Origin of the sequence: Asaia astilbis JCM 15831 (genome assembly GCF_000613845.1) — a bacterium.
GTDB lineage: Bacteria > Pseudomonadota > Alphaproteobacteria > Acetobacterales > Acetobacteraceae > Asaia > Asaia astilbis.
The window spans coordinates 1-56780 of the sequence record NZ_BAJT01000012.1 but is presented as its reverse complement, the minus strand read 5'-3'; the positions used below and the strand labels follow the sequence as shown (position 1 = coordinate 56780).

Genomic DNA, 56780 nt, shown 5'->3' with positions numbered 1-56780 from the left:
TTTGCAATCGGCGCAACGCCCTCGTGGAAATAGACCCAGAGCGCGTGTATATCGGCATCACTCATGCGCGCGTAGGACGGAAAAGGCATTGCCGGGTAAAGCGGCTTACCGTTTTTGCCGATGCCGCGTCTTAAGGCATTCGCGAAATCTGCTTCTGTATAGGATCCGATGCCATACTTGGTGTCGGGCGTGATGTTCGGCGCGTAGAGCGTGCCGATTGGCAGAACAAAGGGATTGCCGCCAGCGTAGGTCGCTGAGGGGTCATGTGTATGACAGGCGGCGCAATCGGCAGCAGCGGCGAGATATCGTCCCTTGTCGATCAGGCTTTGCTGGGAATTAGCCTGAGCAGGCGCCGCAAATCCCTGGCTTACAAAACCCAGAAGGCCAAGCAGCGTGAGAACCTGTTTTTTGAACGGCATCATAGGGACACCAATGGGCCCGGTTTGGCCAGATAAGTCGTGCGGATGTGGTGCGCGGCCCAGTAGGCGAGCGCTGCGACCGTGCCTGTCGGATTATATCCCATGCCCTGGGGGAAGGCGTTCGAGCCAATGACGAAGACGTTGGAGACGTCCCAGCTTTGCAGATAGCGGTTGAGCGCACTGTCGTGTGGGCTGGTGCCCATTACGGCGCCGCCGCCAAGATGGGTTGTCTGGTAGCGACGGGTGTCGAAGGTTTCCCCGTGCTCAAGTCGTCCCAGCTCATACCGTCTGGCACCGAGTGCTTTCATGATCGGCTCGATCTTGCCAACGACATACTGATTCATGCGGATGTCGTTTTCCTTCCAGGTGAAGGTCATGCGCAGCAGAGGCTGACCGTAGCTGTCACGCCAGGTTGGATCGAGATCGAGATAGACGTCGCGATAGGCCATGTTGCTGCCATGGGCATCCATGGCGAGAGAGTGTCGATAGGTGTCGACCAGACCTGCCTTGTAGCCGGCTCCCCAGCGAGGCGCCGATTTTCCGCCCCCGTTCATGGCGGCGGCGATCGGTTTGACGCCCGCCTGATTGACCCAGACCGGTGAGCCGCCGATGAAGCCGAGCGGGCCATGATCGAAATTATCGCTGTTGAAATCGTCCATCGCGACACCAGCCCCACCAGCCCCGACGAACTGGTTGGTAAACTGGTTCTCGGACATCCAGGCACGGGAGGTCGTGATTGTCTGGTAGACGAAATTACGGCCGACAACACCTGTGTTGCTCACTGGGTCATAAGGCTTGCCGATGCCGGAAAGCAGCATGAGATGCACGTTGTGAAACTGGAAGGCCGCCAGAATGACAAGATCGGCCTCCACGGTCTTTTCCCGGTTTTCGCGCTGGTCCAGATAGGTGACACCGGTTGCCTTGCGCTTGTCGCTGTCCAGATTGACCTTCAGCACATGGGCGTCGGTGATGAGTGTGAAATCGCTATCGTTTCTCAAAGCCGGCAGAATATTGATATTCGGCGATGCTTTTGAGTACATGTAGCAGTCATAACCACTGCAATATCCACAGAAATTACATGGGCCCATCTGGAGGCCGTAAGTATTGGTATATTGCATGGAGGCATTGGCTGCGGGCAATGCATAGGGGTGGTATCCCGCTTCTGTCGCAGCCTTGCGGAACAGGCTCGCAGTATAGACGTCCTGCATCGGTGGCAGCGGGAATTTGTCGCTACGCGAGGGAGCAAAAACATTGCCCTTGCCGACTACCTGACCGTTGACCGTATAGGCCTCTCCCGAGGTACCGAAAACTTTTTCGGCCTTGTCGAAAAAGGGCTCCAGTTCGTCATAGGTTACGCCGTAATCCTGCAGATTCATGTCTGCGGGAATGAATTTGGCTCCATATCGTTCGGTGACGTGGCTGCGCAGACGCAGATCGTCTGGTGCAGCGCGAAAATGCACACCCGACCAATGTAGCCCCGCACCGCCAACCCCTTCGCCCGGAAGGAAGGCGGCAAGCTGACGGTAGGGAAGGGCCGTCTGATTGATCGTATTTCTGATGGTGACGGTTGTCTTGGCCGGATTCTGGAACAATCTGTGCCGGATTGCTCCACGTAACTCGTCGATCGAGCCGGGATAGGTGCCTTCCTTAGCCGTCGCCCGGTCTGGTCCCCGCTCCAGCATGACGACGCTCCGCCCGGCCTCGCGCATTTCTTTAGCAAGGATCGCGCCGGCCCAGCCCGCTCCGATGATGACTACGTCAGTCCGTTTTAATGTCATGCGTCTCGACTTTAGGAATGGTCGCTCAGGCCTTTTGGCCACTCAGAGATACGGGACCGAAGGGATACGCTGCGCCCTCCTGATTGACCCAGTCCATGAAATCGGCCCGGGCACCAGGGAAGGAGAGCAGAAGCCAGCCTTGCATATGGCGATTGCCGCCATGAACAGGATCGGAGAACACGCCTTCAAGCGTGTTTCGGCGAAGCTGCTCGAAGAAGAGCCGTGCGTTCATATCGGGGAAATGGATGGCACCGCCCTCGAAGGCGGTCAGGATCTCGATCTGGTCTTTCTGACTCAGATCGGCAAAACCCTTGCCGCGCTGCGCGCGGGCGTAATGGTTAGCTCCGGCAATCCCCTTGCGATAGAGATCACGTGGGGCAAATGGCAGCTGATATCCCAGATTGGCGGGACCGTCCTGAAACGGTCCCGCCATATACCAGAGTTCGCCCCGACCGTAGGGTGTGTCCATCTGACGGTCGATAAAAACGGGGGCACCCAAGGCTGTTGCGCCTGGTCCGTAAGAATCGCTGGGATAGATGCATTCGCATGCGGCCTGGAGAAAGCGAAATTCTTCCGGAGAAAAGAAAGCCGGCTTTTCATCAAGCTTGAGGGCGGCGAATGCCTTCCGGGGAGATGTTGTCCGGCAAGCAGAAGGAAGGCTGTAGAACCGACAGCGCCTTTGACAAAGCGGCGGCGTGAAGACAAAGGCGCGCTCAACCTGTTCTCCCGACGGAACAATGATGCATTCTGCCCACCTTGTGGGCATTGCCTCCTTCTTCGCGATTGTGACGGGAAATGCAAGCAGCTTTATAGGCAGCCTCTTTCTAGAGACTGCGCTGGCACCGCATGGTTCCTGTCTGCTTCAGGAGTGACCGGCGGGAAGGGTCAGCACCCCGGCCTTGGGCGATTTGACCTTGGGGGGTGTCGAACCTGTGCCATCGCCGAGAGGGAAGATGGCGTCCGGCTCCTGCGGTTTTGTTTCTGTTGCGGCGGCGGCAACCGGGGTGCTCGGGAGGCTGGGACTGGTTGCAGCGGGGGCGATCGGAGCGTTTTCCGCCGTCACGGAAGGAGCGGCAAGCGGTGCATTAGGACCGATATCCTGCTGTTGAACAGCGCCTTGCAGGGGGGCGCCGCTCGCATCGACCAGCCAGTCATGGAGGGATTTCTTGATCTGGAACTCGAGCTCGACATTCATGTCCTGCATCATTTGTGATGTCAGGTCATAAAGAACGGCAGGGGATTCCGGATCTTTGTTGCCAGGGTTGAGGCTTCGGGTGATGTGGGCAAGTGCGTAGCCTGCCCGCCCGCCTGACGGGGCCGAGAGATCGACATGCGCTTCGAGCTCACCGAGCAGGGTGCCACCCGGAGCGTGCAGAATGCTCGCCTTCGTGATGGTGAACATGCCGTTGCCCTCTGACCCGCTGGCGACCAGACGGTTGCGGGCCATCTGCTCCAGAGCCTGCTGCGGTGAGGTGGGCGCTTTTCCTGAGATGTCTCCCGGTGTGTTGCCGGGTGGCGCTGTGTCGATCACTTCAAGGTGAGCGACATTCAGATGCATCTTGCTGAGATAGCTGTAATCCAGCGGAGCAAAGCTTGCGGTTCACTATCGCCGCATGCGGTCAGTAGGGGGGCGGTAGCTCCGAGGGTAAGACAAAGGGACCCGAAACGGAGAAACTTCTGAACTCTGGAAAGGCGTTGCATTGCGAGCTCCTGAGGCGCGTCTGGGTTTCAGCTCTTATTTACTAAAGAACGTAGTCGATCGAATAGGCGTCCCGATTTCTTTTCCTGCTGTTCCTCGCGTTTTGTCGGCTCTGCAGCCGGGGTCGAGGGATTGCGGTGCAGAAAAGCCCAGGATTCCGAAATCATCTCGGCAGAAGCTGCCGCAGGAGCGGGCGGGAGGCCCTTTTCAGGCTGTTTATCGATTTGAAGAGAAGACGCGTTCCCGAGACCGTAATCGCGTGCTTCGAAAGCGAGCGCTTCTGCGATGACCGTCACGTGCTCCGGGTGGCTGAGATACCATCCAAGAATGACGGAGGGCAGCATGCCCGCCATCCCCTCGTCGCTGACGATGAGGTTGGCGAGGGGGCAATAGAAGGTTGGAGCCTTGTCGAGCTGGCGCTCCCACCAGGAGAGATAGAAGGTGCAGCCCGCTTCGGCATCGTAGAAACGGTGAATCAGCTGATTTTCAGCCAGAAAAGAGACCTGCGATTTCAGGGGCTTGTCTGTCAGCGGTGACAGAACGATCAGGGATTCCGGTCCGATCCGCGTGCCGAGGATGCGACGGATTTGCCTTGCAGAAAGGACCCGCCCGCCAACACTGGCAAATTCCTGATCCTGTCCAGCCAGTGAGGTTTGAATCTGGCGTAAATCACCCAGGGTGCGCACCGACCAGGCAGCGGCCAGCTGCGCCGCCAGGAAGAAGGGCATCTCAGGCGCCCCTTCGACTGGATGGGGCGTTGAGCTGAGAGAGTGACGCACAAGGTCGTCAAACCAGGGCGCGACTGTCGACAGGATCTGCTGGGGATGCAGACGCTGAACGACCTCGATGTGAGAGCCGCAATAGTTACGCTCACCATCAAGATACCAGACCGCCTGCCGACCGCTCAGAGTGTCAGTGAGTGTCAGGCATTGAATGTCATCGGCAAGCGCGATGACTTCTTGTGGAATCCATTGATCGTAAAGCCCATCCAGTTTTTCGCCGTCGACGCGCACGCTCCGCAAGAAGTCGTCGGCTGCGCTCATCGTGCAATCTCGGCTCGATCAAAGCGGAAACCGACATTGCAGAATTCACAGTTCATCGTGATCTGCCCTTCATCGGCCATGTGATCGAGATCGTCTTCCGGGAAGGTCGACAATACGCTCGCCAGTCGGGCGCGATTGCAGCGGCATCCCAAACTCACGGCGCGGGGACGGTCAATCAGCACGTCCTGAGTGCCGAACAGGCGCTCGATCAGAGTGGTCGGGCTCAAGGCAGGGTCGAAAAGCTCGGCAGAGGTCAGGGTGTTGCCCAGAATACAGGCCGTTTCCCATGTATCCTCATCGCGCTCCTGAGAGGTGGCGATCCCTCCCTCTTCCGCAATTTTTTCGAGGAGCAGGGCACCTGCCTGCCAGCCCTCGTCCGTCTTCTCGCAGTAAAGGCGGATCCAGCACTGATGCTGTTCACTAGTGGTGAAATAATGCATCGCCATGTCGGACAAAGTCTCGCCTTCCAGCGCAACGATACCCTGATGGCGTTCGGTATGCGCGCCCTGATCGATGGTGAAGGCAAAGTAGCCGTCGCCCAGAAGCGTTTTGGCGGAAGCGCTATCCGGCGTGTCGTTCGAGCGAAGGTAGAAGCGCAGCTCGCCGGCGTCCGTACAATCGGCGACGAGCATCGAGACCGGGCCGTCCCCTTTGACCTGAAGCGAAAACGAGCCCTTGAACTTCAGACCGGCACTAAGCCCAGCCACCAACGACAGGGTCTGGCCGGCCAATTCACGTCCGCAATCGGGGATATCGTGACGCATCAGCATGATATCGGCCAGTTTGCCCAGGCGCACGAGGCGTCCGCGAACAGGTCGGTTCGCCATATGGAACGGCGTGATGCCATGCGCGATCACGAGATCAGGCACGGCTTCGGGGCGTTGTGTGTCCATAAAGGCAGGTGTTTCGATCATTGGTACTCTGTCTGATACTTTCTAGGGCTGTCCAAGAGAGGCGTCGTCGAGCGCGCTCAGCCGGGCGTGCCGAAAGAGCGCCATTCCTCGCTGCCGAGCACCCAGAGCAGGAGTCCCTTCTGGGCGTGGAGACGGTTTTCCGCTTCGTCGAAAACGACCGAAGCCGCACTCTCAAAAACGTCTTCCGTCACTTCCTCACCGATATGGGCAGGAAGACAGTGCATGAACAGGGCTTCAGCAGATGCTTTTTGCATGAGAGCCGCATTGACCTGAAAAGGACGCAGCGTGTTGAGGCGCGCTGCTGATTCCTTGTCAGACATGCTGGTCCATGTATCGGTCACGATGCAGCCTGCGTCACGGACAGCCTCGACAGGGTCATGCACGAGGCGGATTTTCCCGCCTTCGGCTTGAGCCCAGTCGAGCACATCCTGTCGTGGCTTCATGCTCTCGGGCGTGGCAAGGGTCAGGGAAAAACCAAAGCGTACAGCCCCCTCGATGAGGGAGGTGGCAACATTATTGCCGTCACCGATCCATGCCCAGTGTGAGCCCGCGACCGGTCCACGATGCTCTTCATAGGTCATGATATCGGCGAGGATCTGCACCGGGTGAGAGTCGGGCGTCAGACCGTTCACCACCGGGATGCTGCTCCAGCGCACAAGCTCCGGCAGCATGTCCGTCTCGCCGGTCCTCACAACCAGCACATCCAGAAAACGCGAGAGAACACGCGCGGTATCGGCAAGGCTCTCGCCCCGACCGATTTGCATATCTGCCGGGGAAAGCACCGAGACATCGCCGCCGAGCTGACGCATGCCCACCTCAAAGGAGAGGCGCGTGCGGGTCGACGGTTTGGAAAGCATCAATCCCAGGGTGCGACCGGCGAGGGGATGGGCCGGGTGCATCGGTACCCGGCGACCATCCTGCATGGCCTTGACCGCACGGCCGACATCGATGATCGCGCGCAGGGTTGCTGAGTCCAGATCGCGAAGGTCCAGAAAATGTCGGATCTTGGTCTTGGGAGAGATCTGGGTCTGCGTGCTCATGCCTTGCTTCCTCCGTTTTCGAGAGCCGCAGCGGCACGCGAGAGAAGCGTGCAGGCCTCAAGACATTCTTTTTCGGAGACGATCAGCGGCGGCAGCAGACGCAGCACGTTTTCCCCTGCGGTGACGCTCAACAGGCCTTCTTCCATGACCTGAGCCTGAACCTGGGCAACCGGCAGGCGGCATTTCAGCCCCCACATCAGGCCGCGACCGCGGGCAAGCTCGAACACAGTCGGATGCTTGCTGACCAGGGCGTGGAGAGCGCTTTCGAGAACTTTGCCTTTCTGTTCAACCCCGGACAGGAAACCTTCGTCAAGAATGACATCCAGAACGGCATTTCCAGCGGCACAGGCGAGCGGATTGCCGCCGAAGGTCGTGCCGTGCGATCCGGCCCCCATAGAAGCGGCAACCTCTTCATTGGCCAGGATCGCTCCCATCGGAAAGCCACCGGCAATGCCCTTGGCGGCCGAGATGACGTCCGGGATGACGTCGTAGCCTTCATGGGCGAAGAGCTTGCCGGTACGACCCATGCCTGTCTGCACCTCGTCAAAGGCAAGGATCAGTCCATACTCGTCGCAGACCTGACGCAGCCCGGTCATGAATTGAGGGTCGGCCTGTTTGATTCCGGTCTCACCCTGAATGGGTTCGAGCATGATTCCCGCTGTCTGCGGTGTGATGGCAGCGCGCAGGGCATTCATGTTGTTGAACGGCACATGATCGAAGCCCTCGACCGGCGCACCGAAACCCTCGAGATAGGCAGGATTTCCTGTGGCGGCGATCATGGCTAGGGTGCGACCGTGAAAGGCGCCCGTACAGCAGATGATGCGTGTGCGCTCTGCATGACCGCGCGCGAACTGGGTCTTGCGGATCATCTTGACCATGCCCTCATTCGCTTCTGCGCCGGAATTGCAGAAAAAGACGCTGTCGGCGAAGGACGCGGCCACAAGGCGGTCAGCCAGCTGCTCGGCCTGCGGGATGCGATACAGGTTCGAGACATGCATCACGCGGGCGGCTTGATCTGCGATGGCCTTGACGAGGCCCGCATGGCCGTGACCGAGCGATGAGACGGCAATGCCCGCCCCAAAATCCAAGAATCGTCGCCCTTCAGCCGTGTACAAGCAAGCGCCCTGACCGTGCTCGAAAGCAAGGTCGACTCGTTTGAACGTTGGCATCAGAGCGGAGATCATGGTGATGGGAGAGCCCGATAAAAAAGGGAAGGGAAACGCAACGGCTAAGACCCCGCACCTGAAAAACAGGGCAGGGCAAAAGCTACTGCTTTCTCATGATGGGGCTATTGTCACCTATTCGTCAAATTCATGCGGTCAGGCGCTTGTAAAACAGGTCGCGGGCCAGCCAGCAGCCAACCCGCGCGCCTGTCAGCCTGCCGCTTTCGTCGCGCTGGAAAGAGAGGGTCCAGTAGCCAGGTGGGGAGTGGTCCAGCGCTCTGAGGCAGGGGATCAACCAGACATCGTCGCCCAGTGGCTGGAGGCGCTCCATGCGCCCTAGGCCGAGCATCCCTGAAAAACCGCCGTAAAGAGCTCCCTCCGAGCCCTCGACTGTCAGAACGCTGTCGAGCTCATCGCAATGATAGCGCCCTGCCAGATCATTGCGCGAGACAGTTCTGGGGATAGCGCTCAGGCTGACGCTGCGGTTCTCCTGAGGTCGCGCCATCAGAAGCCCATCCCCGGACAGGCTTAGCCGGGTTGCGTCTTGCCCGGCTCCGTCTTGCGTCCAGGGCTCGAGTATTTCCGGCGGATAGGCATAGCGTAAAGACAGGCGCGTGCCTGATGCCGTCGGAGAAACCGAGGCGGAGAGGCCCGTCTCCCGGTCCAGATAATGCCCGAGTAGAGCTGTGTTGCCAGGCTGTGTCTGTCCCTGCACTGCCGGAATGCCCAGTGCAGCCCCAGCGAGAAGAGCTGCTGCGGAATGGGCTTCGGAGATATGGTTGAACATCACCACAACGGACAGACGTTCCTCAGCCAGATGCAGCCTGTGACTGCGCCAGCCTCGCAAAGCGCCCCCATGTCCCGTCATGGCGCGACCGAAAAGCGTACCGCGTTGCAATCCATGACCGTAGCGAGCGGGCGCGCTATCACGGAACGTCACAGGCGCGCTCAGGCGATTATAAAATCCCTCAGGATCGTCGCGTTGAGCGTCGATGGCGCGTTCCCAGGCGATCATGTCATTCAGGCTGGCGCCAAGCCCGGCATCACCGGTCCAGAAGATATGATTGACGGCCTGACGATAGCCGGTTGCTTCGCTCCCTTCATACCCTTGCGTGCCATCGGGCATCGATTGGGTATCCGCTGCGAGGAAGCCGGTGTTCATCCCGTAGCGGTCGAAGATCTGCGTTCGTAGGAGTTCTGAAAAGCTCCGTCCCGAGCTCGCCTCGAGAGCTTCCGAGATCAGGGAGAAATTCTGGTTAACGTAAGAATAGGCCGTTCCCGGTCGAAATTGCAGGCTTCTCGTGCCTGCAATGACGCGATGTGCCTCAGCCGCGCCGAAAACTGACTCGGTCGGTGCCCCATGCAGCATGGCGACCGCCCAGTAATCGCGAAGTCCTGACTGGTTATGCGCCAGATGCATGATGTCGGGATGGGCTTCCTGCAGGTTCGGCAGGCGCGCCGCAAGATACGAATTGAGCGCCGCTTTGTCTGGCCAGGTGTCGAGCAGGGCGCAGGTGAACTGCTTGGTGATCGAACAAAAACGAAAGAGGGTCTGAGGGGTAAAGCGCAGACGTCTCTCCGCATTGGCAAAGCCCCAGCTATGGCGCGCGATGACCTCGCCCTCTCGGATGACTGCCGCTGCGCCGCCCGGCCCCGGATAAAGAGAAGGAAGATCGGTAAGGGCTCGATCGAGCTGCGAAACTGTCATGGGAGGACTCCGGTAATTTTCACCATGTTGCTGCCATGAAGTTATGGCACAATGTAACGATGTCAGCGATTCCGGAACTGCCTCCTCCGCCGACAGCGGCAAGCCTGCGCGAGACGGCGTTGCGTCATCTCGCGCGCTTTGCTGCGACCGAACAGGGCTTGGCTCAGGTTCTGGATCGTGCCGTCATGCGCTGGTCCCGCAAAGCCGCTGCGCTGGGAGGGGAGGGCGATACGGTCGAAGCCCAAGCTCAGGCAAGTCGTCGGGCAATCCCGCAGATCGTGACCGATATGCGGTCTCTCGGAGCTCTGGACGATGCCGCTTTTGCCCGGTCGCGCTCACTGAGCCTGACGCGTTCAGGGCGTTCGCGTCGTGCTGTCGCCGCCAGCCTGACGCAGAAAGGCATCGGCGCGGAGGTGCTTGGCGATGCGCTCGAGGAGGCCTTGGGCCATCGTCACGATGAAAGTGCTCATGAGCGCGAATTGGGAGCGGCCCTCGTTTTGGCGCGAAAACGCCGCCTCGGCCCGTTTCGGCGCGGCGTCAGCCAGGACGATGACGATCTGGCGCCGGAGAGCCATCAACGGGCTTTGGCTGTTTTCGCCCGCGCCGGGTTCGGGCGCGACGTCGCTGAGAGGGCCCTCTCACTTGATCTCACTGAAGCGGAGGAGCGCGTCATGGCGCTGAAATCGTCATGAAAAAGCTGGTTTTAGGGTTCGGGTTCTGTCTGACCCTTGCCGCCTGTGGCGGCGGCCCGCGCGAATATAGTCGTGCCAGCTTCAACGGGCCGGTACAATGTGCCCCTTACGCCCGCGCTAAAACGGGTGTGGATCTGTACGGCGCAGCGGCATCCTGGTGGCGGGGGGCGTCGGGCAAATACCGTCGTACCCAGACCCCGGCCAAAGGAGAAATACTGGTTTTTCGCTCAACCGGGCGGTTGCCGTCGGGTCATGTCTCGGTCGTGCGGAGTACGGTCTCTTCACGCAAGATTCTTGTCGAACATGCAAACTGGGAGCCAGGCCGCGTCGATCGTTCGGTGCCGGTTATCGATGTGTCGCGCAAGAATGACTGGTCTCTCGTCAGGGTTTACTGGGCGCCGATCCGCAATCTCGGCACTCGCTCCTATCCGACCTATGCTTCATCGTTCCGCGCGACCTCGATGACATTGCCCGCTTGCAAGAGACGCCCGATCACGCCATGTGAGAAGCGAGACAAAAGACGGCGGTTTGGTGCCGTCATTCGAGGAGAGAGATTATGGGTAGCATGAGTCCCCTGCACTGGCTGATAGTGCTTGCCGTCGTACTCATCCTGTTTGGCGGTGGCAGCAAGATCAGTGGCCTGATGGGCGACTTCGCGAAGGGGATCAAATCCTTCAAGAAGAACATGGCCGAAGATGAATCCATGGAGACGAAGCACGATCAGCCCAATGGCCAGATCTCTCCGCCGCCGCCACACGGCAACATCCAGCAGCCGCAATACACGCCCCCCAGCTCGGGCGGTAATGTGAACAACGTCAATCGCTGAGTTCTTCATGACCCAAGTTTCGGATCGGCCCTGGTCGGATGCAGTGCAGGATGTGCTGCATGCAGGCCGCAGAATGGATCAGCGAGGCTGGGTGCCAGCGACAGCGGGCAATCTCAGCCGCCGCCTTGCAGATGGGCGCATCGCGATCACCCGATCCGGGGGGCATAAGGGCTTTCTAACCGAGCAGGATGTCATCGAGATCGATCCTGCCGGGCGGCCACTCGATCCTTCCCAGAAGGCGAGCGCCGAAACGCTGCTGCACACCCAGCTTTATGGCTCTGACCCATCGGTCGGGGCAGTTTTGCATGGCCACTCTGTTGCAGCGACGATCCTGTCGATGGAGATCGATACGCCTGTGCTGACCCTGGCAGGCTATGAGCTGCTCAAGGTGTTCGAAGGGCAATCGACCCACGACACGGCGCTGGATGTTCCTTTTTTCAACAACGACCAGGATATTGCGCGCCTGGCTACGGTTGTCGCCCCTTCATTGGGTAGAATGCCGGCTGGTTACGTAATCCGCGGTCATGGTGTTTATGTCTGGGGACGGGATATGGCCATGGCGCTGGCCCGTCTTGAAGGGCTGGAATTTCTCCTGGCCTGCGAACTCGAAAGGCGGAAACTATGAGCCGACTGACGATCTATCGCGACGATACAGCGGATAATCTCATTCTCGATACCGAGGATGGAAGGCTTATCGCGGAGACCCTGCGCCCACTCAACGTGCGTTTCGAGCGGTGGCAGGCGCCTGTCACTCCCGCCAAGGACGCCTCCCCCGAAGAGATTCTGGAGGCGTATCGTCCCTATCTCGACGGTCTGATGGGCGAAACCGGAGCAGGCAGCGCCGATGTGGTGCGCTTTGACCGCAATACGCCGCAGATCGCTGCGATGCGGGAAAAATATCTCTCCGAGCATACCCATAGCGAAGATGAGGTGCGTTTCTTCGTCCATGGTCAGGGTGCTTTCATCCTGCACCTGCAGGGTAAGGTCTATTCCATCCTGTGTGTTCAGGGCGATCTGATCTCGGTACCTGAGGGAACGCCGCACTGGTTCGACGCTGGCCATAACCCCGATGTGGTGGCGCTGCGTGTCTTCACCGATACGACGGGTTGGGTTGCCGATTACACAGGCGATGAGATTGCGCGCCGTTTTCCGGTCGTGATCCCGGATCTGGCGGCATGAGCACGATTCGTCTGATTCTCCTCGATATCGAAGGCACGACCTTGCCGATCTCTTTCGTCAAGGAAGTGCTCTTTCCTTATTCCGACAGGGTAATGCCGGATCTGCTGCGTGAGCAGGGAGACAACCCGCAGGTCAAGGCTGCGCTGGCGGATATCGAGGCGGCACATCCGGGATGCGACCCGCTGGCACAGCTCCATGACTGGACTGTGCGCGATGAGAAGGTGGCGCCGCTCAAATCCCTTCAGGGTCTTGCCTGGAAGACGGGCTTTGAGACGGGTGCGCTCAAGGCGCATCTTTACCCGGACGTTCCTCAGTCGCTGCAAAAATGGCATGAAGCCGGTCTGCGTCTTGCTGTTTACTCTTCTGGCTCTGCCAGTGCACAGCGTCTGCTCTACGGCTATTCCGATGCGGGCGATCTTACCCCGCTCTTCGAAGCCTTTTACGATCTTGGTATCGGGGGCAAGAAGGAGGCTGCAAGCTACCGCGGGATCGCTTCTCGTGCGGGTGTTGCTCCAGAAGAGATCCTTTTCCTCTCCGATATCGGTGCCGAGCTCGATGCCGCGGCAGAGGCTGGGCTCAAGACATGCCAGCTTGTCCGGCCCGAAGATGGCACGGCCCCCCATGAAGGCGCGCCTCAGGCAGCAGATTTTCGTAGCGTCAGCCAGCAATTCGAGCTGCCCGTGCCATGACCTTGCACGAGGACTGGGTGGCAATCCCGCAAGAGGCGCGTGGCGCCGCCGTAGCCCTCGGCAATTTCGATGGCGTGCATCCTGGGCACGTCCATCTTCTTAAATCGTTGCATGCGGCACGTCCGGACCTCTCTTTGGGGACGGTGACCTTCGATCCGCATCCTCGCGAGTTCTTTCGGCCGCAGGATCCGCCGATCCGTCTGATGCTGCCGCCCGTCCGCGCGCGTCTTTTGCATGAGCAGGGCGTGAAGCAGATTTTCCAGCTGCCCTTCGATGCCAGGTTCAGCCATTTATCTCCCGAGCGTTTTGTCGAAGACGTGCTCCATCGCGCGCTCGGCGTGCATCATGTCGCGTGTGGTCCGGATTTTGCATTCGGACATCGACGCGGCGGGAATATCGAATTTCTCGGAAACAGGCTTGAGAAGCTTGGTATTGGCCTCACCGTTGTGCCGCCTTTGACGGATATCAGCGGTCCGTACTCCTCCTCGCGTATTCGGCGCCTTCTTCAGGAGGGATATCCCGAACGCGCCGCTGAGGAGCTCGGCCGACCCTGGTTTATCAGCGGTGAAGTGGCGCACGGTGACAAACGAGGACGCCTTCTTGGCTTTCCAACTGCGAATGTCCCGTTGGGTCGGCACATTGAGCCCGCCCGCGGCGTCTATGCCGTGACGGTCCGCCATTCCGACGGACGTGTCTCGCAGGGTGTGGCTAATATCGGTCGTCGCCCCACGATCGATGATGGGCAGGAGAGCAGGCTCGAGGTGAACCTCTTCGACTTCAACGGGGATCTCTACGGCCAGACACTGGAAATCAGCTTGCACAGACTGTTGCGGGAAGAGCGCCGTTTCGATGGGCTCGATGCGTTGAAGGCGCAAATCGCCGAGGATGCGTCTCAGGCCAGAGCTGTACTCAACCCTGTCCGTTAAGCCCGACCCTTGCTTGCTGCAGGGGGTCAATCACGTGACGCTCTGCGTGCATGACCTCGAACGGGCGATCGATTTTTATGGAGGACTCCTCGGGTGCTCCATGCGAGCACGTTGGGATCGGGGGGCCTATCTTGAAGCTGGCGCGCTGTGGCTCTGTCTTGAATGTGCCCCATCTGCGTTATGTCAGCCTCGTCAGGACGACACCCATCTCGCGTTCACGGTCACCCCGGCCGGGTTCATCACACTCTCCCAGAAATTGGCCGGTCGTGTGACCCTGTGGAAAGAAAACACGAGCGAGGGTGAGTCGCTCTATTTTCTGGACCCTGACGGCCACAAACTCGAAATCCACGTGGGCTCATTGGCGACACGTCTGTCGCATTGGCGCAGTCGAGCGAGAGATGTGCCTTCTGGCCTCAAGATATTTGATGCCACCGGGTAAGCAGTTCCTACCCGGGATGTGGAAAATATGTTTCAAGTCACAAGAAAAATGTCATACATTACCCGCAGTTAATTGGAGGGGGCTCCATGTTTGGCGCGATGCAAATGTACCAGATGCAGGCGATGGAGCAGCATCTTGCACAGAAGGAGGCACGGCGTAGACTGAGTGCGTCACACCTCGTGCGAATGACGAACTTCTTCCGTCGGGATCTGGCTGTTCTCGGAGAGCAGATCGATGAAACGTTCGAGAATATTCAGGCTTCACCGGGTTCTACTCGGTCTTGCAGATCAATGCCGTAGAGCGTGGGCCTGAAGCGATGCGACATCAGTTGTAGAAGGCGTTTGTGAAAGACGAAATTTCTGTCAATTGACGATCGTGCAGGTTACTGGAATCAGGAACACGCGATAAAATTCTGTGCGCTGTCGATAGAAAATAAGCTTCAACGAAACATCTGTATCTGAGAGAAGCTTCAGAGTGCCGTAGCAGTAGCGCTCGAGGGTGGCATCGTAGAGTACTCGCCTGAACTTGTCTGCTGAGAAGTTATTGATAGCCTCCTCTGCGTAAGGCGTTAACTCTATCTCCTCTACAAGTGTTCGGTCTTCTCTTGAAGCCCGGATGATAGTCGCTAATTTATTTTCGATAAGGGGCACCTTGCGGTTCATATTATTGACGATTTCATCGATCGTCTTGGTGCCTACTGCCGATTCAAAGCGAAAGTCGCGCGAAAGAGCGGGTTGGGTCATCGCTACCGCTACCAGAGATATCGCTGCAACTTTATTGAAAATCATGATCGAGCCTGTCGCAGGTATTTATGGTATATTTCACTGAAATAAAGATTAGGTTGTTCTGATATATAGATTAATCATTGCATCCTGAATGATTTTATCGTGATAAAGTTGCGACAAAGGAATGAGCGGAGCGCCAGATCAAAAATTTGAGGCTTCGAAACGGTTCGCCGCGTGAAATCACTCCGATTGCCTTGTGCGAGTGGCCATCGTCATATCGGTCACGCACGGGGCAAGATCGACAAGACTGCTTGCCTGTCCTGCAATTCCGTGCAGAGTGGCGCGACGAGGTACGCCGTTGCCTCGATATTCCAGGCCGAAGCGTCCAAGCGCCTCGGTGCCCCGAGATGAGTGGCTGAACCGCCATGTGGTCATAGATTTCAGCTCTGAATCCGTGATCGTTGATGGCTTTTTAGTTGATTTACTAGAGCAGGACAAATTTTTCGAAGTCCAATTCTACGGAAGTGTTCATGAATACTTTGTTTTCATAGAGCGGCGTGGCCATTCCGTCTCTGGTTTTTAAGAAAACATAGTTCCGATTGTAGTTATACACAAAGAACATAACAAAATTTGATGCGCTTTCTTTTTTGTTTTCAATACAGACATCATCCCCGCATTGAACCAAAGGAAAAAGATTCCCGTATATCATAATCGAAGGTCGCATTTTTCCATCGATTGTATTGCAAATAACGCTAAAATATCCCTTCGTTAGAGAAGTCAAGTTCCCAGTGGTAAGCTTTTTCTCTGTAAAATCGTAAAATAAGTGATTTCCATGGATGTCGAGAACAACGGGAAGGTCGTTCCGTCTATTGATTTCCCCAAGGCCGTTTTTCGATTTTATGGCGAAGGTGTTGCTTACTAATCTGCTATAAAGTCTAAGGGCTATCTCTCGTTTATCAAGAAAAATAAGCTTATATATTAGGTCGCAGATTTTTACTTCATGCTCAAATATAAAATCAACATTTCTCAAATGCATAATTTTGGGAGAGATCAGCATAATCCCGGCAAGAATCGGATGTTTCTCATAGCTTCTAAGAAATCTATTTCTTATATTTGCAGAATTATGTCTCCTTATTGTAGAGGCGGACCTTCTCAAATCAGATTCATTGCCATTCACGGCGTTGATAATAAGAGTGTACATGGCTTCGGAGCCAGACAAGCTCTCATACACAACATGATCGCTATAAAATGTTTGTATATGTTTTGCCGAGGGAGAGAGGTTTAGTATAAGTTGCGTATGATAAAAGTCAGTTTTCTCATGGGGATCGCTTAGTATATAAGTATTTTCTGAGATATCTCCAGATTTTAACGACATATTTTCCATGTCGTCAGTGAGGTATTTCCGATAGTTTTCAGCGATTATGCATTCTTCAGGATTTATCGAGTATTTTGGCGACATCGATAAGACACATGACGCACGTAGTTTTTTGGAATGTTTGATTGCGGCGTACCCGCCCATAGATAAGCCGAAAACGATAACTTTTTTCTGCTTATCTATGAGCGAATTAAGTGTTTCAATCGCGTCGTCCGTCTCTTTGCCCAGAAACCAGTTGGGTTTTTTGGTCGCAAAGCCGAAGACGGTTAAGTTTTTTTTTCTTGCTGTGTGTTTTAAAGAGAAGTATTCTTTGGCTACTTCTTCGCAGTTTAGTCCGGTAAAAGTGATCAATACAAATTCGGAATCGCCTTTTTCGTGATGTAGTACTATGCTTTCTCCTTCATAAATAATCATCACAGCGTTCCTTGTTTATTTGGGGCCTGCTTTCATACGCTTTTGGCTGATTTTAGACAAGTTCCAACACCCTGTGTTCCTGCGGCAGGAAACGATGCCTCGTTATGGTTCAAGGTAATATCTATCAAATTGAGCCGTGGAATTTCTTTTTTAATGTTGGCGCAGAATCTGCCATGGAGAGTACGGATAAAAGACTGCGTTCGTATTATCTGAAATTGCCACATCAATGATGGTCTTACGAGTTCACTCTGAAAAGGTGACCCCGAGAGATTGAGCCGGACCTCGGGACTAAGTCCGTTGAGACGACGGTGTAAGGTTTAGCGCAACACGGTCATCTTAAGTACCTTGTGAAGAGCTTACCGGCTTGGCCTCTTGACCCCGAAGCCTCCCTCTTCGCATAACTCGCGGTTCCTTGACTCCGTCGATTGATCGAAGATGCCTGATTCAAAAAGCCCCGATCCTCAGGACCGTTATCGCGACACGGTCTTTCTTCCTCGCACCAGCTTTCCCATGCGCGGCAATTTGCCGACGCGTGAGCCCGAAATTCTGGCACGTTGGGAGTCCATGGGGCTCGATCAGAGCATTATCGAGGCAGGCAAGGGCAAGCCGGTTTTCACGCTTCATGATGGCCCGCCTTATGCAAACGGCCATCTTCATATCGGTCACGCCCTGAACAAGATCAACAAAGACGTTATCAATCGCGCCCAGCGTATGAATGGCTCGCGCGTGCGCTACGTGCCGGGCTGGGACTGTCATGGTCTGCCGATCGAATGGCGTGTGGAAGAGGAATACCGCAAGGCAGGCAAGAACAAGGACGATGTGCCTGTTCTTCAATTCCGTGCAGAGTGTCGCGACTATGCGCGTCGCTGGCTCGATATTCAGGCTGAGGAATTCAAGCGTCTCGGTGTTCAGGGCGAGTGGCAGAACCGTTACGCGACCATGGATTTCAGCTCCGAGTCTGCGATCGTCGGCGAAATCGGCAAGTTCCTGCTCAATGGCGGGCTATACCGTGGTCTCCGTCCCGTCATGTGGAGCCCGGTCGAGAAAACGGCCCTTGCCGAAGCCGAAATCGAATATCACGACATTACGTCAACAACGATCCATGTCGCTTTTCCGATCGAAACTGACCCCACCCCCGGTCAGGCCCTTCAGGGTGCTTCGGCGGTCATCTGGACGACTACGCCCTGGACCATCCCGGCCAATCGCGCCATCGCTTACGGCCCCGAGATCGCTTACGCCGTGATCCGCGCCGATCTGATGGAAGAAAATGCCCTGGTCGCGCCCGGCTCGCGCTTTCTGATTGCCGAAGAACGTCTGGCCGATTTCTGCAAGCAGGCGGGTATCCAGGAATATCACACGCTCTACACCTGCCGGGTGACGCCCTCGAGGGCACGCTCTGTGCCCATCCGCTGCGGGGCTGTGGCTATGAGTTCGATGTGCCCATGCTGCCGGGCGATTTTGTGACGACCGATGCCGGTACGGGCCTGGTGCACATGGCCCCCGCCCACGGTCAGGATGACTTTCTGCTGACCCGTCAATATGGCATCGAAGTTCCGGAGCTGGTGCAGGATGATGGCACTTACGCTCCGTGGGTGCCGCATTTCGCGGGTCTTCACGTCTTTAAAGCGGCGGATCCGGTCTGCGCGGCTCTGAGTGAGGCGACGCAGCGCTGGGCGAGTAATGGTGATGCGGCGGCGGGTCTTGTGGCGCGCTCGAGCATTGTGCACTCCTACCCGCATTCCTGGCGTTCACGTAAGCCGATCATTTTCCGCGCGACGCCACAATGGTTCATCCGGATGGATGGCGATCAGGCACTGCGCCGCAAGGCGCTCGACGCTTTGGCCGATGTGACCTTCGTGCCTGAGGCCGCACGCAACCGCTTGACCTCCATGATCGAGCAGCGCCCCGACTGGTGCATTAGCCGCCAACGCGCCTGGGGCGTGCCGATTGCTGTTTTCGTCGAAAAGAGCACAGGCGAAGTCCTGCGCGATCCGGCGGTGATGCAGCGCGTCGTCGACGCATGGCCGAGCATGGGGCGGATATCTGGTATAGTGCCGATCCCGCGCTTTTCCTTGGCGAGGGGCGTGACCCAGCTCACTATGAGCAGGTTTTCGACATCGTCGATGTCTGGTTCGAAAGCGGATCAACCATAGCTTCGTTCTGGGTGAGGACGGGCTGAATGTCCCGGCCGATCTCTATCTCGAGGGGTCGGATCAGCATCGTGGCTGGTTCCAGTCCTCCTTGCTCGAGAGCGTTGGCACGCGTGGCGTCGCGCCGATGAAAGCGATCGTAACGAATGGCTTCGTGCTCGACGAGCAGGGCCGCAAGATGTCGAAGTCTCTGGGCAATGTGATTGCGCCCAAGCAGGTGACCGACAAGCTGGGCGCCGATATCCTGCGTCTCTGGGTGGTCAATTCCGACAGCAACGAAGATCTGCGTATTGGCAATGAGATCCTGAAGCAGCAGGGCGAGCTTTATCGCCGTCTGCGCAACACGCTTCGCTGGCTTCTCGGAGCGCTCGATGCTACACGCCCGAAGAGGCCGTGCCTTATGAGCAGCTGCCGGAGCTGGAGCGGTATATCCTGCATCGTCTGAGTGATCTGGGTGGGTTGCTGAAGCAGGCCGTGCAGACCCATCAATGGGTCGGCGTCTATCCGATGCTGCATGGCTTCTGCACGACCGATCTGTCAGCTTTCTATTTCGACGTGCGCAAGGACGCGCTCTATTGCGATGCCCCTTCGTCGCTGCGTCGTCGTGCCGCTCGTACTGTGCTGGATATCCTGCATCGTGCGCTCGCCACCTGGCTGGCTCCGGTTCTGGTCTTTACGGCTGAAGAAGCCTGGTCGGCCCGTTTCGGGGAAGAAAGCTCGGTGCATCTGCAAAGCTTCCTCGAGCCGGATCCGATCTGGCATGATTCTGCCCTAGGTGAGCGATGGACGCAGATCCGCGCTCTGCGCCGCGTGATCACCACCGAGCTCGAAGGCGCCCGGCGCGGCGGGGTAATCGGCTCATCGCTCGAAGCACGTCTGAACCTGCCGCTGACCGAGCAGGAGCAGGCTGTGTTCGGTGACGTTGACTGGGCTGAACTCGCCATCGTTTCTCACGCCGATATTCAGCTTCTGACCAATGTGCCGTCGCTCTATATCGATGATGGATCCGACCCCGAGCGTGAAGGCGTCGTCGCAGCGCATCCCGGGCCGGGTGTTGGGGAAGCCGAGGGCACGAAATGCCTCCGGTGCTGGCGTGTCCTTCCGGAAGTGGGTAGCCATGCCGAGCATTCGGGCCTTTGCCTGAGATGCAGCGACGTGGTGGCATTGTGACGGGCGCAAAAATCGCTTTGTCATTCGGTCGTCCTGCGACCCTCATCGGCGGGGCAATTGCCTTCTTGGCCGTCCTGCTTGCCGATCAGGCAAGCAAATGGTGGGTGCTGGAGGTGTTCAAGCTTCCCCTTAAAGAGCGTAGACGTCATGCCGGGGCTCAGCTTCACCATGGTCTGGAACCATGCCGTGACGTTTGGCATGCTGGGCGGTGTTGGGGCTTACGGACCGCTTCTTTTCTGCACCCTTGCTCTGGCGGCCGTGCTCGCTCTGCTCTGGCAGACCTTGCGCACCACGCGTCTCGTCGTGGCCATCGCGTCTGCTGCGATTGCAGGCGGCGCGGTTGGCAACGTCATTGACCGTATCCGTTTTGGTGCGGTTGTCGATTTCATCCACGCGCATGCTTTCGGCTGGAGCTGGTATGTGTTCAATATCGCCGACTCCGCAATCGTATGCGGTGTGATTGCCTGGGCAATCGATTCGATCTGGTCGGATCGGCGCAAGGCAACCGCACCGCGCGAGCATTGATCTCTTGTCGATGCCGAAACGCTCAATTAGGATTGAGACCGATATGGCCCAGCTTTCCTTCTCGTCCGTCCTTCGCGTCCTGCCGGTACTCGGCCTGACAACGCTCCTCCCGGCATGTTCCGGCTCTGACGTTTCGCGGGCTTTCGGCCTCGAGCGTTCAATGCCCGACGAATATACGGTCACGACACGTGCACCGCTCTCCATGCCGCCCTCAGAGCAGCTCAGCCTGCCGGGTCAGGGTGAGCACACGGCGGATGAGAACCCGCGGACGCAAGCGCTCGAAACGCTCTCGCCAAATGCCGCGCTGCATTCAACAGCGGGAAGCAATAGTGCGGGTCAGCAGGCTCTGGTCGGTCAGATCGATCAGGCTTCCAAGGCGCCCAATAATGCTGAACTGGGCGCAGCTGGCGCCGGTCTGACGGATGAGCTGATGTTCTGGCGTGGTGGAAATTCCGGCAGCGTTGTCGACACGGAAGCGGAAAACCGTCGTATCCAGCGTGCTTCCGCACTCGGACAGAAGCCCTCCACCGGTGCAACCCCGACAAAGAAATCGAAGAGCTCGTTTCTCGGCGTCTTCTGATGCCGCATCATGACTTCTCCTGAGCGCACTCTTCTTCGCCCCAGGCTGCGTCGCCTTTCCAATCACGTCATCGACCTGATTGCGGCAGGTGAGGTTGTCGAGCGGCCTGCCGCCGCTCTCAAGGAACTCGTCGAGAATGCGCTCGATGCCGGGGCAACCCGGCTGGAGGTCGCTCTCGCCAATGGGGGCTGCGACCGGATCGAGGTCGTGGATAATGGCTGTGGCATGTCCCCCGATGACCTTGCCATGCAGTCGAGCGTCACTGCACCTCCAAGCTGAGTGATGAGAGCCTGACCCATATCGTCACGTTGGGATTTCGTGGAGAGGCTCTGCCCTCGATCGGTGCCACAGCGCGGCTGAGCATGACCTCGCGTCAGCACGATTCCGATACAGCTTGGATGCTGCGTCTCGATGGCGGGGTGCTGACTCCGCCCGCGCCGGCTCCCGGCGCTCCGGGAACGCGCGTGGTCGTCGAAGATCTGTTTTTCGCCACACCGGCACGACGCAAATTCATGAAATCCGCCCGTGTTGAAGGCGGTCATGCCGAATCGGTCATGAGGCGGCTGGCGTTAGCCGCCCCCCAATGCGCCATACGCTTTGCGCTCGACGAGCGGGTGGTTTTCGATTTCCCCGCACAGAGTCTCGTTGAACGCGTACAGGCCGTTCTTGGCGAGACGGACTCCCTGATCGCGCTCGACGAAGAGCGCAACGGTCTGCACCTGACCGGCTTCATTTGCGGGCCAGCGGCTACCCGCGCAACGGCTGCTGCGCAGTTTCTGGTCGTCAATCATCGTCCCGTCGCCGACCCGCTGATGAAAACCGCGATCCGCGTCGCCTATCGTCCGGTCATCGAGCCGGGACGTCATCCGGTTCTCGCGCTTCATCTTCAGCTGCCGCATGACCGCGTTGACGTGAACGTTCACCCTGCCAAAACCGAGCTGCGCTTTGCCGACGAGGCCGATGTCAGAGGATTGATGATCGGGGCCATGCAAAGGGCGCTTGGCCACGGGGCCGGTGAGGGAGGAACGCGCATGCGCTTCTCGGTCCCTGCGCGTCAGAGCATCCAGTATCCTGCACCCGAGCCGGCTCGGCCGGACTCAGGCTTCCTCTCGGCTTATAGCTCCCTGGCTGGAATTGGCGCGGCTTCCCCCCAGACACAGGTAAGGGCTCCTTCCGGTTTCAGTGACGGGCTCGGTCCGTTCGAGCCTGTCTCACGTCCTGTGATCCAGCCCGATGAAGGGCAGAGAGCGGCCTTCCCGCTCGGTGCGCCGGTCGCGCAGATCTTCGATACCTATATTCTGGCGGTTGGGCAGGATGGCGATCTGATACTGGTCGATCAGCACGCCGCTCATGAACGTCTGACCCATGAGAAGCTCCTTGCGCATTACGCGTCAGGGACGCTGAAAGCTCAGCGTCTTCTACTGCCTGAAGTGGTCGATCTTCCACCCGGACAGGCAGAGCGCCTGCTGGAATGGAAGAGCGCGCTGGAGGCCCTCGGGCTCGAGATCGACTCCTTTGGAGGAGGCAGCGTGTTGCTGCGGACCATGCCGGTTCTTCTTCAGGGCGGTGATGGTGTGGCGCTGTTACGTGATCTGTCTGAGGAGCTTGCCGCCGATCTCGATCTTGTGCCGGGTGACAGTGCCGCGTTCGAAAGGCGCGTCGATGCCGTGATTGCCCGAATGGCGTGTCATGGCAGCATCCGGGCGGGCAGGCGTCTGCAACAGGAGGAGATGGCGGCCCTCTTGCGCCAGATGGAACAGACGCCCCGCGCAGGGACATGCTCTCATGGGCGCCCCACCTGGCTGCGTCTTGGGCGCGACGAGCTCGAAAAGCTCTTTGGGCGTATCAGATAGAGATCGGCTCAGGTCGGCGGCACGATTGTGCCGTCCGGGGGTGATTTGCGACTGGTCAACACATTGCCTGCCGAAGCTCCAGCAATGCACAACACGCCAAGCCAACGCGCAACGGAAAGAGACTCTCCAAGCAGGAGAAGCCCTGAAATCGATCCGAGTACGGGCTCGAGACTGAGCAGAATGCCAAGATCGCGCGGGCCAAGCTTACGCATGGCCATCATGTCGAGGATATAGGGTACGGCTGAGGAGAGGATGGCGACCCCGGCTGCCTGCACACCCTGATGAGGATGCGTTATTGCCGGCATGGCGACAGGGAGGAGCCAAGGGAGCAACAGGATGCCCGCCGTCGTCATGCCAAGCGTCGTGGCTTCTGCCGCAGGCAGGACACGACCGATCCGGGTGCCGGTCAGGATGTAAACAACCCAGCCAACAGCACTGATCAGGGCAGCGCTGACACCGATCGGATCGAGATGACCCTGAATATGATCCGGGTGCAGAAGCAGATAGAGCCCGGAAAGGACCATGCCCGCCCAGAGCAGATCGAGCAGGCGGCGTGACCCGACCAGCGCCAGAGAAAGCGGCCCCATGAATTCGAAGGCCACGACCAGACCCAGCGGCAAGCGTACCAGCGCGATGTAGAACGCGAAATTCATCACTGCCATGGACGCGCCATAGGGCAGAAGCAGGCGCATATCCCCGGACGCAATACGGAGCGTCGAGGCCGGACAACAGCCAGCAGAATGATGGCGGCAATGCCGACGCGTAGGCCGACCGTGCCTTCCGCCCCAAAGAGGGGGAAAAGCCCTTTGGCGATCGCTGCGCCAATCTGGAAGGAGGAAATTCCCCCGATCAGAAGGGCCAGACCACCGAGTTTGTCGAGTCGTGTCGATGTCGGATGATCGAGCGAAGCCATCAGACGTCGAGCAATTCGGCCGAGCGTGCGTGTTCCTGAATGAAGCGGAAGCGCAGCTCGGGTTTACGCCCCATCAGACTTTCAACCCGGTCGCTCGTCAGGGCCCTGTCTTCTGGTGGGACGACAACACGCAACAGCGTACGCTTGGCCGGATCCATCGTGGTTTGCTTGAGGTCTTTCACCGGCATTTCACCGAGACCCTTGAATCGGGAGATCTCGACCTTCGACCCTTGCTTGAAGTCGCGTTTGAGACGACGCACCCGGTCGTCATCATTCATGGCATAGACTGTCTTGGCGCCGTGGTCAGTCGATAGAGCGGCGGCTGCGCGAGGTAGAGATGTCCCTTGCGCACCAGCTCAGGCATTTCACGGTAGAAGAATGTCATGAGCAGCGAGGCGATATGCGCGCCATCCACGTCAGCATCGGTCATGATGATGACGCGTCCATAGCGCAGACGGGTCAGGTCGAAGCCAGATCCTGAACCGCACCCCAGAGCCTCGACCAGATCACGCAGTTCCTGATTGGCCTTCAGCTTGTCCGCAGTCGCCGATGCCACGTTGAGGATCTTGCCCCGCAGAGGAAGTACGGCCTGCGTCTCGCGATCGCGTGCCTGACGTGCGGAGCCACCGGCCGAGTCTCCTTCGACGAGGAAAAGCTCGGTATCCGCAGCGTTCTCGCGTGTGCAGTCGGTCAGCTTGCCCGGCAGGCGCAGACGGCGCGTGGCGCTCTTGCGGGGCGTATCCTTGCTCTCTCTGCGGCGCAGGCGTTCCTCGGCGCGTTCAATGATGAAAGCGAGAAGATTATCTGCCTGACCCGGATTATTACCCAGCCAATGGTCCAGACGGTCTCGCAACGCGCCTTCCACGAGACGGCTCGCCTCCTGGGTCGTCAGCTTTTCCTTGGTCTGCCCCTGAAAATGCGGGTCGCGAATGAACACGGACAGTTTGGCTGCCAACGCGCCTAGAATGTCTTCTGCCGTGACGGCGGCGGCGCGTTTGGTGTTGCGGCTCTCCCCCCAGGCACGGAAACCCTTGACCAGAGCTGCACGGAACCCGGCTTCATGCGTGCCACCTTGAGGTGTCGGGATGGTGTTGCAGTAGGATGTCATGCTCGACATGCCCTGCTCCAGAAACGCCACGGCCCATTCCAGCTTGCCGCCAGTGCGACCGTCGGCGGCCATCGGTAGTTCGGCTTCTCCTGCCCAGAGAGGCGAGAGAAGGGCAGGGCTGGCGCCAAGTTCGGCGTTCAGGCTGTCCGCAAGACCATTCGGGAAATGGATCGTTGCTTCGGTCGGGATATCGTCGCCGCTTTTGACCAGTGCCGGATCGACGCTCCAGCGGATGGTGACGCCGCGAAACAGGGCGGCTTTGGAGCAGCAGAGGCGGTAGAGGCGCTGGGGAGAGAACCCCAACGTACCGAAGATTTCAGTGTCTGGCGAGAATCGAATCGTGGTTCCGCGTCGATTGGGCGCATTGCCCACCTGCTGCAGCGGCGTGATCGGTTTGCCGCGCGCGTAATCCTGACGCCAGAGAAGCTTTTCGCGTGCGACTTCGACTTCGAGCTTCGAGGAGAGGGCGTTGACGACCGATGAGCCGACACCATGCAATCCACCAGAGGTGTCATAGGCCTTGCCTGAGAATTTTCCCCCGGCATGCAGCGTGGTAAAAATGACCTCGAGCGCCGAACGATCTTTGAATTTGGGATGGGCATCGACCGGAATGCCGCGTCCGTTATCGCGGACCATAAGCAATTGTGCGCCTTCGAGCGCCACGTCGATGACGCTGGCATGCCCGGCAACGGCTTCGTCCATGGCGTTGTCGAGAATTTCGGAGGCAAGGTGATGATAGGCGGTGTCGTCTGTCCCGCCGATATACATGCCAGGACGCCGTCTTACGGGTTCGAGCCCTTCGAGGACTTCGATCTGATCCGCGCCGTAATTTTCCGGCACCGGGGCCTGCGTCGCCTTGCGGGGGCGACGTGCGGGCTTTTCATCGCTCTTGAAGAGGTCGTCGTTCATATTGCGTTCTTGACGGCCTCGCAGGGGCGCCGTCAAGCGCCCCGTGCAGGGATGGAGCAGTTTTTAGCTGTGTGACTTGCGATGCGTGCGACGTGTGCTCTTTGCGCGGCTATGCGTCACGGCTGCCGGGGCAGAGCATGTCTCGAAGGAAGCCGGCTGGACCACGTCCTTCGCGTCGGCGTAATGGGCCAGATCCGCACCGTCATCGAGGGCATCGACCTCGTCGAACATGGCGACACGCTGCTGGCAGAAAATCGTACCGGCCTTCAGTCCACCTTCGGACTGCACATTGGCCAGCTGGGTGATGTAGTCGTCATGCGCCTTCATGGCGTTACGACCATAGGCCGATTTGAAATAGGTATTCAGACGCTCTTCTTCAGCGGCCAGCTTTGGACGAAACTTGGTAACAAAAGAATTATAGCGATCTTGTGCACTACAGGAGAGTGCTGTGACCATCAGTTCGCTTTTCAGCCCCTGCACGTTGAAGGCCTCATGCGCGGGAGACTCGCTGCATCCTGCTGCGTAGGCGGCACCTGAGACAAGAAAGCTGCTCGCAAGCAGGGTGCAGGCGGTGAGACGCGCGAACGGACGCAGGAGCGTTGCCGGGCTGAAAGCGACATCAGGGAACTCCACAAGGGCAGGTGACAGACAGGTTGCGCGCGTCGCACCGAGGGAGCGCGAGCAGGGCAGTGAAATGCGACAGGATTATGTCGCAGCAATTGCGGCGAGAAAATGCCCGGACGCAAGGGAGAGAGCCATTTTCTCAAAAAAAAAGTCGTGGGGGCTTTTCTTTCGTTTCCATCGTGGCTTCCCCCTTCCTGTGCGGCCTTGCTTGCGCTAGGGCCATTGACGAACTTGTCTTCAGAGGCGTTCATCATGCCAGAAGACATCTTGTGTCGGGCCTGCTGATGCGAAGAAGGCAGTATCGATTTGCGATGACATGTGTTCAGTGGAGTTGATGGTGCGACTGCGTGGTTCTGCAATTACTCTCGTTTCGGCCCTGACTTTGGCGGCCTGTGCGCAAACGCCCATTGTGCAGCGCGTCGTGCCTCCCAATCCTTTCGGCTATCAGAAAGTCTCTGCTGTCTGTAAGACGACGCCGGTCAAGACGGCGCCCGATGGCAGCATGAGCGTAGATATGACGGTGCGAAGCGATGATGGACTTTGTGCCCTGTCGGTCCAGAAGCCGGGCAATACCAATTATCGCTCTTTCGGCGTCTCGCCTGCTCCCGAGCATGGCAAGGCCTTCATGTATAATTTCGACGATCACACCTACATCACCTACACGCCCAGCACCGCCTATGCTGGCAAGGACAGCTTCACGGCGATCCTGATCCCGGGTGGGACCGAAAAGCGCGGCAAGCTGACCGTCAACGCCGTTGTCGATGCAACCGGTGTCACTGTTGCTGCACCGCCGGCACCAGCCGTTGTGGCCCCTGCTGCCAAGAAGCCTGTGGCTAAGCACAGCACGGCCCGTCGCAAAACAGCCAAGAAGTAAGTCCGGTCCTGCTGCTTCTCCCGATTGACGAGAAGCAGCATCGTTCGGCGATCGTCTAGATCGAAAACGAGATCGGTTCGTGAACCGGGCGACGCAGCCCGGCAGCTTCAGCTCGACGAACCATTTCCTCAAGAGTGAGCGCCGCCATTTCGCCGCGGACCGTCTCATCGAGAACCTGCCAGCAGGGTTCGATCACATTGCGATAAAGCGCCCCCTGGGCCGTCTCTTCCGCTCCCACATCTTCCGAAACGACGACACGCACGATCTCGTCGAGACCGATGTCGCGCTGGGGGCGCCCCAGACGATACCCACCGCGCGGGCCGCGCACGCTTTCAAGCAGGCTCGACCGTGAGAGAGCCTGTAGCAGCGGCTCGATTCCACGACGGGCCAGACCTGCGCGCTCGGCGATGTCCCCGCCGCTGACGAGGCTGGACCGGCCAGCATGGAAGGCCACATCAACCATGATAATCACGGCAATCATCGCCCTATCCCTGCGGAGATACATGCAAATTTTTCCTCAATGACAAATTACGCGTTATGTAGCAGTTATTGTCGAGAAAACACAGTCTTGCATCGCGGGACTATCCGCCTTGCTGTATCGAACGAAGGAATTGCTCATGACGACCCGATTGGTGCCGCCGCAGGAAGGGGATTTCACATCCCGTTACGCCGCTCCGAGAGGGCGGGTCTTTGAGTCCATTCTCGAGACCGTCGGGGGCACGCCTCTCGTTGCCGTGCCTCGTCTGACAGAAGCAGACGACCTCAAGGCGCGTCTCCTGCTTAAACTGGAATTCTTCAATCCTCTGGGCTCAGTCAAGGACCGCATCGGCCTGGCCCTTATCCAGCAGGCTGAAGCGCGCGGCGAGATCACACCGGGCCGGACGGTCCTGGTCGAGCCTACCTCAGGCAACACAGGAATTTCTCTGGCCTTTGCCTCCGCAGCTCTGGGGTATCGTCTGATCGTCACAATGCCGGAGAGCGCGTCGATCGAACGTCGCAAGATGCTTCGCCTCATGGATGCCCAGCTTGAACTGACTCCAGCTGCACGGGGTATGGCTGGAGCCATCCTGCGTGCGGAAGAGCTTGTTGCGTCCCTGCCGGATGCCTGGATGCCAAGCCAGTTCGACAATCCGGCCAATCCTGAAATCCATGCGCTCACGACAGCCGAGGAGATCTGGAGGATACGCAAGGGGGCGTGGATGTTGTCGTTGCCGGTGTCGGTACCGGGGGAACGCTGACCGGGATCGCTCGGAAGCTCAAGCCGAGGAAATCGTCCCTGCAATGCTGGGGTGTCGAGCCTGCAGAGAGTGCCGTGCTGAACGGCGACGATCCGGGTCCTCACGGCATTCAGGGCATCGGCCCCGGATTTTGTCCCAATACCCTGGATTCGTCGATCCTCGACGGGGTTCTCGCCGTTTCAGAGCGGGACGCCATGGCGGCGGCGCGTCGCTGTGCGCGCATCGAGGGCATACCGATCGGGATTTCCTCGGGGGCTGCGCTTCATGCAGCTCTGGCTCTGGCGCAGCGCGACGAGAATGCGGGCAAGACCATCGTGTCGATCGTCCCGTCATTTGCCGAGCGCTATCTTTCCACGTCGCTCTTTAACGGGCTGGTCTGAGACAGCGGCGAACCGGACATAAAAAAGAGGGCATTAGCCTCTTTTTTGTCAGGAAGGAAGATGCCCTTTCTGTCGGGTTTTAGTGGAGAACGATCTCGACGCGGCGGTTCTGGGGCTCGCGGGTGTTGGCGCCCGTCTGAACCAGCGGATTGCTCTCACCAAAGCCCTTGGTCACGATCAGACCGCCCGGCACGCCATCGCGAATCAGCTCTGCGCGGACCGCATCGGCACGGCGCAGGGACAGCTTCATGTTGTAGCTGGCACCACGTGCTCCGGGATGAGCGGCGCTGTTATCCGTGTAGCCATTGACTTCGATGCGCGTGAGCTGCGTGTGGGTCGAGTTCTGAGCCGCTGTCCCAACGATCGAACGGGCGCGCTCTGTCAGATCAGCACGATCCCAATCGAAGAACACCAGATAGCTGCGTGCCGGGGCCGGGGCCGGTGCTGTGACGACAGGAACAACAGGAGGCGGCGGCGGTGCCGGATTGAACTCGTAGCGCAGACCGAGCAGCAGCGAATGATTGAAATCATTGCGCGTGACGCGGTTGCCTTCCATCGCTCCGGCCGGGCGGGGCGCATCGTACCCGCCGATGCTGCCATAGCCACGCGCATAATGACCGTTAGGGCCGAGCAGCGAATAGAAGCGATATTCGGTGGTGAAAGAGAGGCCGACCGCGAAAGGTACCGGAAAGGACAGGCCGAAAATGCTTGATAGGCGAAGTTTCCGGTGGTGCCGCCGATGGTCTGGTTCAGATAGTTATTAGGCGCGCGCACCGAAGCTTCATAGCCTGCCAGCCATAGCCAACACCTGCGCCGAAATACGGATAGACCCAGTTAGCGCCGATATCCATGTCGAACAGGGCGTTGACCATCGCACCGTATTGCTGCTGACGGCCGCCAGCAGCAGATGGGAAATAGCTCGATTTGAACTGCTGCAGGCGATTGTTCCGATAATTGCCTTCGACTTCCACACGGAAACCGTTGCCGAGACCCCAGCCGACCGAGCCCAATCCGGTGACGCCTGCGTCATAATGATCGCGGCCGCTCGGAAGGACAGGGGACAGGCGAACCGTCTGATCCTGATTGAAGCTCGCGCCGCCTGAGCCTGCCACATAAAGGCCTTTGACGACCTGTGCTTGAGCCGGTGCCGCGGCAAGGTAAAGACCGCCCAGTGCGGTAAGGCTCAGAATGCTCCTGCGGAAAAGTCGGGAGAGCGATCCGACCGCCTGCGGGACATCGGACAACGGGCGGTAAACGGTTTCACCGCTCGGTCGGTGTTCCAGCGTCATATCGTCTTCTCCATCCTTTTCACGCGGCAGACTGAGAGGAGGCTTGCAAAGCAGCCGTCCGCAGCGATCTGAATGCCGTCTTTTCGCTGAACTGTCATCCCTGTGCAACGCATGTTTCAGGCAAGGGTGCATTTGCCTTGACGCGACGTTCTGTCTTCCTCTCGTGAGTGTGGGATGGTTGCAACACTCTTCAGGATCGGTCCTGCAGCCTGGCAGCTCATTATAGCCCCATCACCCTCTCCGGTTGGGCAGGATTTTCTCGATCGGTGTCTCGATATCATCGAGTGTAAACTCGAGAATCCATAGATCCGGATCATAGCGTTTTTGTCGGTCGAGATAGGTTTCCAGCGCGTCCGACGATTCCATCAGGATGCGGTCCCACCCTTCGCCCAAGGCTGATTCGCGCAGGATGGCCTGCCTGTCATTTCTGTCTGCGAGGACGATCACGACGGCCCCGGCATCGTCATCCCCGCGTTTGAGCATCATGGCCGAGCCACCCTGCGTCTCGACGAGCCTCATCAGACCACGTGCCCAGAAACCGGATTTGAGGCGGTTTTCGGTCATGGTTTGGCGTCGTCCATATCGTCGGGCATGGCTGAAAGTGCCGCCTTGTAGCTGTCGGGGCGCTGTAACAGCAGCGATGCTGTATCGAGATCGGCATCGGTCCCGAGGGCCGCTGGACAATGACGTCGGATGTCGAGAATGCGGGATACCGAGACAGGAAAGCGCAGGGCACGGCTCGCCGTGACACTCTCGGCATCCAGAAGCTTGCCCTGAGCCAAAGACTGTAATTGCTGGTCGAGCGCCTGAGCTCCGCGTGAGGTGCAGATCTGAGGCGTGACGCCCAGACCCTGAAGCGGCCAGCCGAGAGGAGCCAGAACGCGGCTCCAGGTGACGAAGAGCTCGCCACCATCGGGCATTTGCCCGACAGCCTGCACCAGTCCTTTGCCGAGTGTCGCGCTGCCGATGACGACGGCGCGGCGGTGATCCGCCAGGGCTGCCGCCATGATCTCGGCGGCGCTTGCCGTGCGTCCGTCGACAAGGGCGATCACGGGCAATCCATGGGTCATATCGCCGCCCTGCACAGCCCAGATATGATTGGATTTCGGGTCGCGTCCCTTGGTGACGACGGCGATGCCCCGGTCGAGCAGCAAGGCGGTTGCGGTGACGGCCTGTTGCAACACGCCCCCACGATCGCCGCGCAGATCGAGGATCAGACCAGACAGTTTCTTGTCTTCGAGCGCCTGATCGATGTTCTGGCTGAGCTCTTCCGCCGTATCGGACGAGAAAGAGGAGATGCGGAACACGGCGACATGTTCGCGCATGCTGGCAAACACCGTCTGGGGCGGAACGACCTGACGCTCCAGATGAATCGCTGTTCCATGGTAGCCCGGGTCGGCCAGGAGAAGTTTGACCTTCGTTCCCGGAGCGCCCTTCAACCAGGACTCGACGGTTGCCGGATCCTGATTGCGGGTGGCGCGGCCATCGACTGCGAGAAGTCTCTGGCCAATATTGGCGCCTGCTGCCCAGGCCGGGCCGTTGGCGTTGAGGGCGCTGACGATCAGGGTCGAGCCGTCACGTGTTAGGGTAAGACCCACATCTGCCTGCGCGCCCGTACGGTTTGCCCGATCATCGCCTGCGGGTGTCGGGGCGACGTAGCGCGAGTAAGGGTCGAGATGATTGAAAAGCTCGTCAAAGAAGCTCTGCAACAGCGCATCGCGTCCTGCATCACGAAGGGCTGCGGAACCCTGCCACGACGCGTCCATGGTCGAGACGATGATTTTGACCCATTCGAGCGTGTCGTTCTCTGCCGGTTCGTTGACCTCGGAAACGACTTTCTGACCGATGGTCAGGCGCAGCGTTGCGGGCTTCTTGGGATCGTGAGGGGGCTCGGCAATCGTGATTGAAGGATCGATTGCTGTCAGACCATCGAGACCCCACAGGCAGTAAGTGCGGCTCGAATGGACTTCGAGCGTGCGCGGGTTCAGGAAGCGGAAAGCGCTCGACAGAACTGAACTCAGCAACCCGGTATCGAGTGATGCATTTTCTGCCGCCTGAGCCGTTCCGAGCCAGACGGACAGGCTCACGGCCAGAAGGACACGCATGCCTCCCCGAGCGAATTTCAGGGGAAGCGGGCCAGACAAGAAAGAAGCGTGTTTCAGAGCCAGTGACCTTGACCATCAGGAAGATGGCTTCCCCAACAGGCTTTCACTTTAGCGGCCTTCAGCGGGCCGCGATAGAGAGTCTGGCAGGGAGAGCGACGTTTTCGCCACAGACTGTGGCGTTAAAAACGCTTGTCAGAAGATATCATCACCATCTGTTGTCTGGGCTTCTGCAGATTTCTTTGTTGTTTTCGTCTTGGTTGTCGCCGTTTCGCTCTTCTTTCTGGGACTCTCTGCTTTTTAGCATCTGGTTTCTTTGTTGAGGCCGTTTTGGCGGTCGCTTTCTTCTTAGGGGCGGCCTTGTCGGCACTGCTGTCGCTGGGCGAGGCTTTGCTGCTGCTCTTGCGGGTCGCTTTTCCCTTGGCCTTGAGAGGTTTGCCTTTCTCGAGCAGAAGCGCGAGGGCTTCTTCGAGCGACACGTCGTCCATGGACTGGCCTTTGGCCAGATTGGCGACGACTTGCCCGTGCTGGACATAAGGCCCGAAACGACCCTTACGGATCATGACGGCTTCCCCGTCCTTGGGGTGGGCTCCGAGCGTGCGGATCGAAGCCATTTTCTTGGCAAGCGAATCGATGGCCCGGTTGAGGCCTACCGTCAGAACGTCATCATCGGCATCCAGCGTTCCGAAAATGGCGCCCATTTTGACGTAGGGCCCAAAGCGGCCAAGCCCTGCTTCGATCATATCGCCGGTCTCGGGATGCAGGCCGAGCTTGCGCGGCAGGGAAAGCAGGCCAAGCGCCTTGTCGAGCGTCAGCTTGTCGCCCTCCAGACCTTCGGGATGGTGGTGCGCTTGGGTTTGATTTTCTTGTTATCGGGATCGGCTTCGCCGCGCTGGATGTAAAGCCCGTAGGGGCCGCGACGTACCGTGACCTCCTCTCCGGTTTCCGGATCCTGCCCGAGAGACTTCATGCCCTCTTTGAGGGTTTCGCCTTCGCCGCCATCTTCGGCGACCAGTCGACGCGTGAACTGACAGGTTGGGTAGTTCGAGCAGCCGATAAAAGCGCCGAACTTGCCCAGACGCAGTCCCAGGCGCCCTGTGCCGCAAGCGGTGCATTGACGCGGATCCGCACCATCTTCGCGGCCTGGGAAAAAATGGGATCCCAGATCCTCATCGAGCGCGTCGATGACGTCGGAGATTTTCAGATCCTTCGTCTGGGCGACGGCAGCGGAGAAGTCGCGCCAGAAGGCGGCCATGATGTCGTGCCAGTCGGCACGGCCGTCAGAGATATCGTCCAGCTGTTCTTCGAGGGTGGCTGTGAAGTCAGTATCGACATAGCGCTCGAAGAAAGAGGTCAGGAACGCGGTCACGAGACGGCCGCGGTCTTCGGGAATGAAGCGTCGCGCATCGAGTCGAACGTAATTACGGTCACGCAGCACGCCGAGGATCGAGCATAGGTCGAAGGGCGACCGATGCCGATCTCTTCCATGCGTTTGACCAGACTCGCTTCGGAAAAGCGCGGTGGCGGCTGGGTGAAATGCTGATCCGCCTCGACGTTTCTGGTGGAGACGCTCTCTCCCTCGTTCATCGCGGGCAGGACGCGGCCTTCATCGTCGTCAGTCTTCGTGTCGTCCCGACCTTCGGTATAGAGCTTGAGGAAGCCCTCAAACGCGATGATCGAGCCATTCGCACGCAAGACAGTCCGGCTGGTCGAGTCCGTCAGATCGACGACAACCTGATCGAGCTCTGCCGATTGCATCTGCGAGGCAACAGCGCGCTTCCACACCAGTTCATAGAGTCGCATCTGCTCGCCCGAAAGATGGCGGGCCATCGATTCGGGGGTTCGGCTCACATCGGTGGGGCGGATGGCTTCGTGCGCTTCCTGAGCATTCTTGGCCTTGCTCGTATAGACGCGAGGCTTTTCGGGCAGGTAGCGGGCGCCATAAGAGTCGCCGATCATGGCACGTATGGCGGTGATTGCCTCAGAGGCCATCGTCACGCCATCGGTACGCATATAGGTGATGAGGCCGACCGTTTCCCCGCCCAGATCGACCCCTTCATAGAGCTGCTGGGCTGCGCGCATGGTCGATTGGGCACTCATGCCGATCTTGCGCGAGGCTTCTTGCTGGAGCGTCGAGGTCGTGAAAGGAGCTGGCGGGTTACGCTTGGCCTTTTTGCGTTCGACCGAGCGGACGGCAAAGGCCGTCTTCGCAACGAGGTCACGCGCTGCGTGGGCCTTCTCGGCATTATCGAGGTCGAACTGATCGAGCTTGCGCCCTTCCAGATGGGTCAATCGAGCTGAGAAGGCAGCATTGCGCGGTGTCGCAAATGATCCTGTGATCGACCAGTATTCACGGCTCTTGAAAACCTCGATTTCAGCTTCACGCTCGCAGATCAGACGCAAGGCGACCGATTGCACGCGCCCTGCACTGCGGCTGCCCGGCAGTTTGCGCCACAAGACAGGCGACAGGGTAAAGCCAACCAGATAATCGAGGGCACGTCGCGCCATATAGGCATCGATCAGGGGCTGATCGAGCTCACGCGGGTTGGCCATGGCCGTTTGTACAGCCGACTTCGTGATCTCGTTGAACGTGACGCGCTGCACGTTCTTGCCGCGCAGCAGATTTTTTTCTTCCAGTGCGGCGCGCACATGCCACGAGATCGCCTCGCCTTCGCGATCCGGGTCAGTGGCGAGATAGAGCGTGCCAGCGTTTTTAACGGCCTTGGCGATGGTCGCCATCTGCTTTGCGCCGCGTTCATCGGTCTGCCAGTCCATGGCAAAATTTTCATCGGGACGCACGCTGCCGTCTTTGGGCGGCAGGTCGCGGACGTGGCCGAAGGATGCCAGAACGATGAAATTATCGCCAGATATTTGTTGATGGTCTTTGCTTTTGCCGGGCTCTCGACCACTACGACATCAGTCATCACTACTCCAGAACCGCTCCGGCCTGCACAGAACCCGCGACTCAGGTTGAAAGCACAACCTGACCCCCGGGAAGAAAGGTCGCTAAGCCGCCAAGTTCGAGTTCTGACAGGGCGGATAGCACCATGGATACCGAGAACTGGCAGCGCGTTACGATGTCGTCAACTGCTATGGCTGTTGGAGAAAGGAGTTCGTGAACCCTGTCACGCACTTCATCCGGAGCAGGTGCAGGCGCAAAACCTGCAGAACAGGGCTCTGAAAACCCGGGCAGCCCGGTCCATTCCGGGGATAGGCGCGGGCCTGTGCCGCTCTCGATCTGGGCAAGTACGTCCTGTGCGGTTTCCGTCAGGATCGCACCCTGACGAATGAGGTCGTTGCCGCCACGAGAGCGTGGATCGAGGGGCGATCCCGGTACAGCAAAGACATCGCGACCGTATTCAAGGGCAAGGCGTGCCGTGATCAGCGTCCCGGAACGGAGAGCCGCTTCGACCAGAATGACACCAAGAGAGAGTCCGGCGATGAGTCGGTTTCGCCGTGGGAAATGACGGGCCTGGGGGATCGTGCCGAGAGGCGCTTCGGTCACAATGCAGCCTCGCTCGGCGACAGCACGGTAGAGAGTTTCGTTCTCGGGGGGATAGAAGCAGTCGAGTCCTCCTGCCGCTGCTCCGATCGTCATGCCTTGATGCAATGCGGCGCGATGGGCAACGGTATCAATTCCGCGTGCCAGTCCTGAGACGATCACGCAGTCTTCATGGGCGAGGGCCCCACTGAGAGCCTCGGCGATGCGGAGCCCCCCTGCCGAGGCATTACGGGCGCCGACAATGCCGATTGACCGTCTGGAAAGAAGATCGCTTCGGCCCCAAAGGCTGAGCACGGGTGGCGCATCAGGAATGCGTGCCAGAAGAGGCGGATAATCGCTTTCTCCAAGCACCATCATGCGCCCGCTGAAGCGTGCGAGCGCGGCTTCTTCTTCGGAGATCGATTCGCGTGACGGGATCGAGACCCCGGCCCGTCGCCCTGCCTTGCGTGCCCGCTCGGGCAGCGCCTCTATGGCAGCGGTTGCCGAGCCATATTCGTTCAAAAGACGGCGGAAATTGACTGGCCCGATCCCCTCAGTACGAGCGAGACGCACCCTGTCGAGGCGCTCGTTCCCTGCGAGGAGGGCTGTCATCGACCGTCAGATTTCGCGCTTGGTCTGCGGGGTCGGATCGATGTTGATTCTCGATTCGCGTCCCAGCAGCATACGCTTGATATTGCTCGTATGACGCAAAAGGATGAGGAGTGTCAGAAGCAATGTCGCAATCGGAAGCGGACTGTGAACCGGCTGCTCGGCGAGCGGCGGCATGATGAAGGGTGCCACTGCGAAGGCGGCGAGTGCGCCCGCGGAGGAAATGTGGGAGAGCTTGGCGATCGCAAGCCAGACTATGCAGCACGCGATACCGACCGGCCAGCAAAGAGCAAAGAGGACGCCGAGCCCCGTCGCCACACCTTTGCCTCCCCGAAATCCGAGCCAGATCGGAAAGCAGTGACCGATAACGACGCTTACAGCCGCGATGGCCATGCCGGTCTGCAGGCCGGAATCGAGCAGCAACTGTACGACCAGGACGGCGAGAGCGCCTTTGAGCCCATCAAGTAAAAGCGTTGCGGCGGCAAGTCCCTTGCGTCCCGTGCGCAGCACGTTTGTCGCGCCGATATTGCCTGAGCCGATCTTACGGATATCTCCAGCCCCACCGATATGGCTGATCAGCAATCCGAACGGAATGCTGCCGAGCAGATAGGCCAGACCGGCGCAGAGCAGGAAGGGCGGGGTGAGCAGCGTGGCAATCATGCCGGGCTCCCGTCATAGACCTGACGCCCGGCTTTCCAGGTGCCGCGCACGCGTCCTTTGAGGCGTCGTCCGTCGAACGGCGTATTCTGCGCGCGACCGGGCTGACTGCCAGCCTCGACCACCCATTCCGCATCGGGGTCGAACAGACACAGATCGGCGCTGGCCCCGTCATTGAGCGTTCCGGCGTCGCTGCCGAGCAGACTCGCTGGCCGGCTTGTCATCAGCGCAATCAGTTGGGGCAGAGTCAGGTGCCTGTCATGTACCAGTGAGAGACCGACGCCGAGCAGTGTGGTCAGACCCGTCCCGCCCGCGCTGGCCTGAGCGAAGGGCAGCCGTTTGTCATCGGCATCCCAAGGCGCATGGTCAGAGGCAATCGCATCGATAGTGCCGTCGGCCAGAGCCGCGCAGACTGCCAGACGATCCTCTTCACACCGTAAGGGTGGCGACAGCTTGGCATAGGTGCGAAACGCGCCGATCGCCTCTTCATTGAGGGCAAAATAGGGCGGCGCCGTATCGCAGGTGATCGCTTGCCCTTTAGCCTTGGCCTGACGGATCAGGGCGAGACCTTCTCCCGTCGAGACATGGCCGAAATGCAGTCGAGCGCCCGTCATCTCAGCCAGACGAAGATCGCGGGCAATCAGGATAGCCTCCGCAGCCGCCGGGATTTGCGGCAGGCCCATGCGGGTTGCAAGCGCTCCTGCCGTTGCGGCGCCCCCCTTCGCGAGAGACGGATCTTCGGGGTGCTGCACGACAAGCGCGTCGATGCCTTTTGCATAGGCCAGAAGCTGGCGCATGCGCTTGGTATCGGCGATGGCCCGGATCCCATCGGTGAAGGCAACGGCACCCGCTTCGCGCAGCATGCCGAGTTCAGCCATTTCCTCGCCATTGCAGCCTTTGGTCAGAGCCCCGTAAGGCAGGATAGTGACGAGTCCCATTTCCTCACCGCGGCTGCGCAGAAGGCGGACAAGAGCAGGCTCGTCGATGGCGGGCTTGGAATTCGGCAGTGCCGCGATTGTCGTAACGCCCCCGGACACGGCAGCGCGGGCGCAGGAAGCAATAGTTTCGCGGTATTCAAAGCCCGGTTCGCCGATCGCAACGCGCATGTCGATCAGGCCGGGGGAAAGGACTGCTCCTGCGCCATCGATGATCTCGGCGTTCTCCGGCTTGCCCTCTGCTCCTGCCTTGTCTCGACCGGCGATGTGCCCGTCCCGGACCAGAAGACGACCGGGTGCTTCGGTACCCGCTTCAGGATCGATCAGCCGGACGTTTTCGAAAACAAGATCGGTCATGATGCTGTCCGCATGCGTGAAAGTCGGTCGAGTACGGCCATGCGCACGGCCACACCCATCTCAACCTGTTCCTGAATGACACTCTGAGCTGAATCGGCCACGTCAGAGGCGATTTCGACACCGCGGTTCATGGGGCCTGGATGCATCACGAGAGCGCCCGGTTTCGCCAGGGCGAGTCGGCGGCTGTCGACGCCATAGAAACGGAAGAACTCACGGGCACTTGGGACCAGCCCGGCGCCCATGCGCTCCCGCTGCAGGCGCAATGTCATGACGACATCGGCGTCACGAAGTCCGCTTTCCATGTCGTGATGGATGGACACGTCTCCAAGAGACGCCATGGCCGCAGGGACCAGTGTCGGCGGCCCGACGAGACGCACTTTGCTGCCCATGGCGGTCAGAAGATGGATATTCGAGCGTGCGACGCGGCTATGGCCGACATCGCCGCAGATGGCCACGGTCAGGCCACTCAACGTCCCCAGATGGCGCTTGATCGTCAAAGCGTCGAGCAGCGCCTGCGTGGGATGCTCGTGCATGCCGTCTCCGGCATTGACCACACTTGCTTCAACCTTTTGTGCCAGCAGGGCAGGCGCACCGGACTGGCCGTGACGCACAACCAGCAGATCGCAGCGCATGGCGTTGAGTGTGGCTGCCGTGTCGAGCAGGGTCTCACCCTTGTTCACCGACGATGTGGCGACCGTCATGTTGATCACGTCGGCCCCCAGACGTTTACCTGCAAGCTCGAAGCTCGTGCGGGTCCGCGTGCTGTCCTCGAAAAACATGTTGATGACAGTGCGGCCGCGCAGAGCATCGCGAGGTCCCGTGCGCGAGCGGCTCAACAGGGCATAATTCGCTGCGAGATCGAGAAAAGGCGTGATCTCCGCAGCGCTCATGCCTTCGAGGCCGAGCAGGTGGTGACGTCGGGTGAGCGTCTCAGCCATGGGCAATAGCAGCTCCGATACGGGCCAGAACCTCGTCCCGGCCAAGGGCTTGTAGGGTCAGATCGATACCGGGCGAGACCGTGCTGCCTGTCATGGCCGCGCGCAAGGGCTGTGCCACCTGACCGAGCTTGATGGCCTTGCTCTCGGCGAACTCGCGTAGCGCACCGTCGATGGCCGAAGCGTCAAAAGGTTCGACGAGGGCGAGTGCCTGAGCGACACCGCGTAAAACGTCCTTGCCTTCATCGGAAAGCTGCTTCTGCGCTTGGCGTCATAGGTGAAAGGCAGGGCGCGTCCGAGGAAGGCCGCACTATCGGCGAGCTCGGTCAGCATCTTCGCGCGTTCTTTGAGGCCCGGCATGAGTGTCAGCAGGCGCGCCCGCAGCGTGTCATCAACCGTGATGTCCTCACGCTCTTTCAGACGATCCAGCACATCATCGGTCAGGCGCGCGTCGTCGGCCTCACGCATATAGACGCCGTTGAGGTGGGTCAGCTTGACGTAATCCATGCGTGAGGGCGAACGGCCCACGCCGTCGAGATCGAACAGCCGGATCTGTTCTTCCCGATTCAGGATCTCGGCATCGCCATGACCCCAGCCGAGACGCAGCAGGTAGTTGCAGAGCGCTTCGGGCAGGAAGCCTTCGTCACGGAACTCGACCACAGATTGTGCGCCATGACGCTTGGACAGCTTGGCCCCGTCAGGACCGTGGATGAGCGGCAAATGCGCGAAATGAGGCAGGTCCCAGCCCATGGCGCGATAGATCATCGCCTGACGGAACGTATTTGTCAGGTGGTCGTCCCCACGGATGACATGGGTGATGGCCATGTCATGATCGTCGCATACAACGGCGTGGAGATAGGTAGGCGTGCCATCCGAGCGCAGAATGATGAGATCGTCCATTTCGGCATTGGCCACGCGCACCTCGCCCTGAACCAGATCGGTGATCACGGTCTCGCCGTCGCGCGGCGCCTTGAGACGCACGGCAAATGGCGCGCCTGCAGGCGCTTCGGAAGGATCACGGTCGCGCCACATGCCGTTGTAACGGGGCGGCTTGCCGTTTGCTATGGCGTCTTCGCGCATCTGCTTCAGCTCATCGGCTGTGCAGAAGCAGCGATAGGCCAGACCTTTTGCCAGCAATTCCTGCGCCACTTCGGTATGGCGGTCCTGCCTCGTGGACTGGAACACGGGATCTTCGTCCGTCGTGATTCCCATCCAGGCCAGGCCTTCGAAGATGACGTCGACCGCGCGCTGCGTTGAGCGCTCACGATCCGTATCCTCAATTCTGAGCAGGAACTGTCCGCCGTGATGACGGGCGAAAAGGAAATTGAACAGGGCTGCACGGGCGTTGCCGATATGCAGCAAGCCGGTGGGAGAAGGGGCAAAGCGTGTGCGAACGGTCATGGCGGCTGCATAGCATGATTGGCGACACCACACTACCGGATGGCATTATGTTGTGAACGGATCGAAAGGCGCCGCGTCGCTCTGATCAAAGCCTCGCAGCGCAAGGAAAAGACGTGTTTTCCTCGGAAGAGGGGAGGGCGTGTCTTGTAGGGGTATCGTTGTTTAGATGTGGCTCACACACGCCGACTTTCGACCCCCGAGCAGGAAGTTGAGGTTTTGAGCTATAAAAACGATCACAGAATCATAAACAATTATAATTGTATATAGATAAATCATATATTTATATAACTACTATAATTACTTATAGAGTAATCTTTCTTCTCTACGTATGTTTTGAAGATAAAGGCAAGCAGTGAGATGATGGTAAACTCTACGCATCATTCATCCCCTGACCAATCTTCAGTAATCGTTTCCAAAGGGCGACGGCCCTTTGGTGGGGTTTGGGGCAAAGCCCCATGAATTTCTCTCGGCTCGCGGACTATGTTGAAGCGCGCTTGCTCGCACAGGGCCGCGCTCTGAGCGCATGGCTTCCCGTGGGCTGGGCGATTGGCAGCCTGCTTTATTTCCTTCCACGGCATGAACCCGGGTTCTGGGCAGGAAGTGTCGGCGGCGGAGTAGGCCTGACTGTTTTAGTCTTTGGCTGGGGACGGCTGACGACACGATGTGCAGGCTACGCTCTACTGGTGATCAGTCTTGGTTTTTTGTCGATGCGAGGTCAGGCAAGGAGGCAACCCCCGATGCCTGCGTTGCCCTCCCTCGCGGTCTTGATGAGGGGTACGCTCTCCGATGTGTCGAGGAGGGAGGAAGCGGGTCAGATCCGGCAGCGCTGGCGCATCAAAGACGCCGTTTTCGAAAGCGGTGTCGATATCGGAATGGCACCGCTGAAACGTGATCTGATTCTTTTTGCGCGAGACGACCGGAGCTACACGCCCGGGATGAAACTGCGCCTGCGCGCGGTTCTGCGTCCGCCCGATTGGCCTGCATTTCCCGGCGGACGCGATCGTCAGAAAGAGGCATGGTTCGACTCTCTCGCTGGAACCGGGCGCGTGCTCGGAGCGCCTGACGTTATCCAGACGCCGAAAGGCTATGTATGGGGACGTTGGCGTCTCCTGATTGCCGCTGACATTGCCGGGCACCTCTCGGGGCAGCGTGCCGCAATTGCATCGACACTGCTCGCAGGTCATGGGGAGGGGATTAGTCGGCAGACACGCGCGGCTTACGCGGCCTCAGGCCTCGCTCATATTCTGGCGGTTGCCGGATTACATCTCGGGCTCGTTATGGGCGTCGTGTTCACCGTCTCGAGGCGCGTGCTTGTAATATGGCCTGGCTGGGGCTGCGTCTACCCTGTCGGGAGATTGCTGCCTGCGTCGCTCTTGGCGCGGGAGCGGTCTACGTCTTTCTGACGGGTCTGCATCTTCCCGCCTTGAGAAGTCTTGGCATGGCTGGGCTTGCCACTTGTGCGCTGCTCGGTGGACGACGGGTTTTGTCGATGCGCTCTTTGGCGCTGATTGCGCTGGGGCTGCTTATCGTATCGCCTGTGCTTGTGCTCGATCTGTCTTTCCAGATGTCATTTGCTGCAGTCATGGCGTTGATCGCGGGATACGAGGCATTGCGTCCCTCTTTCGTCAGGAGAGCCGAGCAAGGGAAAAAATCCGGGATCGGTCATCACCTCATGTTGCTCTCTCTGACCAGTCTGCTGGCAGGCGGAGCAACATTGCCTATCGTTATGACCGGGTTCGGAAGCTTTCAACCTTGGTTCATTCTGGCCAATCTTTTGGCAGTGCCCGTTGCGGCCTTTTGCGTCATGCCCGCGGGACTATGCTCCTTGCTGCTTATGCCATTTGGCCTGTCGGGGCTACCGCTCTGGGTGATGGGACAGGGGATCGGGGTAATCTCGTTTCTGGCCAGTCATGTGTCCGCCTTACCCTTCGCCCATGTTCCTGTTCCTCGCATGATGTGGTGGGGGCTCCCGGTCTATATGGCGGGGCTTGCCGGAATTTGCTTATGGCGTGGCAGGACTCGTCTGGTTTTTATCCTGCCAATCGTCGTCGGCTGTTTTTCGCCCCTCTGGGGAGAGAGGCCGCGTCTGTTGGTGTCACCGGATGCTGGCTTGATGGCGTTCAGGGAAGGGTGGCATTGGTTTGTCGGCCCGCATAACGGGCTCGAAAATCAGAGGCTCGCCGAGTGGGAACGCGCCTGGCCTCTGCAGGTCAAGAGAAGTGCCGTTTCGCCGTCCTGCGCAGAGACTGGCTGCACTTTGAAAATCGGGAGGAGGCCGGTCACGATCTGGTTCACCTTACCCTCCCAAACTGCGCAGGATCGTCTCTGTCAGGAGAAGGAAGCGTTCATCGTCAGTGCTGTCCCCCTGCCTGAGCGATGCAGGCCAGACGGTTTTATCGACCGCTTTTCGGTCTGGCGGGATGGTGCGTTCATGGTGAATGCAGCATCCGGCAAGATGAAGGTTATTTCGGACCGGTCATGGCGCGGTAGCCGTTTCTGGGTGCCGCGCGTCGGATTCAAAGGCGTGCCCAATCTGCCGTTGGCGCAGGCAGAATAGGCCTATTTCTTCCTGGGATAAAAATAGAGCGCCACGGGCTCCATGGTCAGGCCTTGCACAAGGATCGTGAAGACCACAATGCCGTAGCAGATCGGGGCCAACACATCTTTCATCGGCCCTGCAGGGAGGGTCAAAGCCAGGGAAAGCGAAATGCCGCCGCGCAATCCTCCCCAGGTCAGGACTGCGAGCATCCGGCCTCGGTGTTCTCCATAAAGATGGATCGGCAGGATCGCGAGAAATACGCTCAGAGCGCGCGCTGCGATCGAAAGCGGAATTCCAATCAGCAATGCCCAGAGCGCGCGATGTCCCGGAATGGCCGCAAGAACCTCGAAGCCGATCATCAGGAAAAGGAGCGCGTTCAGAATTTCGTCGACCAGAGTCCAGAAGCTGTTGAGCTCCTTTCGGGCATGATCGTCCATACTGCTCTGGGCGCGTTTGCCACCGAGGCAGAGGCCGGCCACGACGACTGCGATAGGGCCGGACATGCCCAAAGCATGAGCGAGGCTGAACGTGCCTGCTGCCAGGCTGAGCGATACGAGAAGCTGAAGATGGCTGTCTCTCGCCGTACGGAAGCAGAGCAGACCGATCATCCCGGCGACGAAACCCAGTGCGCTGCCACCGACGGCTTCGAGCCCAAACGCCCTGAAAGCGTCGATGAGTGTCAGATGCTGGGCATCGCCGGTGACAAGCGACATGGCGAGGCCAAAAATGACAATGCTTATCCCGTCATTGAAAAGGCTTTCTCCGGCGAAGATGGCCTGAATCGGTCCGGGCAAGCCAAGGCGGCGCAACATGCCCACGACAGAAACCGGGTCGGTCGGAGCAAGGATAGCGCCCAGCACGACACACCAGAGAAAAGGCATGTGCAGCCCCACTGCCGCCATGACCCAGTACATTGCCCCGGCAAGAAGGAAGACCGCGAGGATGGTCCCGACGATGGCCAGAAACAAGACGGAGAATTTCCGCTTCATCATCTCGGTGGTGTCGACCTGAAGAGCACCTGCGAAAAGCAGGAAAGAAAGCGCACCATCCAGCAGATTGCCTGGCAGATCGGCTGAGTCGAGGATCGACATGGGTAAGGTATGCAGATCGACCCCTGGCAGGGCGATATCGAGAGCCTTGAGCAGGAGAGAGCCTGCCAAAGCAATCAAGAGGATCCCGATCGTCATCGGCAGTCGCAGGAACTTGTAATTGAGGATGCCGCACAAGGTGCAGAGCGTCAGAAGAATTGCGAACAGGCTGAGTGAGGACATGGAACCTTCGGAAGCTTCAGGTCAAAAAACAAGACAGACTTGCAAGCTAACGTGAATACACTGCTTTTGTCTCAATTTTCGCATGACGATTTGGCGTACGCATCCTCGAAAATGTTCACTACTTTGCCCTGTGGGCCGGTTGCAGCCACCATTTCGAGGACGATCTGACGCACGGATGAAAAGGGGAATTTGAGGAAGGTGGCGAGCCAGGGGGAAGGTCTCAGCCGACGTCGATGTTCCAAAGGTGACCGACGTTTCTCGTTTTCTTCCTTCGGACCAATGCGGCGTTTTTTTCGATGATTCTGTTTTTTCGACGTGTCTCGATTTCCTGTATTGATCGGTTTGGAGGAAAGATCTCTACGTAGAAATACGAAGTTTTTTCTCTCAGGAGACCTGAATGCGTTATCTCGTGACCGGTGGTGCTGGTTTCGTCGGTAGTCATGCGGTGCTGGCTCTGTTGGATGCAGGTCACGAGGTTGTCGTTCTCGATAATCTGAGCACGGGCCACCGCAAGGCTGTTCCCGCAAACGTCATCTTCCATGAGGTCGATCTCAGTGATTATCAGGCAACTGCCAGAGTTGTCGCTCAGGGAGCCTGGGATGGCGTCCTGCATTTTGCCGCTCTTTCCCTGGTTGGAGAGAGCATGCGCGAGCCTTTGCACTATCTGCGGCAGAACTTTCTGACCGCACTCAATCTTGTTCAGGCCTGCGTTGAGCACGGCGTCAAGAAAATCGTTTTTTCGTCAACCGCAGCGCTTTTCGGTGGACCTGAACGTCTCGACCCTATTCCGGAAACCGCGCTCGTGCAGCCTGGCTCACCCTATGGGGAGAGCAAGTTCATGATCGAGAGGGTCTTACACTGGGCTCACGAGTTGCACGGTCTTCGCAGTGCGTGCCTGAGATATTTTAATGCAACCGGAGCTGATCCAGGGGGACGGGCAGGGGAAGACCATCGACCTGAAACTCATCTCATTCCTCTGACGATCGACGCAGCGCTTGGGCGCCGCCCCGCACTACGCCTCTTCGGAACGGATTATCCTACACGGGATGGGTCGTGTATCCGGGATTATGTCCATGTGACGGACCTTGCCGATGCTCATATTTGCGCGCTCGGGCAAATCGATAATCGGAGCGTGACATATAATATCGGTAGTGGTCAGGGATATTCCAATCTGGAAGTCATCCGGAGTGTCGAGCGCGTGAGCGGTCGAAAGGTACCGTGGGAGGCCGCGCCGAGGCGCGAGGGCGACCCCTCTCACCTCGTGGCGGACTCGACAACTCTCAGGCAGGAGACCGGCTGGTCGCCACGCTACGGCGACCTTGATCAGATTGTCGAGACAGCATTACGCTGGCGTGAGAGTCATCCTCAGGGTTATGAGAGATGACATCATATCCGGAATGAAGCTATGAGATTTTGCGTTGTCGGTGCGGGGTTTAGCGGGGCCATTATCGCCCGACATCTGTCGGAGAAAGGGCACAAGGTTCTTCTTCTCGATGAGAGAACCCATATTGCAGGTAACTGTCATACCGCGCGGGATGAAGCTACGGGCGTCATGGTGCACCACTATGGGCCGCATATTTTCCATACGGCAGACCGGCGTGCATGGGACTATATCTGTCAGTTCGGCACCTTCCTGCCCTATGTAAATCGCGTGAAGGCCGTCTCGAAAGGGCGCATGTACACGCTCCCGGTCAACTTGCTGACGATCAACCAGTTTTTCGAGACAACAATGTCTCCAGCTCAGGCGCGGAGCTTCATTGCCGGAAAGGCTGACAGGTCGATCAAGGAGCCGAAAAACTTTGAAGAGCAGGCGCTCTCAATGATTGGTCCTGAGCTCTATAAAGCGTTTTTCTATGGGTATACCCGCAAGCAGTGGGGGCTCGAACCGACAGAACTTCCTGCCTCCATCCTCAAGAGATTGCCACTGCGCTTTAATTACGATGATAATTACTTCAATCATCCCTATCAGGGAATGCCTGAAGGGGGATACTCGGCCATTGTCGAGAATATTCTGAAATCGACGAATATCGACCTTCGTCTGAACACGAAATTCGAGGAAATCTCCGAAGAATTCCACCATGTGTTCTATACGGGCCCAATCGATCGCTATTTTGAGTTCAGGCTTGGTCGCCTCGGCTATCGAACGCTCGATTTCGAACGCATTGATAGCGATGGTGATTATCAAGGCACAGCAGTGATTAATTATTGCGATCAGGAGGTGCCGTATACACGCATTTCTGAGCATAAGCATTTTGCGCCTTGGGAGGCAGATGCTCTGCAGAAAACAGTCTCATTCCGGGAATACAGCCGTTTGGCGGAGCCTAACGATGTTCCTTATTATCCGATCCGGTTGGCGAATGAGAAAACGATGCTCGAACAGTATATCGAGCTTGCGGGAAACACACCTAACGTCTCGTTCCTCGGACGTCTGGGAACCTACCGCTACCTGGATATGGACGTCACGATTTCTGAAGCTTTAAGTGCCTGCGACCGAATAGACGTGGCCTTGAACGAAGGGGAACCGCTTCCTGCATTTTTTATCGATCCAACTTGAGGCGATCGTCGCTGAAGCTGTGGGCCTTTCCCCGTCCGGGCTAAAGCTCGGACAAGGAAGGGCTTTTCAGGGTAGAGAAACTCAGACGCCCTCGACCAGTGTGCCGCGGTACTTTCCACCTTTAAATCGGTGTTCGCGCACCTTGCGGTAGGCGTCGCTTTCGTACCAGCCCAGTGCAGACTCACGGTCGGGAAATTCGAGGATCACAATCCCCTCGGGCTCGCTGCCTTCGAGGCTTTGTTGCTTGCCATAAGTAACAATTGGTTTGACTGGATGTCCCTCTAAGGTCTCGGTGACGAGAGAGAAATAAGTATCCAGCTCCTTCTGGTCGAGAGTTTCTTCGCGGGTAAAGACGAGGTAAGCGCTCATGGGACAGATCCTTTCGACATTAAAGTTTGGGTCTTGAGTGGGAAAAGACAAGGCGCAAAAGCGACGCAGCGCCAGCATTCGGGACTGCGCGCCTTGCATACATAACGACCATGCAAAATCAGCCAGTGATGCGAGGGGCGCAGCATGTCGGGCGGAATACGCTTGATAAGGCCGTCCTCAACGGCGCGGGTGGTTTTTCCCGGCGCCAGCCCGGTACGATTGCCCAGGCGGAAGATATGCGTATCGACGGCCATTGCACTCTCTCCGAACATCACGTTCAGCACCACGCTGGCCGTTTTGCGTCCAACGCCGGCAAGGGCCTCCAGCGCTTCGCGATCGGCGGGAACCTCCCCGCCATGGAGCGCCAGAAGCTGCTCAGAGAGTTTGAGGACGTTCTTGGCCTTTGCGCGCCATAGCCCGATTGTGCGGATATGAGCGGCAATGCCTTCCTCTCCGAGTGCCACCATAGCGGCGGGGTCTGGAGCGTCCGCGAAAAGTCCCGCCGTCACCTTGTTGACCGATTTATCGGTGGCCTGCGCGGAGAGCACGACTGCCACAAGCAACGAGAAGGCAGTGCTGTAATCGAGTTCGCTCTCGGCATCCGGGTTGGCATTGGCGAGTGAGGTGATGAAGTCGCGTGCCTGAGCACGTGTCATGGGCCGCTTGGCCGAGGGAAGAGACATCAGAACCGGATCACCATGTTGCATAAGAGCGCTTGAAACCCCACAATAAGCGCTTCCCTATCAAGACTTCCAGTATGCCCGCCCGGTTGTGCCATCCGGCGGAGGAGCTTTCTTTCGTGTCCGAGTCCGACCAGAACCCTCGAAAACCTCGTCAGAAACAGCGCGATATTGCCTTTGTCGATATCGTCCTGTTTGTCGTTCGCCGCTGGCTTGAACATCCGAAGCATCTGACGCGGACCGTTCTGGGTATTGCGTTGGCGACGATTACCGATGTCGCGACCCCGGTCCTTTCCGGGCGGCTGGTTACCGATATTTCGAGTCACACAGGCGGTGCCCCGCATGATGCGGCTCAGGTGACGCTTCGCAACGATGCGCTGCTGATGGTTGGCGGGTTGATCACTCTGGGCCTGATCGGTCTGCTGGGGCGTCGTTCCTCCTATCTGGGCATCACGCATCTGAGCCTTGCGATCATGCAGCGTGCTCTTTCGCAGGGTTTTGCCCGCGTGCAGCGTTTCTCGACGGATTGGCACGCTAATAATTTTGCGGGTTCGACCGTGCGCAAGCTGACACGCGGCATGTGGGCAATGGATACGCTCGATGACACGCTCCTTCTTCTGATTGCGCCCGAGGTTCTGGTCCTCACCGGTACGACGCTCGTGCTGGCCTGGCACTCGCCGTTCATGGGCGCTGTGCTGGCTCTCTCGGTCGTCTTGTTTACCTGGCTCTCGGTTGCCCTGACGCTCAGTTATGTCGCGCCTTCGGCTCGAGCCGCTAACCGTCTCGATACCAAAGTAGGTGCGGCCATCGCAGATGCGGTGACGTGTAACGCTGTCGTCAAGGCCTTCGGTGCCGAGCAGCGCGAAGAGCGACGTCTGGGCAGGGTGTTGAAAGCCTGGAGCGCCCGGACGGCCCGAACCTGGATCAGAGGCACGAATAGCGCCAATCTTCAGGGACTTGCCTCCTTGGCCATGCGTATGTTGCTCGTGGCGTTGATTGTCTGGCAGTGGTGGAAAGGCAAGGCAGGCCCGGGCGATGTCGCCTATGTTTTGACGATGGTCTTCCTCGTGCAGGGCTATCTGCGCGATCTGGGCCAGCAGGTGAGTCAGGTCCAGCGTTCCGTCAATGAGATGGAAGAACTGGTGGCGATTTTCGAACAGTCACCTGATGTGCAGGATCGCAAGGGCGCGGGAAACGCCTCGTTTACCGAGGGGCGGGTCGATTTCGACGCAGTGAGCTTTCAATATCCCGGTCAGGACACGCCTCTTTACCAGAAGCTGGATGTCAGGATCGAGCCCGGGTCACGCGTCGCTCTTGTCGGGCCGAGTGGCTCGGGCAAGACGACTTTCACCAAGCTTATCCAGCGGCTTTATGACACGAGCGAAGGCAAGGTGCTGATCGATGGTGTCGATATCCGCGATGTGACGCAGGATTCGTTGCGGGCGCGCATTGCGATTGTGCCGCAGGAGCCGATGCTTTTTCATCGTTCGCTGGCAGAAAACATTGCCTATGCACGCCCCGGAGCGACTCAGGAGGAGATCGAGCGCGCGGCCAAACTTGCCAATGCCAGCGCCTTTATCGAGCGCTTACCAGAGGGTTATGCCACGCTGGTCGGTGAGCGTGGCGTGAAGCTTTCTGGCGGTGAGCGTCAGCGCGTTGCCATTGCGCGCGCCTTTTTGGCCGATGCTCCGCTTCTGATCTTCGACGAGGCAACATCGAGCTTGGATTCCGAGTCCGAGGTTCTGGTTCAGGAGGCCATGCAACGGCTTATGGCCGGACGTACGGTGATCGTTGTGGCGCATCGTCTGTCCACAGTCATGGAGCTCGATCGCATTCTGGTCTTTAGCAAAGGAGAGCTGAAGGAAGATGGCGCTCATGGCGAGTTGATCCAGCGCGAAGGGGGAATCTATCGCCGTCTGTTCGAGCTGCAATCGCTCGAAGGGTGAGGAAAGGCGGGGTTCTGATGCGTGAACCCTAGATCCGCTCTGCTATCGTTCCGGCTCTGAATTATGATAGGCATCCCGTTTAGAGAGCCTTCCCGGCCCCCCTAGGGTCTCGTGAGGCAGGGGCAATTCCGGGACGGACGATGGAGCAATCATGACCTTGCAGACCTGGTGGCTCTTTGTCGTCACCGTTTTCTTCATATCGGCGACCCCAGGCCCCAACATGATGCACGCACTGAGCCGCTCGGTGGAGTTCGGGTTCAGGCGGAGCACGGCGGCGATGGCCGGCTGTATCACGGCATTGCTGCTCGCGCTTGTTCTTTCCATGGCCGGAATCGGGGCGGTGTTGACCGCCATGCCGCGTCTGTTCGACGTCATCCGTTATGCGGGTGCCGCCTATCTGATTTATCTGGGGATTAAGGCGTGGCGCGCTGACGAGTCACCGGAGACGTCTCGTCCGGAGAGAGGGTCTCCTGTCGGAGCCAGTGCGTGGCGTCTTTATCGGACCGGTTTTCTGGTCGGAATCAGCAATCCGAAGCTCTTGCTTTTCGCAGCAGCCTTTTTCCCGCAATTCATCGATCACCATCTTCCGGTGCTGTCGCAGTTCGGCATTTTGCTTGTGACTTATCTCTGCTCTGACACGCTGTGGCTCACCCTCTACGGGGTCGGAGGTCATTCCCTCTCGCGCTTTCTGAGTCGCAGGCCAGTCAGACGGGCCTTTAACCGTCTGACTGCCTTCGTCTTTATCGTATTCGGAATCGTAATCTTACGTGCGAAGGCTTGAGGCGTTCTGACCGTGGCGTGATGTCAGCCCGGTTAATGTGACGGAGATGGTATCGGGAGAGGTGCCGACGTCGTTTATGGCATGGGCGCCGTGCGGAAGACCACGGGAGTGGCGAGCGCCTGACGGGTCAGATGCAGCTGGCTTTCCGTGCCATTGACGGACACTGCCACGCGGCCGTCGGGCTGGGTCTGGACTAGAATATGAGCCTCGTGGGTCTTGTCGAGCGTGCCGACCGCGATCCCGTTTTTCGAGGCATTCTCGATCTGTCCCGTCAGGACAACGCGATCGCCATCAAGAGTGAGGCGCAGCAAGGGAGCTGCGTCGGTTTCCGGTGTCAGTTCCGTCAGGACAGGCTGTCCGCTCTTGGGGAACCGATCAATCCGGATTGTCGTCTCGAATGATGCGGGCTGATCCTGCACACGCCAGATATGCGACTCTGACAGTTCGGTGCGGGGCTGACGCGCATGATAGGCGGTCGGCTGGCGTGCCTCGCTGCTGAGCGTGATCCCCTCTGCTACGATGCGATAGGAGGCATTTGGCGCAGATTGCGTGGAAAGCGACGTGATCGGTTTGACCGAGATGCTCAGGGCTTTTGTCTCGCGGAGTTCAAATCCTGTTGGGTCGAATTGCGGCGCTGCGTGCGATGCCGCCATGAAAGGGGCAAGCGCACAAGCAGCGAAAAACAACGGGCTTGTCTTCATGAGGACAACTCCAGACTGGTTAAGCGGGATCGGTCGAGACGCAGGTCGCGAGGAAACGTTCCAACGCACGACCGCGATGGCTGATTGCATTCTTCTCATCGGCTGAGAGTTCGGCGAAACTGCGGCGATCGCCCTGCGGAATGAAAATCGGGTCGTATCCATGGCCCTGATCGCCTTTCGGCGGCCAGCAGACCTCACCTTCGCAGCGTCCTTCGGCATAGCGTGTTGTCCCGTCGGGCCAGGCAAGGCAGAGCACGGCGACAAACGCGGCGTGTCTGTCAGGCGAGGCTCCCATCTCGTCATGCACGCGCTGCATTGCGATGGACATGTCACCGCCAGGACCTGCCCAGCGTGCCGAGTAGATACCCGGGCGTCCGTCGAGTGCCGCGACACAGAAACCGGAATCATCCGAAAGAGCGGGCAGACCCGTCGCCTTCGCCGCGGCGAGTGCCTTGATCGCGGCGTTACCTTCGAAGGTCTCCGCAGTCTCTTCCGGCTCGGGGAGGCCGAGCTCAGCCGCGGAGACAATCTCAATGCCGCTTTCGGCCAAAAGGGCACGGAATTCGACCAGTTTGCCCTTGTTATGGCTGGCGAGCACGATGCGCTCGCCCCTGTTCAGGCGACGCTCGCTGGTCATGCAACGCTTTCGAGCGCAGCGCGCTGGGCATCGAAAAGGCGTGCCGTTCCGGTCTTGGCCAGCGCCATCAGCGTGTGGAACTCGTCTTCGCTAAAGGGGGCGTCTTCGGCTGTGCCCTGAATTTCCACGATGCCGCCCTCACTGGTCAGCACAAAATTGGTGTCGGCCTGGGCTGAGCTGTCTTCGATATAGTCGAGATCGAGCACGGCGCCTGCGTCGGTCAGCCCGCAGGAAACAGCAGCGACCTGGGCGCGCAGCGGAGAGCGCTTGAGCGTGCCTGCCTTGACCTGCTTGTCGAGGGCGATGGCAAGGGCCACCCAGGCGCCGGTGATGGCGGCGCAGCGTGTCCCCCCATCGGCATTGAGGACGTCGCAGTCGAGCGTGATGGTCATTTCACCGAGCGCACGCAGATCGACACAGGCGCGCAGGGCCCGTCCGATCAGGCGCTGGATTTCCTGCGTGCGACCCGATTGCTTTCCCTTTGCAGCTTCACGATTGCCGCGAGTGTGGGTGGCGCGGGGCAGCATGCCGTATTCTGCAGTGATCCATCCCTGACCCTGGCCACGAAGGAAGGGCGGAACACGGTTTTCGATCGAGGCAGCGCAAAGGACTTCGGTCCCGCCGACACGGATGAGCACCGAGCCTTCGGCATGGCGGGCGAAGCCCGGCTCGATGGAGACAACGCGGTTTTCATCGACCTTACGGCCGGACGGACGGGTGCTGGACATGATCTTTTCCCTCAATCTGGGCAGGCTAACGTAATTTTGCAGCAGCCTTAGCGCGTCGTGCCCGGAATGACAAAAGCGTCCCGAACAAAACAGGGTGACTTCAGGGTCAGTTCAGGCATTCGATCCGGTCTCCCAGTCTGATGGTTCCCGCACGTCGGATCAGGGCGTTCTGACCGAACATGACCCCGCCGGCTGGTGGCGAAACTTTGTCATGGTCCTGAGCGGCTCACGCGGGACAGGGATCGTCCCGGTCTCCTGATCGATTGTCGTGACGATGCAGCGGCTGCACGGCTTGACCAGCTCCAGCTCCACAGTGCCAATTCTGAGAAGACGCCAGTCATCCTCCCCCCAGGGTGTCTCGCTCTCGACCACGATATTGGGCCTGAACCGTTCCATCGGGACGGGGGTGTCGAGGCGTTCGTTGAGAGAGCTCAGAGAGGCCGTATTAGTTACAAGCAGCGGATAGCCGTCTGCAAAGCTCACACTACCGAATTCCGCAGGTCTGGCGCGGTCGGGAGCCGCCATATGAACGAGTCGACACGGCGTCTCGAGGAACGTACTCAACCAGGCAGCGGGTCCGTCGCCTGCATCGAGGGCTTCGATATCACGGTCTTTCCAGACACTCACAAGCGAGATCGGCGCTGAGGCAGGAGGAGGCGTCACGATCAGGGGGGAGAAGTTCTCCGCGCTCAGGGTGAGCGTCTCCCCGTCAAGTGCAGTCAGAAGCCGCGCCATTGCCGGATGCTGGCGCTGGGTCATGAATTTCCCGTCCGGGGAGATGACCAGCCAGCGGCGATCCCCTTTCGGTCCCCACGGTTCCAGCTCGAGAAGGGGGACATCGATACGGTGGAGGCTTTTGACCGGATGGATGTATAAGGCTGAAATATGGGTCAAGAACGCGACTCCAGATCCGGGAAAGGGCAGGCAGGGACCATGCTCTCTCTCCTCGTCCGGGTCACGCGAAAGGGCAGGATATGATCGATCTCTCCAGCCTGCCGGGCGGCATGGACGCTCGCTCGGCAAGCGTGCTGCGCGAAATTGTCGAACAATATATGGAGACGGGCGACCCGGTCGCGAGCAGGACACTGGCCCAGCGCCTGACACCGTCTCTGTCTTCTGCGACCATTCGCAATGTGATGGCAGAGCTGACACAGGCCGGGCTCCTGTTCAGCCTCATGTCTCTGCCGGGCGTCTGCCAACCGAAAAAGGGGTTCGTCTTTTCGTGGATGGCCTCCTGCAATTCGGCGCGCTGAACGACATCGAGCGGGCTCATATCGCCGGGAGGCTGGCGCTGAAAGGCCGTTCGATGCAGGAGACGCTTGCCGAGGCGTCGTCCATGCTCTCGGGACTCTCTGCGGCGGCGGGGCTGGTTCTGGCCCCGAAAGGAGACGGTGCGCTCAAACATATCGAGTTCGTCGCGCTGGGTCCGGGCAAGGCGCTGGTCATTCTCGTGGCGGCGGACGGACAGGTTGAAAACAGGGTGATCGAAACGCCGCCGGGTCTGCCGCCTTCTGCTCTGATCGAGGCCGGGAATTACCTTAATTCGCTTCTGGGTGATGTGACCCTGAGCGCTCTGCGCCAGCGTGTGTCGCAAAACCTGCAGCAAAATCGTTCCGATCTGGATTCGCTGGCTGCGAGTGTCATCGAGAGCGGTTTGGCGACGTGGGACGAGCAGCACGGCACGCTTTATCTGCGTGGTCAGGGCAACCTCCTGACCGATATCACCGAGATCGAGAAGCTGACAACGATCCAGATGCTCTTCGAACGGCTGGAGGCGCAGGAGACCATGCTGCGCCTGCTGCAACTGGCGCAGGATTCCGATGGTGTTCGGATTTATATCGGGGCCGAAAGCGGGTTCTTCGGCATGTCGGGCGTCTCCATGGTCGTCGCTCCCGCCCGCAACGAGACGAACCGCATTGTCGGCGCGATCGGCGTTATCGGTCCCACACGGCTCAATTACGGACGCATCGTCCTGTGGTGGATTATACGGCTCGGGTGATCGGGCGCCTGTTGAGCTGACATCATTTTTTAAGAATCACTCGCAATTTATAGTTGCGACTGGTTCTCATACGCTGTTACGGTCAGGGCGTTCTGGAGTTGAATGGCTTATGATCGTCTGTTCGTGTAACGCCCTGACCAATCATGATATCGCCGACGCCGTCCGTCGGGGCGCTTCGCGGCCGAAAGAAGTTTACGCTTCCAAAGGGTGCAAGGCGCAATGCGGCAATTGCGTGCCCGGCGTCACATGCACGCTGCGTAACCTTTTGCGAGAACGGCAGGAGAGTGCCATGGCGTTCCAGCAGGTCGATCAGAGTGCCGGGGCTGCGGCCTTCGCCTGAGAGCGATGGCTCTGAACAAGGCAACAAAAAAGCCCGACAACCTTAAGGCTGTCGGGCTCTTGACGGTCTGAACCGGAAGCGATGCTTCTGGCGGTTCTCTACCGGGTTTTTAGTCTGTGGTCTGGTCGGGTGCAGCGGCAGAGTTCAGCGTGATGTAGCGCTGGATGCCAACCTGCTTGATTAGATCGAACTGACGATCGATGAAGTCTTCATGCTCTTCTTCATCGGCAAGGATGCGGATCAGGAGATCACGTGACACGTAGTCACGGACGCTTTCGCAATACGCAATGCCTTCACGCAGATCGGCCAGAGCCTTCTCTTCAAGCTTCAGATCGCAGGCGAGGATTTCCTCGACGCTTTCCCCAATCAGGATCTGGTTGAGGCGCTGCACGTTCGGCAGCCCGCCGAGATACAGAATGCGCTCGATCAGCCAGTCAGCATGACGCATCTCTTCGATGGACTCGTCATATTCCTTCTTGCCGAGCTTGGTCACGCCCCAATGGTTCAGCGTGCGCGCATGGAGGAAATACTGGTTGATGGCAGTCAGCTCATTGGTCAGCTGAATGTTCAGATGCTCGACGACTTTCGGATCTTTAAGCATGGGTATTCCTTCGGGGAGTTTTGCGGCGCTCAGATGTGATGCGCCCGCTATGCCGTATGTGTCTGTGAAAACCTTCAAGCATGAAAGTCAGGGCGGTGCAATAGAAATAACGGGAGATGAGATTCACTGTATTCTAGTTGCAAATGACTCTCTGTATTGGAAGTGAGTCAGTAATTGTTGTTGAAATTCATTTGCAACAACTGAAAGAGCCGAAAATCAGATTGTATAAACGACAGACGCCCCGCACAGGGCGGGGCGTCTGGGAAAGTGGTCTCCGGTATTTAGAGGGGCTTCGGCGCTTTCGGAATTGCGTCGAAGCCTCTTTGGCCGGGTTTTAAGCGGGGCAGATAGTATTAGTAGCGCTTGCGCGACGAGCTCTTGCCACTGCCTGCCGGTCCGCTTTTGCGGAATGACGGACGTTCGGTTCTCTCGCCACCACGCTCTCCACGATCGCCTCCGCGGTCACCACCACGGTCTGAGCGCGGGCCGCCACGGCCACGGGGCGGGAAGCCGCC

General features: G+C 58.8%; 48 protein-coding genes and 9 pseudogenes (1 of these 57 running past the window's edge). 23 read left to right on the top strand and 34 right to left on the bottom strand.

The window, feature by feature from the left end; translation table 11 throughout:
- The 3 genes in view from JCM15831_RS10065 to JCM15831_RS18180 are tightly spaced (at most 25 nt apart) and all read right to left on the bottom strand, a layout consistent with a single transcriptional unit that may run on beyond the window.
- A protein-coding gene (locus JCM15831_RS10065) for a c-type cytochrome (RefSeq protein ID WP_232228118.1) crosses the window boundary here: on the bottom strand, positions 1-422 show its 5' end (the start). It extends 910 nt beyond the left edge of the window; the window shows 422 of its 1332 coding nt (coding positions 1-422); its start codon is at positions 420-422; the stop codon falls past the left edge of the window.
- Positions 419-2197 carry a GMC family oxidoreductase gene (locus JCM15831_RS10060; RefSeq protein WP_025824168.1) on the bottom strand — a complete coding sequence of 593 codons (1779 nt, stop codon included), beginning with the start codon at positions 2195-2197 and terminating at the stop codon, positions 419-421. The genes JCM15831_RS10065 and JCM15831_RS10060 overlap by 4 nt, the downstream gene beginning before the upstream one ends.
- A gap of 25 nt (positions 2198-2222) precedes the next feature.
- A complete protein-coding gene (locus JCM15831_RS18180; protein WP_156938821.1) occupies positions 2223-2963 on the bottom strand; it encodes a gluconate 2-dehydrogenase subunit 3 family protein in 741 nt (246 codons plus the stop codon).
- Between JCM15831_RS18180 and JCM15831_RS23375 the strand changes: the two genes are divergently transcribed.
- The gene (locus JCM15831_RS23375) at positions 2935-3069 is read left to right on the top strand and encodes a hypothetical protein (protein ID WP_269530435.1); all 135 of its coding nucleotides are present in this window, start codon (positions 2935-2937) and stop codon (positions 3067-3069) included. The genes JCM15831_RS18180 and JCM15831_RS23375 overlap by 29 nt on opposite strands.
- On the opposite strand, the gene JCM15831_RS18175 is transcribed toward JCM15831_RS23375, so the two are convergent.
- The 6 genes from JCM15831_RS18175 to JCM15831_RS10020 form a co-directional block, all read right to left on the bottom strand.
- Positions 3060-3755 (bottom strand): hypothetical protein, encoded by a 696-nt coding sequence (locus JCM15831_RS18175; protein WP_084490648.1) that lies wholly within the window; start codon positions 3753-3755, stop codon positions 3060-3062. The genes JCM15831_RS23375 and JCM15831_RS18175 overlap by 10 nt on opposite strands.
- Positions 3756-3925: 170 nt before the next feature.
- Complete coding sequence (locus JCM15831_RS18170) at positions 3926-4939, bottom strand: hypothetical protein (protein WP_035774251.1); 1014 nt, start codon at positions 4937-4939, stop codon at positions 3926-3928.
- Positions 4936-5853 (bottom strand): Hsp33 family molecular chaperone HslO, encoded by a 918-nt coding sequence (hslO, locus tag JCM15831_RS18165; protein ID WP_035774250.1) that lies wholly within the window; start codon positions 5851-5853, stop codon positions 4936-4938. The genes JCM15831_RS18170 and hslO overlap by 4 nt, the downstream gene beginning before the upstream one ends.
- Before the next feature lie 56 nt (positions 5854-5909).
- Positions 5910-6893 (bottom strand): ornithine carbamoyltransferase, encoded by a 984-nt coding sequence (gene argF / locus JCM15831_RS10030; RefSeq protein WP_025824166.1) that lies wholly within the window; start codon positions 6891-6893, stop codon positions 5910-5912.
- Positions 6890-8077, bottom strand: a complete 1188-nt coding sequence (locus tag JCM15831_RS10025) for an aspartate aminotransferase family protein (protein WP_025824165.1) — start codon at positions 8075-8077, stop codon at positions 6890-6892. The genes argF and JCM15831_RS10025 overlap by 4 nt, the downstream gene beginning before the upstream one ends.
- Before the next feature lie 127 nt (positions 8078-8204).
- Positions 8205-9764, bottom strand: coding sequence for a D-aminopeptidase (locus JCM15831_RS10020; protein ID WP_025824164.1), 1560 nt, complete (start codon positions 9762-9764; stop codon positions 8205-8207).
- Between the two features lie 59 nt (positions 9765-9823).
- Between JCM15831_RS10020 and JCM15831_RS10015 the strand changes: the two genes are divergently transcribed.
- The 8 genes and pseudogenes from JCM15831_RS10015 (at position 9824) to JCM15831_RS09980 (ending at position 14515) form a co-directional block, all read left to right on the top strand.
- Positions 9824-10456, top strand: coding sequence for a regulatory protein RecX (locus JCM15831_RS10015; RefSeq protein WP_035774249.1), 633 nt, complete (start codon positions 9824-9826; stop codon positions 10454-10456).
- A pseudogene (locus tag JCM15831_RS18160) lies at positions 10453-10893 on the top strand (CHAP domain-containing protein); the annotation flags it as partial. The gene JCM15831_RS10015 and the pseudogene JCM15831_RS18160, both read left to right, overlap by 4 nt.
- A gap of 119 nt (positions 10894-11012) precedes the next feature.
- Positions 11013-11282, top strand: a complete 270-nt coding sequence (locus JCM15831_RS18155) for a twin-arginine translocase TatA/TatE family subunit (protein WP_025824161.1) — start codon at positions 11013-11015, stop codon at positions 11280-11282.
- 7 nt (positions 11283-11289) lie between these two features.
- Positions 11290-11907 carry a methylthioribulose 1-phosphate dehydratase gene (locus JCM15831_RS10000; RefSeq protein WP_025824160.1) on the top strand — a complete coding sequence of 206 codons (618 nt, stop codon included), beginning with the start codon at positions 11290-11292 and terminating at the stop codon, positions 11905-11907.
- Positions 11904-12461, top strand: a complete 558-nt coding sequence (locus JCM15831_RS09995) for a 1,2-dihydroxy-3-keto-5-methylthiopentene dioxygenase (RefSeq protein WP_025824159.1) — start codon at positions 11904-11906, stop codon at positions 12459-12461. Before JCM15831_RS10000 ends, JCM15831_RS09995 begins: the two co-directional genes overlap by 4 nt.
- Positions 12458-13150: an acireductone synthase gene (gene mtnC / locus JCM15831_RS09990; protein WP_035774247.1), complete on the top strand. Its 693-nt coding sequence runs from the start codon at positions 12458-12460 to the stop codon at positions 13148-13150. The genes JCM15831_RS09995 and mtnC overlap by 4 nt, the downstream gene beginning before the upstream one ends.
- Entirely contained in the window at positions 13147-14076 is a 930-nt protein-coding gene (locus tag JCM15831_RS09985; RefSeq protein ID WP_025824157.1) for a bifunctional riboflavin kinase/FAD synthetase, read from the top strand. Before mtnC ends, JCM15831_RS09985 begins: the two co-directional genes overlap by 4 nt.
- Positions 14077-14089: 13 nt before the next feature.
- Entirely contained in the window at positions 14090-14515 is a 426-nt protein-coding gene (locus tag JCM15831_RS09980) for a VOC family protein (protein WP_025824156.1), read from the top strand.
- A 362-nt stretch (positions 14516-14877) separates the two neighbouring features.
- Here the strand turns inward: JCM15831_RS09980 and JCM15831_RS09970 are convergent, their stop codons facing one another.
- The 3 genes from JCM15831_RS09970 to JCM15831_RS09965 form a co-directional block, all read right to left on the bottom strand.
- On the bottom strand, positions 14878-15303 hold the full coding sequence (locus tag JCM15831_RS09970; protein WP_025824154.1) for a hypothetical protein: 426 nt from the start codon (positions 15301-15303) through the stop codon (positions 14878-14880).
- Between the two features lie 177 nt (positions 15304-15480).
- Positions 15481-15675, bottom strand: coding sequence for a hypothetical protein (locus JCM15831_RS21510; RefSeq protein ID WP_156938820.1), 195 nt, complete (start codon positions 15673-15675; stop codon positions 15481-15483).
- A gap of 49 nt (positions 15676-15724) precedes the next feature.
- Positions 15725-17029, bottom strand: a complete 1305-nt coding sequence (locus JCM15831_RS09965; RefSeq protein ID WP_025824153.1) for a hypothetical protein — start codon at positions 17027-17029, stop codon at positions 15725-15727.
- A 435-nt stretch (positions 17030-17464) separates the two neighbouring features.
- Between JCM15831_RS09965 and ileS the strand changes: the two are divergent.
- The 4 genes and pseudogenes from ileS to mutL all read left to right on the top strand — a co-directional run bounded on the left by ileS (position 17465) and on the right by mutL (position 23307).
- A pseudogene (gene ileS / locus JCM15831_RS18150) lies at positions 17465-20349 on the top strand (isoleucine--tRNA ligase).
- Positions 20350-20496: 147 nt separating this feature from the next.
- Positions 20497-20874 (top strand): signal peptidase II, encoded by a 378-nt coding sequence (gene lspA / locus JCM15831_RS18145; protein ID WP_373277635.1) that lies wholly within the window; start codon positions 20497-20499, stop codon positions 20872-20874.
- A gap of 43 nt (positions 20875-20917) precedes the next feature.
- On the top strand, positions 20918-21454 hold the full coding sequence (locus JCM15831_RS09930) for a DUF3035 domain-containing protein (protein ID WP_025824148.1): 537 nt from the start codon (positions 20918-20920) through the stop codon (positions 21452-21454).
- A gap of 9 nt (positions 21455-21463) precedes the next feature.
- Positions 21464-23307, top strand: a pseudogene (mutL, locus tag JCM15831_RS18140) (DNA mismatch repair endonuclease MutL).
- A gap of 8 nt (positions 23308-23315) precedes the next feature.
- Here the strand turns inward: mutL and JCM15831_RS18135 are convergent.
- From JCM15831_RS18135 to JCM15831_RS18125, 4 genes and pseudogenes are all read right to left on the bottom strand, one after another.
- Positions 23316-23999 carry an EamA family transporter gene (locus JCM15831_RS18135; protein ID WP_232228117.1) on the bottom strand — a complete coding sequence of 228 codons (684 nt, stop codon included), beginning with the start codon at positions 23997-23999 and terminating at the stop codon, positions 23316-23318.
- Positions 23960-24220: a hypothetical protein gene (locus JCM15831_RS22740; protein ID WP_232228116.1), complete on the bottom strand. Its 261-nt coding sequence runs from the start codon at positions 24218-24220 to the stop codon at positions 23960-23962. The genes JCM15831_RS18135 and JCM15831_RS22740 overlap by 40 nt, the downstream gene beginning before the upstream one ends.
- Positions 24220-26237 (bottom strand): annotated as a pseudogene (gene parE, locus JCM15831_RS18130) (DNA topoisomerase IV subunit B). Before parE ends, JCM15831_RS22740 begins: the two are co-directional and overlap by 1 nt.
- Before the next feature lie 63 nt (positions 26238-26300).
- Positions 26301-26870 (bottom strand): hypothetical protein, encoded by a 570-nt coding sequence (locus JCM15831_RS18125; RefSeq protein ID WP_373277634.1) that lies wholly within the window; start codon positions 26868-26870, stop codon positions 26301-26303.
- 328 nt (positions 26871-27198) lie between these two features.
- On the opposite strand from JCM15831_RS18125, the gene JCM15831_RS09905 reads away from it, so the two are divergent.
- Positions 27199-27735, top strand: a complete 537-nt coding sequence (locus tag JCM15831_RS09905) for a hypothetical protein (RefSeq protein WP_025824147.1) — start codon at positions 27199-27201, stop codon at positions 27733-27735.
- 55 nt (positions 27736-27790) lie between these two features.
- On the opposite strand, the gene JCM15831_RS09900 is transcribed toward JCM15831_RS09905, so the two are convergent.
- Positions 27791-28240, bottom strand: coding sequence for an RrF2 family transcriptional regulator (locus JCM15831_RS09900; protein ID WP_025824146.1), 450 nt, complete (start codon positions 28238-28240; stop codon positions 27791-27793).
- 112 nt (positions 28241-28352) lie between these two features.
- On the opposite strand from JCM15831_RS09900, the pseudogene cysK reads away from it, so the two are divergent.
- A pseudogene (cysK, locus tag JCM15831_RS18120) lies at positions 28353-29353 on the top strand (cysteine synthase A).
- Positions 29354-29432: 79 nt separating this feature from the next.
- On the opposite strand, the pseudogene JCM15831_RS18115 reads toward cysK, so the two are convergent.
- From JCM15831_RS18115 to gltX, 9 genes and pseudogenes are all read right to left on the bottom strand, one after another.
- Positions 29433-30543, bottom strand: a pseudogene (locus JCM15831_RS18115) (OmpA family protein).
- 330 nt (positions 30544-30873) lie between these two features.
- A complete protein-coding gene (locus JCM15831_RS09885; protein ID WP_025824145.1) occupies positions 30874-31206 on the bottom strand; it encodes a DUF1491 family protein in 333 nt (110 codons plus the stop codon).
- Positions 31203-32747 (bottom strand): S41 family peptidase, encoded by a 1545-nt coding sequence (locus tag JCM15831_RS09880; RefSeq protein WP_025824144.1) that lies wholly within the window; start codon positions 32745-32747, stop codon positions 31203-31205. Before JCM15831_RS09880 ends, JCM15831_RS09885 begins: the two co-directional genes overlap by 4 nt.
- 179 nt (positions 32748-32926) lie before the next feature.
- Positions 32927-35668: pseudogene (gene topA / locus JCM15831_RS18110) on the bottom strand (type I DNA topoisomerase).
- Between the two features lie 41 nt (positions 35669-35709).
- The gene (gene dprA / locus JCM15831_RS09870; RefSeq protein ID WP_025824143.1) at positions 35710-36837 is read right to left on the bottom strand and encodes a DNA-processing protein DprA; all 1128 of its coding nucleotides are present in this window, start codon (positions 36835-36837) and stop codon (positions 35710-35712) included.
- 6 nt (positions 36838-36843) lie between these two features.
- Entirely contained in the window at positions 36844-37494 is a 651-nt protein-coding gene (gene plsY, locus JCM15831_RS09865; RefSeq protein WP_025824142.1) for a glycerol-3-phosphate 1-O-acyltransferase PlsY, read from the bottom strand.
- Positions 37491-38783: a dihydroorotase gene (locus JCM15831_RS09860; RefSeq protein ID WP_025824141.1), complete on the bottom strand. Its 1293-nt coding sequence runs from the start codon at positions 38781-38783 to the stop codon at positions 37491-37493. Before JCM15831_RS09860 ends, plsY begins: the two co-directional genes overlap by 4 nt.
- Entirely contained in the window at positions 38780-39721 is a 942-nt protein-coding gene (locus JCM15831_RS09855) for an aspartate carbamoyltransferase catalytic subunit (protein WP_025824140.1), read from the bottom strand. Before JCM15831_RS09855 ends, JCM15831_RS09860 begins: the two co-directional genes overlap by 4 nt.
- Positions 39714-41119 (bottom strand): annotated as a pseudogene (gltX, locus tag JCM15831_RS18105) (glutamate--tRNA ligase). The gene JCM15831_RS09855 and the pseudogene gltX overlap by 8 nt, the downstream one beginning before the upstream one ends.
- A 455-nt stretch (positions 41120-41574) precedes the next feature.
- On the opposite strand from gltX, the gene JCM15831_RS22735 reads away from it, so the two are divergent.
- Both JCM15831_RS22735 and JCM15831_RS22730 read left to right on the top strand, forming a co-directional pair.
- Positions 41575-42522 (top strand): ComEC/Rec2 family competence protein, encoded by a 948-nt coding sequence (locus tag JCM15831_RS22735; RefSeq protein WP_051528444.1) that lies wholly within the window; start codon positions 41575-41577, stop codon positions 42520-42522.
- Positions 42438-43676 (top strand): ComEC/Rec2 family competence protein, encoded by a 1239-nt coding sequence (locus JCM15831_RS22730; RefSeq protein WP_232228114.1) that lies wholly within the window; start codon positions 42438-42440, stop codon positions 43674-43676. Before JCM15831_RS22735 ends, JCM15831_RS22730 begins: the two co-directional genes overlap by 85 nt.
- 2 nt (positions 43677-43678) lie before the next feature.
- Here JCM15831_RS22730 and JCM15831_RS09840 read toward each other — a convergent pair whose 3' ends face one another.
- The gene (locus JCM15831_RS09840) at positions 43679-44929 is read right to left on the bottom strand and encodes a cation:proton antiporter (RefSeq protein ID WP_025824139.1); all 1251 of its coding nucleotides are present in this window, start codon (positions 44927-44929) and stop codon (positions 43679-43681) included.
- 397 nt (positions 44930-45326) lie between these two features.
- Here JCM15831_RS09840 and galE point away from each other — a divergent pair, with 397 nt between their 5' ends.
- Positions 45327-46313, top strand: coding sequence for a UDP-glucose 4-epimerase GalE (gene galE / locus JCM15831_RS09830; protein WP_025824138.1), 987 nt, complete (start codon positions 45327-45329; stop codon positions 46311-46313).
- 21 nt (positions 46314-46334) lie between these two features.
- Positions 46335-47483 (top strand): UDP-galactopyranose mutase, encoded by a 1149-nt coding sequence (gene glf, locus JCM15831_RS09825; protein ID WP_025824137.1) that lies wholly within the window; start codon positions 46335-46337, stop codon positions 47481-47483.
- An 81-nt stretch (positions 47484-47564) separates the two neighbouring features.
- Here glf and JCM15831_RS09820 read toward each other — a convergent pair whose 3' ends face one another.
- Entirely contained in the window at positions 47565-47852 is a 288-nt protein-coding gene (locus tag JCM15831_RS09820) for a DUF1330 domain-containing protein (protein WP_025824136.1), read from the bottom strand.
- A complete protein-coding gene (gene nth, locus JCM15831_RS09815) occupies positions 47849-48559 on the bottom strand; it encodes an endonuclease III (RefSeq protein ID WP_232228113.1) in 711 nt (236 codons plus the stop codon). Before nth ends, JCM15831_RS09820 begins: the two co-directional genes overlap by 4 nt.
- 50 nt (positions 48560-48609) lie before the next feature.
- Here nth and JCM15831_RS09810 point away from each other — a divergent pair, with 50 nt between their 5' ends.
- Positions 48610-50478 (top strand): ABC transporter ATP-binding protein, encoded by a 1869-nt coding sequence (locus JCM15831_RS09810; RefSeq protein WP_084490647.1) that lies wholly within the window; start codon positions 48610-48612, stop codon positions 50476-50478.
- Positions 50479-50629: 151 nt separating this feature from the next.
- Positions 50630-51259 (top strand): LysE family translocator, encoded by a 630-nt coding sequence (locus JCM15831_RS09805; protein WP_025824133.1) that lies wholly within the window; start codon positions 50630-50632, stop codon positions 51257-51259.
- Positions 51260-51333: 74 nt separating this feature from the next.
- Here JCM15831_RS09805 and JCM15831_RS09800 read toward each other — a convergent pair whose 3' ends face one another.
- The 4 genes from JCM15831_RS09800 to JCM15831_RS18095 all read right to left on the bottom strand — a co-directional run bounded on the left by JCM15831_RS09800 (position 51334) and on the right by JCM15831_RS18095 (position 54219).
- On the bottom strand, positions 51334-51960 hold the full coding sequence (locus JCM15831_RS09800; RefSeq protein ID WP_156938819.1) for a hypothetical protein: 627 nt from the start codon (positions 51958-51960) through the stop codon (positions 51334-51336).
- A 19-nt stretch (positions 51961-51979) separates the two neighbouring features.
- The gene (rdgB, locus tag JCM15831_RS09795) at positions 51980-52597 is read right to left on the bottom strand and encodes an RdgB/HAM1 family non-canonical purine NTP pyrophosphatase (RefSeq protein ID WP_025824131.1); all 618 of its coding nucleotides are present in this window, start codon (positions 52595-52597) and stop codon (positions 51980-51982) included.
- The gene (gene rph, locus JCM15831_RS09790; protein ID WP_025824130.1) at positions 52594-53325 is read right to left on the bottom strand and encodes a ribonuclease PH; all 732 of its coding nucleotides are present in this window, start codon (positions 53323-53325) and stop codon (positions 52594-52596) included. The genes rdgB and rph overlap by 4 nt, the downstream gene beginning before the upstream one ends.
- A gap of 159 nt (positions 53326-53484) precedes the next feature.
- Complete coding sequence (locus JCM15831_RS18095; RefSeq protein ID WP_232228112.1) at positions 53485-54219, bottom strand: MOSC domain-containing protein; 735 nt, start codon at positions 54217-54219, stop codon at positions 53485-53487.
- 80 nt (positions 54220-54299) lie between these two features.
- On the opposite strand from JCM15831_RS18095, the pseudogene hrcA reads away from it, so the two are divergent.
- Both hrcA and JCM15831_RS09775 read left to right on the top strand, forming a co-directional pair.
- Positions 54300-55344 (top strand): annotated as a pseudogene (gene hrcA / locus JCM15831_RS18090) (heat-inducible transcriptional repressor HrcA).
- 89 nt (positions 55345-55433) lie between these two features.
- Entirely contained in the window at positions 55434-55664 is a 231-nt protein-coding gene (locus tag JCM15831_RS09775) for a (2Fe-2S)-binding protein (protein ID WP_025824129.1), read from the top strand.
- A gap of 109 nt (positions 55665-55773) precedes the next feature.
- On the opposite strand, the gene bfr is transcribed toward JCM15831_RS09775, so the two are convergent.
- Positions 55774-56265 (bottom strand): bacterioferritin, encoded by a 492-nt coding sequence (gene bfr / locus JCM15831_RS09770; protein ID WP_025824128.1) that lies wholly within the window; start codon positions 56263-56265, stop codon positions 55774-55776.
- Positions 56266-56780 lie beyond the last annotated feature (515 nt).

Excerpts from the sequence above, each read along its gene's own strand:
- JCM15831_RS10060 (WP_025824168.1), bottom strand. The coding sequence starts at position 2,197 with ATGACATTAAAACGGACTGACGTAGTCATCATCGGAGCGGGCTGGGCC.
- JCM15831_RS23375 (WP_269530435.1), top strand. The coding sequence starts at position 2,935 with ATGATGCATTCTGCCCACCTTGTGGGCATTGCCTCCTTCTTCGCGATT.
- JCM15831_RS18180 (WP_156938821.1), bottom strand. The coding sequence starts at position 2,963 with ATGCCCACAAGGTGGGCAGAATGCATCATTGTTCCGTCGGGAGAACAG.
- JCM15831_RS18175 (WP_084490648.1), bottom strand. The coding sequence starts at position 3,755 with ATGCATCTGAATGTCGCTCACCTTGAAGTGATCGACACAGCGCCACCC.
- JCM15831_RS18170 (WP_035774251.1), bottom strand. The coding sequence starts at position 4,939 with ATGAGCGCAGCCGACGACTTCTTGCGGAGCGTGCGCGTCGACGGCGAA.
- hslO (WP_035774250.1), bottom strand. The coding sequence starts at position 5,853 with ATGATCGAAACACCTGCCTTTATGGACACACAACGCCCCGAAGCCGTG.
- argF (WP_025824166.1), bottom strand. The coding sequence starts at position 6,893 with ATGAGCACGCAGACCCAGATCTCTCCCAAGACCAAGATCCGACATTTT.
- JCM15831_RS10025 (WP_025824165.1), bottom strand. The coding sequence starts at position 8,077 with ATGATCTCCGCTCTGATGCCAACGTTCAAACGAGTCGACCTTGCTTTC.
- JCM15831_RS10020 (WP_025824164.1), bottom strand. The coding sequence starts at position 9,764 with ATGACAGTTTCGCAGCTCGATCGAGCCCTTACCGATCTTCCTTCTCTT.
- JCM15831_RS10015 (WP_035774249.1), top strand. The coding sequence starts at position 9,824 with ATGTCAGCGATTCCGGAACTGCCTCCTCCGCCGACAGCGGCAAGCCTG.
- JCM15831_RS18155 (WP_025824161.1), top strand. The coding sequence starts at position 11,013 with ATGGGTAGCATGAGTCCCCTGCACTGGCTGATAGTGCTTGCCGTCGTA.
- JCM15831_RS10000 (WP_025824160.1), top strand. The coding sequence starts at position 11,290 with ATGACCCAAGTTTCGGATCGGCCCTGGTCGGATGCAGTGCAGGATGTG.
- JCM15831_RS09995 (WP_025824159.1), top strand. The coding sequence starts at position 11,904 with ATGAGCCGACTGACGATCTATCGCGACGATACAGCGGATAATCTCATT.
- mtnC (WP_035774247.1), top strand. The coding sequence starts at position 12,458 with ATGAGCACGATTCGTCTGATTCTCCTCGATATCGAAGGCACGACCTTG.
- JCM15831_RS09985 (WP_025824157.1), top strand. The coding sequence starts at position 13,147 with ATGACCTTGCACGAGGACTGGGTGGCAATCCCGCAAGAGGCGCGTGGC.
- JCM15831_RS09970 (WP_025824154.1), bottom strand. The coding sequence starts at position 15,303 with ATGATTTTCAATAAAGTTGCAGCGATATCTCTGGTAGCGGTAGCGATG.
- JCM15831_RS21510 (WP_156938820.1), bottom strand. The coding sequence starts at position 15,675 with ATGACCACATGGCGGTTCAGCCACTCATCTCGGGGCACCGAGGCGCTT.
- JCM15831_RS09965 (WP_025824153.1), bottom strand. The coding sequence starts at position 17,029 with ATGATTATTTATGAAGGAGAAAGCATAGTACTACATCACGAAAAAGGC.
- lspA (WP_373277635.1), top strand. The coding sequence starts at position 20,497 with ATGCCGGGGCTCAGCTTCACCATGGTCTGGAACCATGCCGTGACGTTT.
- JCM15831_RS09930 (WP_025824148.1), top strand. The coding sequence starts at position 20,918 with ATGGCCCAGCTTTCCTTCTCGTCCGTCCTTCGCGTCCTGCCGGTACTC.
- JCM15831_RS18135 (WP_232228117.1), bottom strand. The coding sequence starts at position 23,999 with ATGCGCCTGCTTCTGCCCTATGGCGCGTCCATGGCAGTGATGAATTTC.
- JCM15831_RS22740 (WP_232228116.1), bottom strand. The coding sequence starts at position 24,220 with ATGGCTTCGCTCGATCATCCGACATCGACACGACTCGACAAACTCGGT.
- JCM15831_RS09900 (WP_025824146.1), bottom strand. The coding sequence starts at position 28,240 with ATGTATCTCCGCAGGGATAGGGCGATGATTGCCGTGATTATCATGGTT.
- JCM15831_RS09885 (WP_025824145.1), bottom strand. The coding sequence starts at position 31,206 with ATGACCGAAAACCGCCTCAAATCCGGTTTCTGGGCACGTGGTCTGATG.
- JCM15831_RS09880 (WP_025824144.1), bottom strand. The coding sequence starts at position 32,747 with ATGCGTGTCCTTCTGGCCGTGAGCCTGTCCGTCTGGCTCGGAACGGCT.
- dprA (WP_025824143.1), bottom strand. The coding sequence starts at position 36,837 with ATGACAGCCCTCCTCGCAGGGAACGAGCGCCTCGACAGGGTGCGTCTC.
- plsY (WP_025824142.1), bottom strand. The coding sequence starts at position 37,494 with ATGATTGCCACGCTGCTCACCCCGCCCTTCCTGCTCTGCGCCGGTCTG.
- JCM15831_RS09860 (WP_025824141.1), bottom strand. The coding sequence starts at position 38,783 with ATGACCGATCTTGTTTTCGAAAACGTCCGGCTGATCGATCCTGAAGCG.
- JCM15831_RS09855 (WP_025824140.1), bottom strand. The coding sequence starts at position 39,721 with ATGGCTGAGACGCTCACCCGACGTCACCACCTGCTCGGCCTCGAAGGC.
- JCM15831_RS22735 (WP_051528444.1), top strand. The coding sequence starts at position 41,575 with ATGAATTTCTCTCGGCTCGCGGACTATGTTGAAGCGCGCTTGCTCGCA.
- JCM15831_RS22730 (WP_232228114.1), top strand. The coding sequence starts at position 42,438 with ATGGCCTGGCTGGGGCTGCGTCTACCCTGTCGGGAGATTGCTGCCTGC.
- JCM15831_RS09840 (WP_025824139.1), bottom strand. The coding sequence starts at position 44,929 with ATGTCCTCACTCAGCCTGTTCGCAATTCTTCTGACGCTCTGCACCTTG.
- galE (WP_025824138.1), top strand. The coding sequence starts at position 45,327 with ATGCGTTATCTCGTGACCGGTGGTGCTGGTTTCGTCGGTAGTCATGCG.
- glf (WP_025824137.1), top strand. The coding sequence starts at position 46,335 with ATGAGATTTTGCGTTGTCGGTGCGGGGTTTAGCGGGGCCATTATCGCC.
- JCM15831_RS09820 (WP_025824136.1), bottom strand. The coding sequence starts at position 47,852 with ATGAGCGCTTACCTCGTCTTTACCCGCGAAGAAACTCTCGACCAGAAG.
- nth (WP_232228113.1), bottom strand. The coding sequence starts at position 48,559 with ATGCAACATGGTGATCCGGTTCTGATGTCTCTTCCCTCGGCCAAGCGG.
- JCM15831_RS09810 (WP_084490647.1), top strand. The coding sequence starts at position 48,610 with ATGCCCGCCCGGTTGTGCCATCCGGCGGAGGAGCTTTCTTTCGTGTCC.
- JCM15831_RS09805 (WP_025824133.1), top strand. The coding sequence starts at position 50,630 with ATGACCTTGCAGACCTGGTGGCTCTTTGTCGTCACCGTTTTCTTCATA.
- JCM15831_RS09800 (WP_156938819.1), bottom strand. The coding sequence starts at position 51,960 with ATGAAGACAAGCCCGTTGTTTTTCGCTGCTTGTGCGCTTGCCCCTTTC.
- rdgB (WP_025824131.1), bottom strand. The coding sequence starts at position 52,597 with ATGACCAGCGAGCGTCGCCTGAACAGGGGCGAGCGCATCGTGCTCGCC.
- rph (WP_025824130.1), bottom strand. The coding sequence starts at position 53,325 with ATGTCCAGCACCCGTCCGTCCGGCCGTAAGGTCGATGAAAACCGCGTT.
- JCM15831_RS09775 (WP_025824129.1), top strand. The coding sequence starts at position 55,434 with ATGATCGTCTGTTCGTGTAACGCCCTGACCAATCATGATATCGCCGAC.
- bfr (WP_025824128.1), bottom strand. The coding sequence starts at position 56,265 with ATGCTTAAAGATCCGAAAGTCGTCGAGCATCTGAACATTCAGCTGACC.